The sequence below is a fragment of the Amycolatopsis dongchuanensis genome, from assembly GCF_039542405.1.
In the GTDB taxonomy this organism is placed as follows: Bacteria; Actinomycetota; Actinomycetes; order Mycobacteriales; family Pseudonocardiaceae; genus Amycolatopsis_E; species Amycolatopsis_E sacchari.
Genome location: NZ_BAABIB010000075.1, coordinates 394494 through 452164 on the forward strand (window position 1 = coordinate 394494; position 57671 = coordinate 452164).

The following is a 57671-nucleotide window of genomic DNA, read 5'->3' on the forward strand; positions in this document are numbered from 1 at the left end:
CTCGAACAGCTTGAGGGCCTTCAGGCGCGTTTCGCGCATCCACTCCGGCTCGGACTTCTTCGCGGAGATGTCGGTGACGACGTCTTCGTTGAGCCCTCGCCGGGCGCTCGCGCCCGCGGCGTCGGGGTCCGCCCAGCCGAACGCGTACTTGCCCAGGGAGTCGATGGTCTCTTCCTGGGTCATCGGCGTGGCGGGATTGCGCTGCTCGGCAGCGGCAGTCATGCGCTTCCTCCATCCGGAGTTCGTGCTCGGTGTCCCTGCGGACTGTCCGCCGGGACGTGTGTCGTGCACACGGAGTCACCGCGTGCGATGGTCGCCAGTCGCTGCACGTGGGTACCGAGCAGCCTGGCGAACGCCTCGGTCTCCGCCTCGCACAGCTGCGGGAACTCAGCGGCGACGTGGGCGACCGGGCAGTGGTGCTGGCACAGCTGTTCGCCGCTGCCGACCTGACGGGTCGACGCAGCGTAACCCTCCCTGGTCAGGGCGGCCGCCAGGGCCTCGGCCCGCCGGGCGGGCTCGCCCGGCTCGGTGACCGCGTCCTGGTGGGGCCCGACCAGCGAGGCGACCCGCCGCTCCGCGAAGGCGCGGACCGCCTCCTCGCCCGCGTGCTCGGCGAGGAACCGGATCGCCGACACGGCGAGGTCGTCATAGGCGTGCCCGAACCGCGCCCGTCCCGCCTCGGTGAGCAGGAAGAGCTTCGCGGGACGGCCCCGCCCGCGCGGTCCGCGCCGGGGCGCGTCCCGCGTTTCGGCCTCACCGTCGGCCAGCATGGCGTCGAGGTGACGCCGCACCGCCGTGGGGCTGATGCCCAGCCGGTCCGCGACCACGACCGCGGTCATCGGACCCTCCTCCAGCAGCAGGCGCGCCACGGCGTGCCGCGTCCGCCCCTCTGCCGTGGCCTGGGCGGGCGCGGCAGCACCGGGAGCGCCGGGCACGCCGGCCTCCGAGGGCTTGCCGCTGTTTTTCACAACATAAGTGTGTCGTATTTCGAGCCGGGAGGCAAAGACCGATCACCCGGCAGTGACCGGGGTCACCGGAAGCGCCCTTCACGAGGCCCTCTTCACCACGTCGATACTGCCAGCCACTTCCCCGCCACCGCCCTCAATGGAGCCGCTTCGCGGCGCCGATAGTCTTTGGGAGTGGTAGTTGGCGAGCCGGACACCGAACAGCAGCGGGGCGCTTCGGCGTTCCACCCGCCGCCGCCCGGGCCGCTGGAGGACGGCGAACTGAAGGCGCTGGACGTGATCCGGCGCTTCGGCACCATCGGTGCGCTGTTCCTCGCGCTCGGCTCGCTCGGCGCGGGCGCGGCGCCCGTGCTCAACCCCGTGCAGGACATCCCGGTCCTGCGGCTGTTCTCCCGCATCCCGACGGTTTCCCTCGCCATCGCGTTCACGGGCATGGGGATGCTCGTGCTCGGCTGGCTGATGCTCGGCCGCTTCGCCCGGCCCGGTCGCGCGCGCCTGGTCAGCCGCGCGCAGCTGACGCGGACGCTGGTCATGTGGCTGACGCCGCTGATGTTCATCCCGCCGCTGTTCTCCCGCGACGTCTACAGCTACCTCGCGCAGAGCGAGATCGTGCACCGCGGCATGGACCCGTACTCGCTGGGCCCGGCGCAGGCGCTCGGCGTCGGCGACCCGCTGACCAGCGGCGTGTCGAACATGTGGCGCGAAACGCCCGCCCCCTACGGTCCGCTGTTCCTCAAGCTGGGCAGCTTCATCTCCGGGATCACCGGGGACGACATCGTCGCCGGCGTGCTGCTGCAGCGCGCGATGGCGCTGGTCGGGGTCGTGCTCATCATCTGGGCGCTGCCGCGGCTGGCGCGCCGATTCGGCGTCGAGCCCGCCACCGCGCTGTGGCTGGGCGCCGCCAACCCGCTCGTGTTGTTCCACCTGGTCGCCGGCGCGCACAACGAAGCCCTCGGGATCGGCCTCATGGTCGCCGGGCTGGAGCTGGGCATCCGGCGGCTGCCCGTGCGCGTCGCGGGCGACACCCCGCCGCCGCTCGCGCGGGGTGAGCTGCTGTTCATCGTGCTGGGCGCGGTGGTGATCACGCTCGGCGCGGCGATCAAGATCAACGCGGTGATCGCGCTGGGGTTCTTCGGTGTGATGATCGCGCGGCGGTGGCACGGCAGGCTGCTCGACCTCGTGCGGGCCGCGGCCCTGATGACCGGGGTGTTCGCGGTGGTGATCGTGGCGCTGTGCTTCGGCACCGGCCTGGGCTTCGGCTGGGTCGGCGCGCTCGGCACGCCGGGGCTCGTGCGCAGCTGGATCTCCCCCACCGCCGAGCTGGCCAACGTCGGCGGCGTGCTGGGCATCGCGCTGGGCCTGGGCAACCACACGGACTCGCTCGTGTCGATCGTGCAGACCGCGGGCACCGTGGTGGCCGGCCTGATCACCGTGAAGTTCCTGTGGGACAGCTTCCGCTGGCGGTACCGGCCGATCATCGGGCTCGGGGTTTCGCTGGGCGCGTTCATGATGCTGCACGTGGCGATGCAGCCGTGGTGGCTGCTGTGGGCGGTGATCCCGCTGGCCGCCGCGGCGGGCACGTCGCGCTTCCGCGTGGCGGCGACCGTCGTCAGCGCGGTCGTCGCGTTCCTCGTCGCCCCGCCGGGCAGCAGCTTCGACGGCCGGGCCTTCGTGCCGCTGCAGGCGTACCTCGCGGCGCTCGTCGTGGTGGCGATCGCCCTGCTCGTCGTCCGGCGCTCGGCCCCCATGCTGCTGAAGCGGGACGTGAAGCCGGTCACCGGAGCCTAGGTCGTAGGCTTGACTGCCGTGAGCACCCCTGCCGTCGAGATCAGCGGACTGGTGAAGCGCTACGGCGCGAAGACCGCGGTCGACGGCCTCGACCTGAAGATGGCCCGCGGCCGCCTGCTCGCCCTGCTCGGTCCCAACGGCGCCGGCAAGACGACCACCGTCGAGATCTGCGAAGGCTTCCTGCGTCCCGACTCGGGCACCGTGCGCGTGCTCGGCCTCGACCCCGCCCGCGAGGGCCGCGCGCTGCGGCCGCGCATCGGCGTGATGCCGCAGGGCGGCGGCGCGTACCCCGGCGTACGGGCGGGCGAGATGCTCGGCCTGGTCGCGTCCTGCGCGGCCGATCCGCTCGACCCCGCCTGGCTGCTCGACGTCCTCGGGCTCGCCGGGGTGCGCCGCACCCCGTTCAAACGCCTGTCCGGTGGGCAGCAGCAGCGCCTTTCCCTCGCGTGCGCCCTCGTCGGCCGCCCGGAGCTGGTGTTCCTCGACGAGCCGACCGCGGGCATGGACCCGCAGGCCCGCCGCCTGGTGTGGGACCTGCTCGGCGCCCTCCGCGCGGACGGGGTGAGCGTGCTGCTGACCACGCACCTGATGGAGGAGGCCGAGGCGCTGGCCGACGACGTGGTGATCGTCGACCACGGCAAGGTGATCGCCGAGGGCACCCCGGCCGCGCTCACCGCCGAGGAGGGCGACGCCGCGCAGCTGCGCTTCAAGGCCCGCCCGGGCCTCGACACCGACCTGCTGACCGCCGCCCTGCCCGAGGGCTACCACGTGCACGAGCCGACGCCCGGCAGCTACCACGTGCTGGGCCGCGTCGACCCGCAGGTGGTGTCCACGGTGACGTCCTGGTGCGCGCAGCAGGGGGTGCTCGCGGAGGAGCTGCACGTGGGCAAGCGGGACCTGGAAGAGGTCTTCCTGGAGCTGACCGGACGGGAGCTGCGGTCGTGACCACCTTCGCCCCCGGGACGTTCACCCCGAAGCCCGGCGTGGGCAGCCGCGGCCGGATGCTGCTGACGCACGCGAAGGTCGAGACGAGCCTCACGCTGCGGCACGGCGAGCAGATCCTGCTGACCCTGCTCATCCCGCTGGCGCTGCTGATCGGCCTGACGCTGCTCGACATCCTGCCCACCGGGGACCTCAACGGAGTGTCCAAAGCGGACTGGGTGACGCCGAGGATCTTCGCGCTCGCGGTGATGTCCTCGGCCTTCACCGGACAGGCGATCGCACTGGGCTTCGACCGCCGTTACGGGGTGCTCAAACGGCTTTCCGCCACGGCGCTGCCGCGCTGGCTGCTCGTCGCGGGGCGGATGGTCGCCGCACTCGTCGTCGTGCTGCTGCAGGTCGTCGTGCTCGGGGTGGTCGCCGCGCTGCTCGGCTGGTCACCGTCCGGGCCAGGGCTGGCGGAGGCCGTGCTGCTGCTCGTGGTGGGCACGCTCGGCTTCGGCGCGCTCGGCGTCCTGCTGGGCGGTTCGCTGCGCGCGGAGGCGGTGCTGGCGCTGGCCAACATCGTGTGGTTCGTGCTGCTGCTCGCGGGCGGCATCCTGCTCGCCCCCTCGACCCTGCCGTCGGCCGCCGCGGCGGTCGTCGAGCTGCTGCCTTCCGGGGCGCTGGCCGAGGGCCTGCGGGCCGCGCTGGTGGACGGAACGCTCGACTGGAAACCGGTCGTGGTGCTGCTCGCCTGGGGCGCCGTCGCCGGTGCCGTGGCCACGCGCACGACCCGGTTGACCTGACGGGGCGGTGCGGCCGGGACCAAAGTCCCGGGCCTATCCTCACATCCGTGGCTCTGAACTCCCTCGTCGCCCGGCTGCCCCTCCCCTCGCGCTCGGTCCAGAAAGCCGTCGGCATCGCCGCGGTCGTCGCGCAGGCCGGGATCGGCGTCACCGGGTCGGTCGTGCGGGTCACCGGGTCCGGCCTCGGCTGCCGCACCTGGCCGGAGTGCCAGCCGGGCAGCATGGTGCCGGTCGCCCACGAGGAGCTGCACGCCGTCACCCAGTGGATCGAGTTCGGCAACCGCCTGCTGACCGGGGTGGTCATCCTGGTCGCCGCCATCGCGGTCCTCACGGCGTGGCGCGTGCACCTCGCCACCCCGCGCAAACGGCTCCTCGCGCTGGCCTGGACCATGCCCGGCGGTGTGGTCCTGCAGGCCGTCGTCGGCGGGATGACGGTGCTGGCGAAGCTCGAGTGGTGGACGGTCGCGATCCACTTCCTCGCCTCCACCCCCCTGATCTGGCTCGCGGTGGTGCTGCTGCACGCCTTCACCGAGGGCGACGAGACCCCCCGCTGGCTCGTGCCGCCGATCGCGAAGACTTTCCTCGTCGTCCTCGCCGTCGCGATGTGGGGCATCCTCGTCGCGGGCACCACCGTGACGGGCGCGGGCCCGCACGGCGGGGACCCGGAGACCCACCGCCTCGACGCGCCGATCGAGCTGCTCGCCCGCGTCCACAGCGGGGTGCTCGTGGTGTATCTCCTCGTGCTCGCCGTCCTCGGCCTGACACTGCTGCGCACGGGCGCGCCACGGCCCCTGTGGCGGCGGTACAGCGCCGTCTGGCTGGTCGCGCTGGCGCAGGGCGTCCTCGGGGTCGTGCAGTACGCGCTGGGCGTGCCGGAAGCCCTGGTGTCGCTGCACGTGCTCGGCTCGGCGCTGGTGATCGTCTCGACCGCGGCGCTGTGGTGCGGGGCGCGGGACCGCGGGCTGCCCCCGGCACCGGCGGTCGTGTCCTCTACCACAACCGGACATGCCGCTGTAACGCCGTAGCGATGTGCGCGCCAGCCGCTGCGGCTAGTCTCGGCCACGGCGGGGGCGGAAAGTCCGGATTCCGCCCCGGAACCTGAGTGAGGTACCTGCTCCATGAGTGCCACCGATGTCCGTCCCGGCGCGAAGCCCCTCATCTCCCACCGGCGGTCGGCCGGGCAGATGCTCGTGCTGAAGTCCTTCCTGCTGATCCCGTTCGTCGCACTGGTCGCCGCGCTCCCGCTGGCGTGGGGCTGGGGCCTGAGCTGGCTCGACCTCGCGCTCGCGGCGGTGTTCTACGTCGTCGCGACGCTGGGCGTCACGGTGGGGTACCACCGCTACTTCACGCACGGCGCGTTCAAGGCGAACCGCCCGCTGCGCGTGGCGCTCGCGATCGCGGGCAGCATGGCCGTGCAGGGCTCGGTGATCTTCTGGGTCGCCAGCCACCGGCGGCACCACGCCTTCGCCGACCGCGAGGGCGACCCGCACTCCCCGTGGCTGTTCGGCACGTCGCCGGGGGCGCTGCTGCGCGGGTTCTGGCACGCGCACATGGGGTGGATGTTCCAGCGTGAGGTCACCAACTACGACCGGTTCGCCCCCGATCTGGTGGCCGACCCTGCGCTGCGGGTGGTGAACCGGTACTTCTGGCTGTGGATCACGCTGAGCCTCGCGCTGCCCGCGGCGCTGGGCGGCCTGCTCAGCTGGTCGTGGCAGGGCGCGGTGACGGCGTTCTTCTGGGCCGGCCTCGTGCGGATCGCGTTCCTGCACCACGTGACCTGGTCGGTGAACTCGATCTGCCACATGGTCGGCGACCGCCCGTTCGCCAGCAGGGACAAGGCGGCCAACTTCTGGCCGCTGGCGATCCTGTCGATGGGCGAGTCGTGGCACAACTCGCACCACGCCGACCCGACGTGCGCCCGGCACGGGGTGCTGCGCGGGCAGATCGACGTGTCGGCGCGGGTGATCTGGCTGTTCGAGAAGCTCCGGTGGGCGCGGGACGTGCGCTGGCCGAAGGCGGAACGCCTCGCGGCCAAGCGCATCGGCGCCGCCTGATCAGAAGATCGCGACCGGGTTGACGGGCACGCCCGTCAACCCGTGGACGCGGGGTGGTGCGACGCTGAGCAGGAAGCGGTAGCGGCCCAGTTCGGCGCACACCGCGGCCAGTTCGTCGGCGTCCACGGCGTCGATCAGCGGCAGGCCCATCCTGGGCAGCGCCACGCGGTGCATCGCCGAGGGCAGGTCCGGTTCCAGCGACGGGTGGGAGTCCGCCAGGTCCCCGCCGTACAACGAAACCCCGCGCTCGTGCATCCACCGCGCCGCGGCCACGCTCATGCCGGGCATCGGGTTGCCGCGGTAGCGAGTCTGCACCCAGCCGAACCGCGCGATGAGCGCGTCACCGGACTCGACGAGCACCCCCTGGCGCTTCTCCGCCGCTTCCAGGTCCTCCGGCGTGACCGAGTGATCCGCCGGCACGGGGCCGTCGACGGCGAGGTCGAGCAGCACGCCCCTGGTGACGATCCCTTCGGCGAAGGCGGTCGTGGAGCCGTGCCGGACCCCGGCGGGGGTCACGCTCCGCGCGAGCGGCTCTCCGGGGTACACCTGGTCCCCCTGCACCTGGTGGCTCAACGCGTCCAGGTGCGTCATCTCCGGATGGTGGGTGGTGACCAGCAGCACGTCGGCCGTCGCCGTCGCCGGGCTTCCCGCGTACACCATCAGCTGCTGCACCGGAGACGCGTCGGTGGTGGTGGTCGGCGCGAACGGACCGCTCAGCACCGGTGCGGGCCGGACCGGCACGGCCAGCGACACGGCGCGGCCCGTGCGCACCTCCCTCGCGGCCCGCTCGCGGACCTCGTCAGTGATCAGGTTGAGCGTGCCCCGCTCGTCGTCCTCGCCCCACCGGCCCCAGTTGTCCGGCAGCTCAGCACTGTCATCCATGATCGCGACGGTAGTCCTCGGACCGCCGCCGGGGGGTTCCCGAAAGGGCAGGGTTCGGCGTCAGTACCGGCGGCCGGCGGGCCCCGCCATGCGGTGCCGGTGGCCGGGGCCGATCTTCACGGCACCGACGGTCGCGGCGTCCCATTCGGCCGGTTCCAGGTCCTCGACGGCCTCGACGAGCGCCTCACCCGTCGCGGTCGAGGGCACCACGACGTCGCCGAGCGCGCCGTCGGCGCCCACGAGCACGACCCGCGCCCCGGCACGGCCGATGTTCTCCACCACGCCCTGGCTCGGCTTGCCGTGCTCGGCCACGAACCGGCGGGCGGCGGCCAGCTGCTGGGCGGTCGGCTCCTGGGTCTTCTCGGTCTGTTCAGCCACGTGCAGCATCCTAGACTCGGTACCCGGCGCAGGCAGTCGAAGGAGACGAGGAGAACTTCATGCCCACGGCAGTGCAGATCCACCGGACCGGCGGCCCGGAAGTGCTGGAGGTCGGCGAGGTCGAGGTCGGCGATCCGGGTCCCGGGGAGCTGCTCGTGGACGTGCGCGCGGCCGGCGTCAACTACATCGACACCTACCACCGCAGCGGGATCTACCCGGTGGAGCTGCCCGCCACGCTCGGGATGGAGGGCGCGGGCACGGTCACGGCGGTGGGTCCCGACGTGACCGGGTTCTCGGTCGGTGACCGCGTCGCGTGGCAGGGGCACTTCGGCAGCTACACGAGCCGAATCAGGGTGCCCGCCGCGGTCGCCGTGCGCGTGCCCGAAGGCGTGTCCGACGAGACCGCGGCGGCGCTGATGCTGCAGGGGATCACGGCGCACTACCTCGTCCGCTCCACCTACGAGGTCAAGGAGGGCGACGCGGTCCTGGTGCACGCGGCGGCGGGCGGGGTCGGCCTGCTGCTGACGCAGCTGGCGAAGGCCAGGGGCGCGCGGGTCATCGGCACCGTGTCCACAGAGGAGAAGGAGCGGCTGGCCCGCGAAGCCGGGGCGGACGAGGTGATCCGCTACGACCAGGTCGACTTCGCCGAGCGGACCCGCGAGCTCACCGGCGGCGAGGGCGTGGCCGTGGTGTACGACGGCGTCGGCAAGACCACGTTCGACGGCAGCATCGCGAGCCTGCGCGTGCGCGGCGTGCTGGCGCTCTTCGGCGCGTCGAGCGGCCCGGTCCCGCCGATCGACCCGCAGATCCTCAACCGCGGCGGCTCCCTGTACCTGACGCGCCCGACGAGCGTGCACTACGTCCGCACGCGCGAGGAGCTCGACTGGCGCGCCGAGGAGCTGTTCTCGTCCATTGTGGACGGTTCGCTGACCGTCCGGATCGGACACCGCTACCCGCTGGCCGAGGCGCGCCAGGCACACGAGGACCTCCAGGGTCGCAGGACGACCGGGAAGCTCCTGCTGCTGCCGTAGTTCAGCTGCCGGGCGCTCCGGCCCACCGGCGCAGCGCGGTTTCGAGCCCGTCGGCGCCGGTGGTGTCGGTGGCCCAGGCGATCACGCCGTCCGGGCGCACCAGCACGCCCACCGGTGCCGCGTGGTCGTCGGCCACGGCGGTCACCCGCTTGCCCCAGGGGGCGGCGAGGCGGGTGAAGGCACCGTCCGGCGTGCGGTCGAGCAGCAGGAACCCGCCGCCGTGGGCGTGGTCGGCCAGCCGTGTGCCGTCCGCCAGCGCGAGGTCGGGCAGGAAGCGGCCGACCAGCGGGTGGTCCCCGGGCAGGTCGGTCCGCTGCGTGACCCCGGAGATCATCTTGACGGCGTAGGTCGTGCCGTCGCGGGTGCTGAGCAGGTCGGCGACGACCTGCCGCAGTGCCGCCGATTTGGGGTCCCCGCGCAGCACCCCGATCTGCGCGCGGGTCCAGTCCAGCACCCAGGCGCCGAGGGGCCGGCGCTCGGCGTCGTAGGTGTCGAGCAGATCCTCGGGCGCCCACCCGGCGATCACGGCGCCCAGCTTCCACCCCAGGTTCACCGCGTCACCGACACCGAGGTTGAGCCCCTGGCCGCCGAACGGCGGGTGGACGTGCGCGGCGTCCCCGGCGAGGAACACCCGCCCCGAGCGGTAGGTCACGGCCTGGCGGGTGTTGTCCGTCCAGCGGGTCGGCTCGCCGCGCAGCGCGGTCAGCGTCACGTCGGTGCCCGAAACCCGGCGCAGGCTGGTCTGCACGTCTTCGAGGGTGACCCGTGCCGAGCGGTCGGCGGGGCCGCCGTCGAACTCCACCGTGGCGATCCGCCCCGGCTGGGGTCCGTAGCGGTACGCCCCGCGCTCCGACCAGGTCCACCCGTCGGCGAGCTGCCCGGGGTCGGCGATGTCGGCGATCGCCTGGTAGCCGGTCATTTCCGGGTCGGTACCGGGGAAGTCGATGCCCGCGAGGCGGCGCACGGTGCTGTGCCCGCCGTCGCAGCCGACGAGCCACCCGGTGCGGATGGTGCCCGCGCTCGTGCCGACGAGCACGCCGTCGCCGGTGTCCTCGAGCGAGGTGACCTCCACCCCACGGCGCACCTGGACGCCGAGACGCGCGAGGTGGCCGGTCAGCAGCGACACCAGTTGCGGCTGCGGCACCAGCCTGGCGCGGTCGGCCGAGGCGTAGGCGGCGAGGTCGGGATCGGCCCAGTCCACCTTGCCTGGGTCCAGCACCACGCCCGCGAAGTGCCCGGTGAAGCGGGAAGCGCCGACGACCGAGCCCATTCGCTCGACCACCTCCCGGTGCACCTGCTCGGCGGCGGGCAGCAGGCCACGGCGGTCGAGCACACCGGCTGTCGGCACGTTGATCGACTGCGCCTTCATCGCCTTGTCCGGTTCGTCCCGCCGTTCGAGCACCCGCACGGTGGCCCCGGAAAGCGCCAGCTCCGCGGCGAGCAGGAGGCCCACGGGCCCGGCTCCGACCACGGTCACGTCATTAGTCACGAACACCGTTCTACACACGAACACTGTTCGTGTCAACCCTGGCCCGGACAGCACTTCGGCCCGGAACCCACACGGGTCCCGGGCCGAGACGTGCCGGACCTACGCGCCCACCGCGGCGCGGATGGTCTCCTTGAGGCTGCTGGTGGTGGCGATGACGGCCGTGGGCTCGTAGCCGCAGTGCGCCATGCAGTTGGCGCAGCGCGGGTCCTTGCCGCGGCCGAACTTGTCCCAGTCCGTGTCCTCGATCAGCTCGCGCCAGGTCTTGGCGTAGCCGTCGTCCAGCAGGTAGCACGGGCGCTGCCAGCCCAGCAGCGAGTACGACGGGATGCCCCACGGGGTGCACTCGAAGTCCCGCTTGCCCTCGAGGAAGTCGAGGAACAGCGGCGAGTGGTTCAGGCGCCACTTCTTCCGGCGGCCGTCGCCGAACGCCTTCTTGAACAGCTCCCGCGTCTGCTGCACGCCGAGGAAGTGCTCCTGGTCGGGCGCCTTCTCGTAGGCGTAGCCCGGCGACAGCTGCATGTTGTCGACGCCGACCTCGTCGTTGAGGTAGTCCAGCACGTCGATGACGTCCTGCGGGGTGTCGGTGTTGAAGAACGTCGTGTTCGTCATCACCCGGAAGCCCTTTTCCTTGGCGAGCTTGATCGCGTCGACCGCCGCCTGGAAACCACCCTCCTTGCGCACCGACGCGTCGTGCTTCTCCTCGAGCCCGTCGATGTGCACCATCCACGCGAAGTTGCGGTGCGGCTTGAACTTGTGGATGTGCTTGGGCAGCAGCAGCGCGTTCGTGCACAGGAACACGATCTTGCCGCGCTCCAGCAGGATCCGCGTGATCTCGTCGATCTGCGGGTGCATCAGCGGCTCGCCGCCGGCGATGGACACCATCGGCGCGCCGCTCTCCTCCACCGCGCCGACCGCCTGCTGGACCGGCATCCGCTGCTTGAGCAGGTGCGCCGGCTGCTGGATCTTGCCGCAGCCACCGCACTTGAGGTTGCACGCGAACAACGGCTCCAGCTCGACGAGGACCGCGTACTTCTCCTTGCGCTGAAGCTTCTGCTTGGCCAGGTAAGCACCCAGCCGGATCGATTGCCGCAACGGCATCGCCATGACTACCCCACCTCCCGAGGTAACGTGAATCGAACGTCTTCGTCGGCCACCTGGCTGTCCCGCACCGTGGTCCGGCCGAGCCCCGCCAGGCACTGGGTCAGCTCCTCCACCAGGTGCGGCGGAGCCGAGGCGCCCGCCGTGATCCCCACCCTGCGCGCACCGGCGAGCCAGCGCATGTCCACTTCGGACACGTCGTCGACCAGGTGCGCCCTCGGGCCCTGGCGTCGCGCCACCTCCACCAGCCGCTTCGAGTTCGACGAGTTCGCCGAACCGACCACGAGCACCAGGTCCGCGTGGTCGGCGACGGCCCGCACGGCCCGCTGCCGGTTGGTGGTGGCGTAACAGATGTCGTCGCGCCGGGGCGCCGACATCGTGGGAAACCTTTCGCGCAGCACGGACGCGATCTCCTCGGCCTCGTCGACCGCGAGCGTCGTCTGCATCGCGTACGCGACCTTCTCTGGGTCGCGCACCTGGACGTGCCGGGCGGCGGACGCGTCCTCGACCACGATCACCTGCTCGGGGGCCTCGCCCACGGTGCCCTCGACCTCCTCGTGGTCGGAGTGGCCGATGAGCAGCACCGTGTCGCCCCGCGAGCTGTACCGCCGGACCTCGTTGTGCACCTTGGTCACCAGCGGGCAGGTCGCGTCGATCACCCGCAGGTCCCGCGCGGCGGCGGCGCGACGCACCGACGGCGCGACGCCGTGTGCGGCGAGCACCGTCGTCGCCCCGGGGGGCACCTCGTCGACCTCCTGCACGAACACCGCGCCGAGGCCTTCCAGCCGCCGCACGACGTGGGCGTTGTGGACGATCTGCCGCCGCACGTACACCGGCGCACCGTACCGCTCCAGCGCCCGCTCGACGATCTCGATCGCCCGGTCCACCCCCGCGCAGAACGACCGCGGACTGGCCCGCAGGATCTCCCCGCGCCCCGCCGCCTCGCACCACTCACGCAGGACCGGGGCGGCCGCCCGCAGCGAACGCAACCCGGTGATCCCGCGCCACACGGTGCCAGGCCGCCACAGCGGGTGCCCCGGTGTGTCCACAATGGCCCGGACGACGGCGAGCGGCCCCGGTACCGAGGCGAACTGCGCCGACTCCATGTCCACCGCGAGCGCCCCGCGCCGGGCGTAGACCTCCCGCTCGGCGCCGTCGACGAGGTTCTCCGCCGACGCGACCGGTCCGGTGTGGACGGTCAGCCCGAGCCGCCGCAGCGCGGCGGCCAGCAACGGCGCGGACTTCAGCGGCACGGGCCCGTCCGGGCCGTCGATCTCCGTGGCCACCACGAGGTCGCCGGACTGGACGCGGTCGGTCACCCCGCCCGCGATGCCCGCGAGCAGGACCGGCGTGGCACCGGTGAACCGCTGCGCGGACTCCGCCGCCCGCCGCGGTCCCATGCCCGTGTGCAGCACCCGCACCCCGGGGACCCGCAGCGCCGCGGCCTCCAGGTGCATGGGCGCGCACACGACTCCGCTCATGCCGCCTCCAGGTAACGACCCAGCGCCGACACCGGGAACACGAGCCGGTACAGGTGGTAGTTGATGTAGAAGTCGCCGGGGAAGCCGGTGCCGGTGAACTGCGGCTCGTCCCACGTGCCGTCCGGCCGCTGCGTCTCCGTCAGCCACCGCACGCCACGCTCCACAGTGGACGAGTTCCGCTCCCCCGCCGCGAGCAGCGCCAGCAGCGCCCACGCCGTCTGCGACGCCGTCGAGTCGCCCTTGCCGATCCACGCCGGGTCGCGGTAGGACCGCAGGTCCTCGCCCCAGCCGCCGTCGGGGTTCTGGCAGGACTCCAGCCACTCCACCGCCCGCCGGATCGCCGGATCGGCGGGCGAGACCCCCGCCGCGACGAGCGCGGGCACGACGGCACCCGTGCCGTAGAGGTGGTTGGCACCCCACCGGCCGAACCAGGAACCGTTGTCCTCCTGGGCGTCCAGCAGCCACCGCACGCCGCGGCGGCACTCCTCGGTGCCCGCGAGCCCTTCGGCGACCAGCATCTCCACGACGTGCGCCGTGACGTCCGCCGACGGCGGGTCGATCACCGCGCCGAAGTCGCAGAACGGCAGTTTCGTGGTCAGCTCACGGGTGTTGTCCGCGTCGAACGCGCCCCAGCCCCCGTCACCGGACTGCATGCCCTGCAGCCACACCACGGCGCGGTCGATGGCCTCCTTCACGCGCGGCCGGTCGGGGTGCGCGACGCGCCGCAGCGCGAGCACCACCTCGGCGGTGTCGTCGGTGTCGGGGTAGATGTCGTTGGCGAACTCGAACGCCCAGCCGCCCGGCGGGGTCGTCGGCCGCTTCACCGCCCAGTCGCCGGGCACGCGGACCTCCTCACCCAGCAGCCAGTCCGCGGCCTTGAGCACCGCCGGGTCGTCCGCCGGCACGCCCGCGTCGAGCAGCGCCGTCACCGCCAGTCCCGTGTCCCACACCGGGGACTGGCACGCTTCGAGCCGCCGGACCCAGCCGTCGGGCGTCTCCTCGCGGATGACGAACCCTTCGAGCCCTTCGAACCCGGCCTTCACCGCGGGGTGGTCGAACGAGTAGCCGAGCAGGTGCAACGCCAGCAGCGAGTACACCCACGGCGGCTGGATGCCGCCCCACGACCCGTCCGCCTCCTGGCGGGCCAGGATCCACTCGGCGGCGGTGCGCATCGCCAAGCCCCGCAGGGGTTTCACCGGCAGCTTCGCGTACGTGTGCAGCGCCTTGTCCAGGTACTCGAACGCGCCCGACCACGTCCACGGCTTGAGGTTCTTCCGCTTCCGGACCCCGGTGCGCAGTTCGTCCACACCGAACGGCAGCGGCCGCACCGGGCGCAGCGTCGACACGATCGTCAGCGGCACCACGGTCTGCCGCGCCCAGCACGCCCAGTCGTAGACGTTGAGCGGGAACCACGACGGCAGGAAGATCAGCTCCGGCGGCATGTTCGGCAGGTCGTCCCACGACCACAGGCCGAACAGCGCCAGCCAGATCCGCGTGAACACGCGGGTGGCCTCCAGGCCGCCGTTGGCCTGCACGAAGCTTTCGGCGGCGCGCATGTGCGGCGCCTCAGGCGAGTCGCCGGCCAGCCGCAGCGCGACCCACGCCTCCACCGTGGTGGACAGGTCGCCGGGGCCGCCGTAGAACGTGGCCCAGGTGCCGTCCTCGCGCTGCTGCGACCGGATCCACCGCGCGGCCTCCTCGGTCTCCCGCGCGGTGCGGATGCCGAGGAACTCCCGCAGCAGCAGGTCCTCGGCGTCCATCGTGACGTTGGTCTCCAGCTCGCCCTTCCACCAGCCGCCGTCCTGCTGCAGCCCCTTCAGGTGCGCGACCGCGCGGGCCAGCGTGTCGGCGGTGCTGCGGACGGGGGCCGGGGGTTCGGCGATCTGCGTCATCAGGCCTCCCTCGTGACGATGAACTGCGCGAGTGAGAGCAGCTCCTCCCGCGCGCGGTCCGGAATGCGGGCGTCCTCGAGCTTCTGCCTCCCCGCCGCCATCCGCCGGTAGGCCTCGTCGAGCGCCCACTTGCGCCCGCCCGCCTGCTCGACGAGCCCGGCGGCGTGCCGCACGGACTCCTCCCCCGGCGCCTCGGGCCGCGCGAGCCACTCCGCCAGCTCGCGGCCGAGCGCGCCGCCGTGGGTGATGGCGTAGGTGACCGGCAGGCTCTTCTTGCGGGCCCGCAGGTCGGAGAACACCGGCTTGCCGGTGACCGCGGCCTCGCCCCAGATGCCGAGCACGTCGTCGACGAGCTGGAACGCGAGCCCGAGGTCGGCGCCGAACCCGGCGAGCGCGTCCACGACGGGCTGCGGGGCGCCGGCCAGCACCGCGCCGATCGCGGTGCTCGCCGACAGCAGCGCACCGGTCTTGCCCGCCGCCATGTCGAGGCACTCGTCCAGGCCCACGTCGTTGCGCTGCTCGAAGGCGACGTCGAGCACCTGACCGCGGATGAGCTCGTTCGTGGCGTCGGCGAGCAGCCGCGCCGCGGCCACCGCGCCCGGCCCGTCACCGTCGAGCAGCACCTCCTGGGCCAGCGACAGCATCGCGTCGCCGGTGAGGATCGCGCTCGCGGCGCCCCGCACCGCCCACACCGTCGGCCGGTGGCGGCGTTCGGTGTCGCCGTCCATCAGGTCGTCGTGCAGCAGGGAGAAGTTGTGCACCAGCTCGACGGCGACCGCGCCGGGCAGGCCCACCGAGGGCTCCGCGCCGGCCGCCTCCGCCGACAGCAGCGCGAGCGCGGGCCGCACGGCCTTCCCGCCGCCGTCGGTCGGGTTGCCGTCGAGGTCGGTCCACCCGAGGTGGTAGTAGGCGATCGAGCGGCTGGTGGGGTCCAGCCGTTCCAGCGCCGCCCGCATCGCGGGCATGATCGCCTGGCGGCCCTGGGCGAGAGAGTCGAGTACAGCGGTCATGGGATGTCCTTACCGTGGGGCGAAGTGGGTCGTCCGTCGGAGGCGATGAGGGCTGACGCGGCCGCTTCGCCGCTGCGCACGGCACCTTCCATCGTCGCGGGCCAGCCGGTGGCGGTCCACGCACCGGCGAGGACCACCCCCTCGGCCGCGGTGACGGGCCCGGGGCGCAGCGCCGCGCTGCCCGGTGCCGGCCGGAAGGTGGCGGTGCGTTCGCGCGTGACGAAGAAGTCACGCACCCCGGCGGTCGCGGCCGCCGGCACCACCTGCCTCAGCGCGGGCAGGATCCGCTCGCGGATCTCCCGCACCGGGACGTCGATGAGGTCGTCGGCCGCGGACAGCGAGACGGCCAGGTACTGGCCACCGTCCACACCGGACTGTGAGGTGCGGTCGAACACCCACTGCAGCGGGGAGTCGACCGCGGCGAAGAACGGTTCGTCGAGGACCTCCCGGTCGAACACGACGTGGGCGTTGACGATCGGCGAGCTGCCGAGCCGCTTCGCCCAGCCCTCGGGCAGCGACAGCGCGCCCGGGGGCAGCAGGCGTTCCGCGACCTCGGGCGGCAGGGCGACGACGACGCGGTCGGCGGTGAGTTCCGTCTCGCCCGCGGTGATCCGCCAGCGCCCGTCCTCCCGCGCCAGCCCGGTGACCTTCGTGCCCAGCAGCACCTGGGCGCCGGCCTCGGTGAGCCGGGCCTTGGCCGGTTCGCCGTGCAGCTCCCGCAGCGGCACCTTCGACCAGCCGATGTCGGCCGCCCCCGCCTCGGTGAGCAGGCCGAGCTGGAACACGGTCGCGGCCAGCGCCAGGGAGGCCCCGGTGGCGGGCGCGTTGAGCGTCGCGATGCCCACCAGGTCCCACAGCTTCTCGATGGCCGCGGTGCTCTGGCCGTGCCGGCGCAGCCAGTCCGCGAAGGACTGTCCGTCGGCGGCCGCGGACTCCCGGTGCACGCCACGCAACGCCAGCGCCGCGCCCGCGAACTTCAGCCGGTCCGCGACCGGCAACGGCCGGTACTTCAGCACCGAGTCGGCCAGGTGCAGCGGTGCGGGCAGCGCGTTGCGCCGCAGCCACACCGGCTGCCGCAGCCGCGGTGAACGGACCTGGATGGCCAGCCGGGGCTGCAGGAACACCTTGTCCAGCACGCCGAGCCGCCGCAGTAAGTCCACATAGGACGTACAGCAGCGGAGGAACACGTGCTGCCCGTTGTCGACGTCCAGCTCGCCCCGGCGGAACGAGTGGGTCAGGCCACCGAGGTGGTTCTTGGACTCCAGGAGGGTGACGTCGAGGCCCGCGTCCGCGCAGCGCAACGCGGCGGTGATCCCGGCCAGCCCCCCACCCAGCACCGCCACCCTGGCACTCACGTGAGCCGCCCCGACAGCGCTCGCGCCGCCACTCCCAGCTTTTCCCGGCCGGACAGCGAAAGCCGGCGATCGAACACGAGCGAGGGCTGGTCGTTGATGCGCTCCAGCAGCTGGCGGTAGATCCCGGCCATCGCGAGGCACGACGCCTTGCTGCGCCAGTCGAGCAGCGGCGCCAGGCGCAGGCCGTCGGCGTACCACTCGCGGGCGCGGGCGGCGCTGTGCCGGACCAGCGCGGTCAGCCCGCCGTCGGGGTCCTCGAGCCGGCCCCGCTCGTCCAGCGCCAGCTCGACGCCGAACGCGTCGAGGTCCTGCTTCGGCAGGTACACGCGGCCGTTGACCAGGTCCTCGCGGATGTCTCGGAGGATGTTGGTCTGCTGCAGCGCGATGCCCAGCGCGTCGGCGTAGCGGGAGGCGTCCGGGTGCGGCTTGCTGCCGAACACGCCGAGGCACAGCCGCCCGATCGACCCGGCGACGCACCGGCAGTACTCGGTGAGCTCGTCGAACGTGGCGTACCGGCGGCCCTCGATGTCCATCCACACACCGTCGAGCAGCTCGTCGAAGGCGCCGAGCGGGATCGGGTACCGCTTCGCGGCGTCGGCGACCGCGACCAGCACCGGGTCGCTCGTGGTGTCGAGCTCGGCCAGCGACTTGCGGACCTCCTCCAGCTGGACCGACTTCTCCTCGATGGGCAGGTCGCCGTCCCCGATGTCGTCCACGCGGCGCGCCAGCGCGTACACGGCGCACAGCGCCTTGCGGCGGCCGCTGGTGAGCAGGCGGATGCCGTAGTAGAAGTTGCGCGCCTCCGTCCTGGTGATCCGTTCGCACTCGGCGTACGCGGCATCGATGTCGGTCAACGGCGGCCTCCCCGCAGCAGCAACTTCGACAGGTGGATGAGCACGTCCCGTTTGCGTGGCCTGGGTGTGCCGGCGAGCACGTCCCAATCGGCTCGCCGGAGCGCGTCGACGGTCGCCAGGCCCCCCGCGACGTACCCCGCGATGGCCAGGCGCGCCCAACCTTGCAGCAGCCCGACCAGCGCCGCACCTTCGGTCAACTGATCGAGTGCTTTCCGCACCTGGGCGGCCACCGTCCGCCGCACCGCCTCGTTGGCGTGCGGCGCGTCGAGGTCCGCCTCGGTCGCGCCGTAGGCCGCGAGGTCCTCCTGCGGCAGGTACACCCGGCCGGCCCGCCGGTCCTCGGCGACGTCCTGGCAGTGCTCGATGAGCTGCAGCGCGGTGCACACCCGGTCCGACAGCCGCTCCGCCTCGGCCGAGCGCACCCCGAAGATCCGCAGCACGATCCGCCCGACCGGATCGGCCGACAGCGTGCAGTACCGCGCCAGCTCCGCCTGCGTGGCGTAGCGCTTGACCCGCTGGTCCTGCAGGTTGGCCTGGACGAGCCGGTCGAAGGGCTCCCGGTCCAGGTCACGCTCGCGGATGGTCGGCACGAGGGCCTTCAGCACCGGCTCCCCGGGCTCGCCGTCCCACGCGCGCGCCAGGTCGGCGCGGAAGCGCAGCAGGGCGGCGGTGCGGTCCCCCTCGGCCTCGTCCCCCAGGTCGTCGATCACCCGCGCCACGTCGTACAGCGCGCCGAGGTCGCGGCGGAGCGCACGCGGCAGGACGCGCAGCGCCACCGGGAAGTTCTCCGCACGCTCCTTTTCGCGTAGTGCGGCCACCTGTTCCGGTGGCAACCTGGGCAGCCCGGGGTCGCCGACCGTGTCGGAACCTGTCGGTGCTGGTGTCACCGGCCCATAATCCATCGGGAGGGGACAGCGGTTCTTCGCACAGGAAACAAATTCCGGGAAGCACGGGTTATCACGAGCGCACAGTCTTAACCCGATCGAAGGACGGCTTACGACGTAAGGGTGGAGGTAGCCGGGTGGACACGGGCAACAGAGCGGACTCCGCGGACGCGAAACTCGAAGAACTCGCGGCCGCGACCGCCGAACGGTTGCCCCGCATGCTCGACGACGTCACCCGGCTGCTGAGCCACGACTGGCCCGACTACGCCGACTTCATCGTCACCGAACGGGACGAGGTGCTCGTCTCGGCGAACATGTTCCTGCACCGCCTGATGAAGATGGCGAAATGGGACATAACGGAGCTGCCGGACGTCTCCGACCCCCCGCCCGAGACACTGACCGAGCAGCCCCTGTTCGAGGAGATCGGCCGAGCCCAGTGGCAGCAGGGCCGGGACCTCACGAGCCTGCTGTCGGCCTACCAGATCGGCGCGCGCGTCGCGTGGCACCACGTCGCGGAGGCCGCGCTGGAGATCGGCGTGCCCCCCGACGTCTTCGCCGCGCTCGCCGAGGCGGTGTTCATCTTCGTCGACCAGCTGTCGTCGGCCTCCGCCCGCGGGTACGTCCTCGAACAGTCCGAGGCGGCCGCCGCGCGGGAGCGGCTGCGGGACGAGCTGGGCAACATGCTGTTGTCCGACCGCTCGGACTCCACCGCCGTCCGGGCCGCGGCCTCCCGCGTGGACTGGCCGCTGCCGCGCGAGGCGGCGGTGGTGCTCGTCGAACCGGACAACCCGGTCGGCGGGGCGCTGCTGGCCCGGCTCGACCAGTCGTGCCTGCAGGTGCGCCGCCAGCGGATGGTGTGCGCGATCGTGCCCGACCCCGCGGGCCCGCAGCGGCGGGAGCGGCTCGCGTCGGCGCTGCGGGGCGCGGGCGCGGTCGTCGGGCACACGGTGCCGCTGGAGAACCTGCCGGCGAGCATGCGGGTCGCCGAGGTGGCCGCGCAGCTGCGCCGGACCCACGTCCTCGACGACGACCCGGTGTTCGTCGACGAGCACCTGGACTCGATCATCGTGCACCGCGACCCGCGGCTGCTGGAGGCGTTCCGGGCGCGCTGCCTCGCCCCGCTCGACCAGCTCGGCCCGGTCACCCGGCACCGGCTGTGCGAGACGCTCGCCTCCTGGCTGCGGCACCTCGGCGACCGGCGTGCCGTCGCCGAGGAGCTGCACATCCACCCGCAGACGGTCCGCTACCGGCTCGCGCAGCTGCGGGAGCTGTTCGGCGAGAGCCTGGACGACCCCGACAACCGCCGCCGCCTCACCCTCGCGCTGGCCTGGGGCTTCCCCGCCGAGGGCTGATCAGCGCCGGTACTCGTCCAGCGTCTTGCGGAACTCGCCGAGGAAGGCGTCGGCGTCCGCGACGAACGCCGGGTCGGTGGCCACCGTCATCGAGAACGAGCCGTGCCAGCCCAGCACGCCCACCACGAACGGCGTGCCCGGCGCGACCGGGATGATCGGGAACGCCGTGCGCAGCGGGAAGTCGCCGAACGCCACCACCTGCCACGTGGCACCGGGCATGTTCGACACGGTGCCGTTGAAGAACCGGCCGCCGTACACGGTGCGCGCGAACCACGAGTGGAACCACGGCGGCATCAGGTTCGCGACCGTGTGCTGCACGAACCGCGACGCGATCGCCCGCGTGCCGGTCCGCAGCCGGGCGCTGGCCTTCGCGACCGCCGCCAGCCGCTCGGTCTCCGGCATGTCGCCCAGCGGCACCTCCACCATCACGGCGGCCGTCACGTTGCCCGCCATGCCCGCCCTCGGCTCGGCCGCCATCAGCGGCACCGACGCCAGCAGCTTCGACGGCAGCGGCCCGGTGGCCAGCCGGCGCACCGCGGCCGCGGTGCCGGCGAGCAGCACGTCCGTCACCCGCGCGTCCCGCCGCCGCGCGATCTCCCGCACGTCGTCCAGGTCGAGCTGGAGGCTGCTGAACGCCCGCGACGCGGTGCCCGAGGTGACGAGCTGTCCCTCCGGCCGCGCGTCGGTCGCCAGCTGCGCGATGCCCGCCACCCCGGCGGCCAGCTGCTTGAGCCGTCCCGGCCGCCGCACCTCGCCCAGCGCCGAGGTGAGGTCGGGCGAGTCGAACAGGTCGAGCATCAGGTTGATCGTGCCGATGCCGTCGGCGACCGAGTGGTGCACCAGCGAGACGACCGCGGCCGTGTCCTCCTCGACGCCGGTGACCACGCAGAACCGCCACAGCGGCCGGTCCCGCGGGAGCTGCTGCCCGGCGAGGTCGGCGACCAGCGCGTGCAGCGCGGACATCCCGCCGGGCCTGCCGTCGCGGCTGAGGTCGAACGCCGGGACGTGCCAGTTCCAGTCGAGGTCGGTGTGCTCCACCCAGCGCCACGGCCGCCAGCGCGTCGGCGGCGCGAGCTTCTTGCGGAACTCCGGCCGGCCCGCGAGCTTCGCGGCGATCTTGGCCCTGGCCAGCTCGGCGGTCGGCACGGTGCCGGCCTTCGAGGTGTCCAGCATGATGAGCCCGCCGACGTGCTGCGGTGCCGCGGGGGTCTCGACGTGCAGGAAGAACGCGTCGGACGCGGGGATGCGGTCGCTGTCTCGTCTCGCCACGTCCGCGATCATGACAGCAGCCCACACCACGACGACAGCACCCGCCGCGTCGAGCCAGTAGTGGTTGCCCGTCGCGAGGATCACCGCGAGCGTGACGAGCACGTGCACGGCGCTCACCGCCTGCACCACGCGCCCGCCGGAGATCCGGGCCAGCACCACCGAAACCCACAGCGCCCAGCCCACGTGCAGCGACGGCATCGCCGCGAGCTGGTTGGCGTTCTCCACCATCGGCGAGCCCCACGAACCCCAGGTGTGCCCGAGGCGGACGGTGTCGACGAACCCGGCGCCCGCGAGCATCCGGGGCGGCGCGACGGGGAACAGCCAGAAGCACGCCAGCGCGAGCAGGTTCACCCACGCGAAGGAGTTGCGGACCTGCCGGTAGTGCCCGGGGTGCCGGGCGTACACCCACACCAGCAGGACCAGCGCGCTGGCGATGTAGGTGATCGCGTACTCGTAGTTCGCCGCCGTGCGCAGCCAGCCCTGGCCCGCCAGCCAGGTGTTCATCGGCAGCTCGAAGTCCAGGTGCAGGAACCGCTCGAACGCCAGGATCGCGTCGCCGCCCTCCAGCGCGCGCATCTCCCGCGACGGCAGCGGCTTCGCCTCGATCAGCAGGTAGACGCCGAACAGCGCCAGCCCGCCGAGGAGTTCACCCCACCAGCGGGGCCGGAGGACCGGTCCGTGCCGGTAGGGCACCGTTAACGAGCTGTTGGTTGACGACCCGGCAGTGAGCACACTCCGTGATATAACACGAACGCGCGAGCGGCCGCTTGATCAGGCGGCGGAGGCGGGAGCCGTGTCGTCGGCGCGGTGCCAGCGCATGCGCAGGGTCAGGCCCGGCACCCGGCGCAGCTTGCGCCAGCCGTGCCCGGCGCACACGGCGATGGTCAGCGCGGTGAGCAGGCCGCTGAGGATGCCGCGCGAGAGCAGCCCGGCCTCGACGCCCCAGTGCAGGAAGCCGATGGTCATCCCCGCGTCGATCAGCCGCGAGCCGCCCCACATGAGCGCGACCTGCACGAACACCCGGTTCACCGTGCGGTGCGCGAACAGCTCCGCGGGCAGCCGCACGAAGTCGCGGGCCAGCCGCGCCGTGATCGGGCGCCCGAGCGCCGCGCTCCCCACGAAGATCAGGAACATCAGCACCGAGCCGAGCGCGGGCTGCAGCACGTAGACCACGGCGCTGGAGGTGATCAGCGCGATGCACGCCCTGCTGATCAGCATGCCCGTGCACAGCAGCAGCGTGCCCGGCAGGTCCCGGCGCAGCAGGCGGCGGGCGCCGATCACGAACACCGCCCAGCCGAGCACCGCGCACAGCCCCGGCACCAGGCCGGCGAAGTGCAGCAGCACGGCGAGCAGCACGCTCGGGACCACGACGGTTTCCAAGGCCATGACGAGCGCCCGCGCCAGGGTGCCCTTCAGGTGCGGGATCTCGATCACCAGGTGGCGCTCGGGGTGCGCGTCAGCTTGCTTCACGGGCTCAGATCACTCCTGGGCACAAGTGTCCGGGGGTTGCGCGGGGGCCGCAACTTTACCGGGGACCTTATCCGTGACAGGGTAAACGCCGTGTGTTGCGGTGCGGGTGGTTTCGCGTTGCACCGTCGGTGAATGAGCGAGGCCGAAGACGCCGGCCACGAGCAGCACCGCCGCCCCCGCCGAAGCCGCGAGCGGGCCGGGTTCGGTGGACAGCGTGGCGTGGAACGCGAGCATGCCGAGCACGTAGCTGACGGCGGGGTTGACGATCGACATCACCGCGATGGCCGCCGACAGCGAGCCCGAGCCGTACGCCTGTTGTCCCAGGAGGAGGCCGGTGAGGGTCGACAGGGCCAGCGCGTACCCTGGCCAGTCGATCGCGGTGGCGAGCACGCCGCGGACGAGGAGGTCGTCGGTGGTGAGCTTCATCAGCGCGGCGCTGATCGCGTAGCACATGCCGGCGGCGCTGGCGATGAGCGCGCTGTGCAGCAGCGGGCCCCGGTGCTGGGCCAGCTGGACGAGGACCACGACGACCACGACGGCCACGAGCACCGCGACGACCAATCTCCCCCGGTCGGGGGAGCCGTCCAGCGGCGCGGCCCCCTCGACCGCCAGGAAGCACGCCACCCCGCCGCTGATCGCGAGCGCGGCCAGCCAGTCGCGGGCGGCCGGCCACTGCCGGACGACGGCGGAGGCCATCGGCAGCGCGAACAGCAGCTGCGTCACGAGCAGGGGCTGGACCAGCGCGATGGAGCCGAAGTGCAGCGCGGCGGCCTGGCTGACGAAGCCGAGGAGGTTGGTCGCCCAGCCGGCGAGCCACACCCGCTGCCGGAGCAGCTTGCGGATGAGCCACAGCACGGGCAGGCGGTGCCGGTTGGCCCGGTGCTCGGTGTCGGCGTCGGCCACGACGAGCACCGCGCTCCGCTGCAGCGCGGCGGAGGCGGCGAACAGGAACGCGGCTGCGAAACCGAGGAGAACCGGGATCAACACATCAAGTTGCAGCGCTCCCCAGGCGAGAAAGATTCCGACGGCTCAACCCGAACCACCGAATCGGGTCGCCAACGCACGGTACACCCCGGGAAGGGTGCCGCGCACGAGTACCGGAAGGCGGAGCCACCCCGGAACGTGCTGCTCAGCACGGCCGTCGCGGACCGCCCGAAGCACCGCGCCGGCCACCCGGTCCGCGGGGATCGGCCGCGGTGAGCGCCTTTCATAAGGGCGTCCGCGGCGGGCGAAGAATTCCGTGTCCACGACCCCGGGAACCACGACGCCGATTCTCACGCCCGTACCGGCGAGTTCGAAGCGGAGGCTTTCGGCGAACACGTCCAGCCCGGCCTTGACCGCCGAGTAGACCGACTCCCCCGCCACCGCCGTGCGGCCCGCGATGGACGTGACGAACACGACGCCGGCCTCGGGGCGGCCACGCAGGGCGGGCAGCAGCGCGCGGGTCAGCTCGATGGGCGCGGTGAGGTTCACGTCGACGACGCGCCGGACGTCGGCCGCGGTCATCTCGCCGAAGGGGCCCGCCCAGCCGATCCCGGCGTTGTTGACGAGCACGTCGACCTCGCCGAAGCGGCCGGTGATCTCGTCGGCGAGTGCGGGGATGCCGTCGAGGTCGGCGAGGTCACCCGCGACGACGGCACCACCGGTGCGCTCGGCCAGCGCCGCCAGCCTGCCGGTGTCCCTGCCGTGCAGGACCAGCCGCGCACCGGCCTCGTGCAGCCGGAGCGCGGTGGCGGCCCCGATGCCGGACGAGGCGCCCGTCACCACCGCCACCGCTCCGCGCAACCGCATGGCCGCGGCTCAGCCGGTGACCCGGTCGGCGTCGACCACGAACACCAGCGTCTCGTTCGGCTTGATCGACTGGTTGCCCCGCGCGCCGTAGCCCTTGTCCGGCGGGATGACCAGCAGCCGTCGCCCGCCCTGCTTGATGCCGACGAGGCCCTCCTCCCAGCCCGGGATGACGCTGCCGTCGCCGAGGGTCAGCGGGAACCCGCCGCTGCCGAAGGAGTTCTGCTGGTCCACCTTGTCCGACCACGTGTAGAGGTCGTAGTCGACCTGCAGCTGGCTGCCGGTCTTCGCGGCGGCGCCGGTGCCCGGCACCAGGTCCTTGCTCAGCAGCTTGGTCGGTGCGGCGCAGGTGTCCGGGATGGTCACGGTCGGCTTGCTGCCGAACGCGCCGGCGACCTGGACGTCGTCCACGGTGCACTCGCGCTGCGGCTGCGCCGAAGGCTGCGCGGCGGACGAGGCCGCGGCCGGGTTCGGCGCGGGGTAGGTCGGGCCGCCACCGGGCGGGACGTCCGCGGGCTCCTGGCTGTTGGAGCAGGCGGCGAGGGCGAGCGCGGCGGCCACCCCGATCACGATCTTGCCAGCGTTACGCATGGCGCTCACCTTAATCGGCCGTGACCAGTTCTTATCCGGCACCCACGAGTGGTTCCAGCGCGCGTTCGGTGTAGACGACGCCCAGCCGCCGGGTCGCGCGGGTCAGCGCCACGTAGAGGTCGTTCCAGCCGCGCGGGGAGGCCGCCACGATCTCCTCCGGCGCCACCACGAGCACGCCGTCGAACTCCAGCCCCTTGGCCTCGTCCACCGCGAGCACGGACAAGCGCTCGTCGTCGGGCAGCTCGGCACGCAGAGCCGCGAGTCGCGCCGCGGGGCACAGGACCGCGACGGTGCCACCGTCCGCTGCGCGCAGCTCCTCCTCCGCCAGCGTCCGCAGCGACACCTCCGCCAGCGGGCGCTGCCACGGCTCGATGCCGCTCTCGCGCACCGAAGTGGGTGCCCGCAGCCCGGGGTCGACCTTGGCGAGCACACCGGCGGCGAGCTCCATGATCTCGGCCGGGGTGCGGTAGTTGACGGTCAGCTCACGCAGCCGCCACCGGTCCCCCACGTGCGGAGCGAGCACGTCGTCCCACGACGAGGTCCCTGCCGCGGCCCCGGTCTGCGCCACGTCCCCGACGAGCGTCATCGACCGGCTCGGGCACCGGCGCATCAGCAGCCGCCAGTCCATCGCGGACAGCTCCTGCGCCTCGTCGACGATCACGTGCCCGAACGTCCACTTGCGGTCGCGGGCGGCGCGCTCGGCGGCGGTCAGCTCGCTGCGGGCCTGCTGGCGCTCGGCGAACAGCTCGGCGTCGAGGATGTCGCCGACCCGCAGGATCTCCTCGTCGGCGAGCTCGTCGTCCTGCTCGAGGATGTGCAGCACGCCCTCGGCGTACGCCCGCTCTTCCCGCTCACGGCGCTCGCGTTCGGCGCGTTCCTCGGTGTCGTCCTCACCGAGGAGTTCGGCCAGCTCGTCGAGCAGCGGCACGTCGGCGGGCGTCCAGCGGGACTTCGGGGGCCGCACGAGCGCGGTCCGCTCGGCTTCGGTCAGGCGGTCCCCCGCCGCCGACGCCAGCCGCTCGGGTGAGGCCAGCAGGTCACGCAGCAGCCGCTGCGGGGTCAGCTTCGGCCACAGTTCGTCGAGCGCGGCCAGCACCTTGGGCGAGCTCGCCAGCTCGGCACGGATGTCGGCCCGGTCGCCCGCGTCGAGCACCGGGGCGTCGGCGGTCTCCCCCTCGTCGAGCGGGATCTCCGGGACCCCTTCGAACAGGTCCACTTCGAGCCGCCCGGCGGCACGCTCGGCGAGCGCGTCGAGCAGCTGGTCGACGAAGACCCGGCGGGCGAGGTTGTGCGGGCGGCGGGTGGCGCGGGCCTTGGCCCTGGCGCGCTCGCACGTCTCCCGGTCGACTTCGAGCACGTCGTCCTCGAACTCCACGCGCAGGACCTCGTCGGGCACCCGCTGCCGGTCGGCGACGGCGTCGGTGAGCACGTCCACCATCACCGCGCGGCCCTTGACCTCCGCCGCTTCGCGGGTGTCCTCGCCGGTGGCGCGGACCCCGGGGAACAGCTGACCGACGGTCGACAGCAGCACGCCGGTCTCGCCCAGGGACGGCAGCACCTGGCCGATGTAGCGGAGGAACGTGCTGTTGGGCCCCACCACGAGCACGCCGCGCGTCGCGAGCTGCTGGCGGTAGGTGTAGAGCAGGTACGCGGCGCGGTGCAGCGCCACGGCGGTCTTGCCGGTGCCGGGCCCGCCCTGCACGACGAGCACGCCACCGAGCTCGTCGCGGATGATGCGGTCCTGCTCGGCCTGGATCGTGGCGACGATGTCGCCCATCTCGCCGGTGCGGCGGCGCTCCAGCGCGGCCAGCAGTGCGGCCTCGCCCGCCAGGCCGAGGTCGTGCCCCTGGTCGGCGGCACGCAGGTCGAGGACCTCGTCGTCGAGGGCGACGACCTTGCGGCTCAGCGTCCGGATGTGCCGTCGCCGCCGGACGCCCTCGGGCGAGGCGGCCGTGGCGAGGTAGAACGGCCGGGCCGCCGGGGCACGCCAGTCCAGCAGGAGGGGCTCGTAGTCGCCCTCCTCGTCGAACAGGCCGAGGCGCCCGACGTAGAGGGTCTCGCCCTCGTGGAAGTCGAGCCTGCCGAAGCACAGGCCCTGCTCGACCGAGCTCAGCTGGGCGAGCCGGTCTGAGTAGGTGGTGGTGGCGACGTCCCGCTCGGTGCGGGCCTGCGGCGTGCTCCCCACTTGTTCCAGTGCCGAGTTCAGCCGCCGCTGGGCGGCCTCCCGCTCGGCGTCCAGCTTGCGGTAGAGCAACGACACGTAGTCCTGCTCCGCCGCGAGGTCTCGTGCGCTGTCGGGTTCCCGTTGCGGGGACACGGACAAGGACAACCCGCCTTCACTTTTCAGGGGTGGATGGTCAGCGTGCGAACCAACGACCCTGCCCCCCGGGGAATTCCCGGTGCGGCGGTTTTTTCGCGGGCTAGAACGGCAGGCCGAGGGTGGGCAGGCCGATGGCGGAGTCGACGGCCAGCGCGCAGAACACGACCATCAGGTAGGTGTTCGAGCGGTGGAACAACGCCATGGGCTTGGTCTCGACGCCGCGCCGGACCTGCCGCTGCAGCGAGTGCGCGTAGAAGAGGAACCAGCCGCCCGCCAGCACGGCGAACGTGGCGTACAGCCAGCTCGTCACGGGCAGCAGGAGCAGCGTCCAGCCGACCATCACCCACGAGTAGATGACGATCTGCCGCGCCACGTGCTGCGGCGTCGCGACGACGGGCAGCATCGGCACGCCGGCGCGCTCGTAGTCCTCGCGGTACTTCATGCCCAGCGCCCACGTGTGCGGCGGCGTCCAGAAGAAGATGACGCCGAACATCACGAAGGCCGGCCACTGCACCGTGCCGGTCACCGCCGCCCAGCCGATCACGACCGGCATGCAGCCGGCGGCCCCGCCCCACACCACGTTCTGCGCGGTGCGGCGCTTGAGCCCCAGCGTGTAGACGAAGATGTAGAACAGGATCGTCGCGATCGCGAGCACGGCGGACAGCAGGTTGACCGTGAAGTACAGCATCACGAACGACGCGGCGCCGAGCACGAGGCCGAACACCAGGGCGTTGCGCCGCGGCACCGAGTCACGCACGAGCGGGCGCCGCTTGGTGCGGTTCATCACCTTGTCGATGTCGGCGTCGATCACGCAGTTCAGCGTGTTGGCGCTGCCGGCCGCCATCGCCCCGCCGACGAGCGTGGCCAGTATCAGCCACGGCGACGGGATGGTGCGGGCCGCGAGGAACATCGCGGGGATGGTCGTGACCAGCAGCAGCTCGATGACCTGCGGCTTGGTCAGCGCGAGGTACGCGGCCGCGCGGCCCGTCAGCCGTCGCAGGCCACCGGTGGGCGGTTCGCCTCCGGGGTGGTCGGCGCTGGTGCGGTCACTGCGGCCGTGCGCAGCGTTCACCAACGACAATTTCGCTCCCAGGGTCGGTTCGGGGTGGTGCCCGCGCGGTACGCGTGACACCGCCACTGATCGTAGTCACGGGGTTCGCCCTGACGCCTGCCGGGGGTTCGCCCGTCCGGCGGCCGCCCCGGTGTGTCGCACTTCAGCGCCACGGGTACCCGACCTACTAGGCTGCCCCCGAAAGGCTTCGGCGCCCGCGCGCGCATGGCCGCCAACCAGGAATATTGTCCCTTCGGGATCGATTGAGATAAGTGGCACCGGCGCGCGCGAACACGCCGGGTGACGTAACCGACCAACAACGAGTACCGGGAGTTCGAGTTCAGTGTCCGAAACCGCCTCTATCAGCGAGAACAATCCTCTGCTCCGGCGGAACGTGCCCGCCGACTGGACCGACCTCGACACCCGCGCCGTGGACACCATCCGCGTGCTGGCCGCGGACGCCGTGGAGAACTGTGGCAGCGGCCACCCGGGCACGGCCATGAGCCTGGCCCCGCTGGCCTACACGCTGTTCCAGCGCGAGATGCGGCACGACCCGTCCGACCCGGAGTGGCCCGCGCGCGACCGTTTCGTCCTCTCGGCCGGGCACTCCAGCCTGACGCTGTACATCCAGCTGTTCCTCGCCGGCTACGGCCTGGAGATGGAGGACCTCAAGCAGCTGCGCAAGTGGGGCTCGAAGACCCCCGGCCACCCCGAGTACCAGCACACCAAGGGCGTCGAGGTCACCACGGGCCCGCTGGGCCAGGGCCTGGCCAACGCCGTGGGCATGGCGATGGCCGCCCGGCGCGAGCGCGGTCTGCTGGACCCGGACGCCGCGCCCGGCGAGAGCCTGTTCGACCACTGGATCTACGTGATCGCCTCCGACGGTGACATCGAGGAGGGCGTGACCTCCGAAGCCTCGTCGATCGCGGGCCGCCAGGAACTGGGCAACCTGATCGTCTTCTACGACGACAACAAGATCTCCATCGAGGACGACACGAACATCGCCCTGTCGGAGGACACCGCGAAGCGGTACGAGGCCTACGGCTGGCACGTCCAGGTCGTCGAGGGCGGCGAGGACGTCGTGGCGATCCAGGAGGCGATCAAGGCCGCGAAGGCGGACCCGCGCCCCTCGTTCATCCTGCTGCGCACGATCATCGGCTACCCGGCCCCCAAGAAGATGGGCACCGGCAAGGCCCACGGCGCCGCGCTGGGCGCCGAGGAGGTCGCCGCGGTCAAGGAGATCCTCGGCTTCGACCCGGAGCGCAGCTTCGTGATCGAGGACGAGGTGCTCGCCAACACCCGCAAGGCGCTCGACCGCGGCAAGCAGTGGCGCGCCGAGTGGCAGGAGCGCTACGACGCGTGGGCCGCGGCCAACCCGGAGCGCAAGGCGCTGGCCGACCGCCTGTCCACCCGCACGCTGCCCGAGGGCTGGGCCGACAAGCTGCCGACGTGGGAGCCCGACGCCAAGGGCATCGCCACCCGCAAGGCCTCCGGTGAGGTGCTGAACGCGCTCGCCGACGTGCTGCCGGAGCTGTGGGGCGGCTCGGCCGACCTGGCCGAGAGCAACAACACCACGATGAAGGGCGCCGACTCGTTCGGCCCGGAGAAGGCCTCCACGGACATGTGGAACGCCAACCCCTACGGCCGCACGCTGCACTTCGGCGTCCGCGAGCACGCCATGGGCTCGATCCTCAACGGCATCGCGCTGCACGGCGGCACGCGCCCCTACGGCGCCACCTTCTTCACCTTCAGCGACTACATGCGCCCGCCGGTGCGCCTGGCCGCGCTGATGCACGTGCCGGTGATCTACGTCTGGACGCACGACTCGATCGGCCTCGGCGAGGACGGCCCGACGCACCAGCCGATCGAGCACCTGGCCGCGAACCGCGCCATCCCGGGCCTCAACGTCGTCCGCCCGGCGGACGCGAACGAGACCGCCGGTGCCTGGAAGGCCGCGCTGGACGACAAGCACCACCCGTCCGGTCTGGTGCTGACGCGCCAGAACGTGCCGGTGCTGGAGGGCACGACGATCGACGGGGTCGCCAAGGGCGGCTACGTCATCGCCGACGCGACCGGCGGTGAGCCGGACGTCGTCCTGATCGGCACCGGTTCCGAGGTCCAGCTGGCCGTCGAGGCCCGCAGGATCCTCGAAGCCGACGGCGTTCGAACCCGCGTGGTCTCCATGCCGTGTGTGGAGTGGTTCGAGGCGCAGGACGAGGCGTACCGGGAGTCCGTGCTCCCGTCCGGGGTGAAGGCGCGGGTGGCGGTCGAGGCCGGCATCGCCCAGCCCTGGTACCGCTGGGTCGGCGACGCCGGCGAGATCGTGTCGATCGAGCACTACGGTGCCTCGGCCGACTACCAGACCCTGTTCCGCGAGTTCGGGTTCACCGCCGACGCCGTGGTCGACGCCGCGCGCAGCTCGCTCGCCAAGACCAAGAACTCCTGAACCCAGAAGGGGATGACTCCTCATGAGCGACCGACTTGCTCAGCTGTCCGACGCCGGTGTTTCGATCTGGCTCGACGACCTGTCGCGTGAGCGGCTCGACTCCGGCAACCTCGCCGCGCTGATCCGCGACAAGCACGTCGTCGGGGTCACCACGAACCCGACCATCTTCGCGAACGCGCTGTCGCACGGCGACGCCTACGACGAGCAGGTCCGCGAGCTGGCCGCCCGCGGCGCCGACCTGCACGCGACCGTCCGCGAGCTGACCACCACCGACGTGCGCAACGCCGCGGACCTGTTCCGCGACATCTACACCGCCACGAACGGCACCGACGGCCGCGTGTCGATCGAGGTCGACCCGCGGCTGGCCAAGGACGCGGAGAAGACCGCGCTCGAGGCGCAGGACCTGTGGAAGACCGTGGACCGGCCGAACATCTTCATCAAGATCCCGGCCACCGAGGAGGGCCTGCCCGCGATCACGCGCACGCTGGCCGAGGGCATCAGCGTCAACGTCACGCTGATCTTCTCCGTGGAGCGCTACCGCAAGGTGATCGAGGCGTTCTTCGCCGGGCTGGAGCAGGCCAAGGCCAACGGCCACGACCTGCGCACGATCGAGTCCGTGGCGTCGTTCTTCGTGTCCCGTGTGGACACCGAGGTCGACAAGCGCCTCGACGGGATCGGCACCGACGAGGCCAAGGCCCTGCGCGGCGAGGCCGCCATCGCCAACGCCCGCCTGGCCTACGCCGCCTACGAGGAGCTGTTCGCGAGCGAGCGGTGGGCCGCGCTGAAGGCCGAGGGCGCCAACCCGCAGCGGCCGCTGTGGGCCTCCACCGGCGTGAAGGACCCGCAGTACTCCCCCACCCGCTACGTGGACCAGCTGGTGGTGCCGAACACGGTGAACACCATGCCGGAGAAGACGCTGGACGCGGTGGCCGAGCACGCCACCATCGACGGTGACAAGGTCACCGGCACCGCGGGCCAGGCGCAGGAGGTCTTCGACAAGCTGGCCGCCGTCGGCATCGACATCTCCGACGTGTTCCGCACGCTGGAGGACGAGGGCGTGGAGAAGTTCGAGAAGTCCTGGCAGGAGCTGCTCGACACCGTCGAGGGCCAGCTCGGGAAGGCGAAGAACTGACCATGGCCCCCGACGGAACCACAGTCACGATCGTCGACGACGGTCTGGCGGCCAAGGCCGCGCCGCTGGTCGACAAGCTGGTGGCCGACCAGGTCGCCTCGAAGCTCGCCGCGCAGGACCCCACGCTGTGGGGTCCCGACGCGGAGTCCGAGGCGTCGATCCGGCTGTCGTGGACCACGCTGCACAAGAGCTCGCGGCCGTTGATCGGCGAGATCGAGGCGCTGCGCGAGGAGCTGCGCGGCGAGGGCATCGACCGCGTCGTGCTCGCCGGCATGGGCGGCTCCTCGCTCGCGCCCGAGGTGATCACGAGCACCGAGGGCACGCCGCTGACGGTGCTCGACACGACCGACCCCGGCCAGGTGGCCGACGCGCTCGCGGGTGACCTGCAGCGCACGGTCATCGTGGTGTCGTCGAAGTCCGGCGGCACCGTCGAGACCGACAGCCACCGCCGCATCTTCGGCAAGGCGTTCACCGAGGCGGGCATCGACGCGGCGAGCCGCATCGTCGTCGTCACCGACCCGGGCTCCCCGCTGGCCGACCTCGCGGAGAACGAGGGCTACCGCAAGGTGTTCCTCGCCGACCCGCACGTCGGCGGCCGCTACTCGGCGCTGACCGCGTTCGGGCTGGTGCCCGCCGGGCTCGCCGGTGCCGACGTCGCGCGCCTGCTCGACCAGGCCGCCGCGGCGGCCCAGGTGCTCGGCGAGGACAGCGCGGACAACCCGGCGCTGCGCCTGGGCGCGGCCTGGGCCGCGGCACACGCCGACGGCGCCGAGAAGGTCGTGCTCGCCGACACCGGCTCGGGCATCACCGGCTTCCCCGACTGGGCGGAGCAGCTGATCGCCGAGTCCACCGGCAAGCAGGGCACGGGCCTGCTGCCCGTCGCGGTCGAGGGGCCGACGGCCCCCGGCTTCGCCGACGCCGGCGCCGACGCGACCCCGGTCGCGGTGGGCCCGCAGGTGGGTGCCGCGAAGATCACCACGGAAGGCCCGCTGGGCGCGCAGTTCCTGCTGTGGGAGTTCGCGACCGCGATCGCCGGGCGGCTGCTGGAGATCAACCCGTTCGACCAGCCCGACGTCGAGGCCGCGAAGGCCGCGGCGCGGTCGCTGCTGGACAACCCGGCGGCGCTGGAGGGCGGCGAGCAGCCGTCCACTGTGGACGACACGGTGGAGGTGTTCGCGCCCGAAGGGATGAGCACCGACGGCGAACTCGCCGACGTGCTCCGGTCGTTCTTCGCGACCGCCCCCGAGGGCGGCTACCTCGCGGTGCAGGCCTACCTCGACCGGCTCGACGACGCCTCGGCGTCGATCCTCCGCGCGGAACTGGCCAAGCGCACCGGGCTGCAGACCACCTTCGGGTGGGGCCCGCGCTTCCTGCACTCGACCGGCCAGTACCACAAGGGCGGCCACCAGAACGGCATCTTCCTGCAGGTCACCGGTGCCGTCGAGCAGGACCTCGACGTGCCGGACCGCCCGTACACGCTGGGCAAGCTGCAGCACGCCCAGGCGCTCGGCGACGGCCAGGTGCTCCGCGAGCACGGCCGCCCGGTCCTGCGCCTGCACCTGACCGACCGGGCCGCCGGCCTGGCACAACTCGTCCGCGCTGTACAGGAGGTCAGCGAACGGTGAGTGAGCAGTGGAGCAACCCGCTGCGGGACCCTCGCGACAAACGCCTGCCCCGGATCGCGGGGCCGTCGAGCATGGTCATCTTCGGTGTCACCGGTGACCTGTCGCGCAAGAAGCTGATGCCCGCGATCTACGACCTGGCCAACCGCGGGCTGCTGCCCGCCGGCTTCTCGCTGGTGGGCTTCGCCCGGCGCGACTGGGAGAACGAGGACTTCGGCCAGCTGGTGCACGACGCGGTGGCCGAGCACGCCCGCACGCCCTTCCGCGAGTCGGTCTGGCACCGGCTCGCCGAGGGCATCCGGTTCGTGCAGGGCACCTTCGACGACGACGACGCGTTCGACCGGCTCGCGCAGACGGTGCGCGACCTGGACACCGAGCGCGGCACGGGCGGGAACACGGCGTTCTACCTGTCGATCCCGCCGGGCGCCTTCCCCGTCGTGACCAAGCAGCTGGCCCGCTCCGGGCTGGCGCAGTCCGACGACCGGTCGTGGCGCCGCGTGGTGATCGAGAAGCCGTTCGGGCACGACCTGTCCAGCGCCAGGGAGCTCAACGGCATCGTCAACGACGTCTTCCCCGAGGAGTCGGTGTTCCGCATCGACCACTACCTCGGCAAGGAGACGGTGCAGAACATCCTGGCGCTGCGCTTCGCCAACCAGCTGTTCGAGCCGATCTGGAACGCCAACTACGTCGACCACGTGCAGATCACCATGGCCGAGGACATCGGCCTCGGTGGCCGCGCTGGCTACTACGACGGCATCGGCGCGGCCCGCGACGTGATCCAGAACCACCTGCTGCAGCTGCTGGCCTTCACCGCGATGGAGGAGCCGCTGTCGTTCGAGCCGCGGGCGCTGCGGGCGGAGAAGATCAAGGTCCTGCGGGCCACGAAGCCGCTGCAGCCCTTCGACGAGACCACCGCGCGCGGGCAGTACGCCGGTGGCTGGCAGGGCGGCAAGAAGGTGCCGGGCCTGCTGCAGGAGGCCGGGTTCGCGAAGGACTCGACCACCGAGACCTACGCCGCCGTGACGCTGGAGGTGCAGAACCGCCGCTGGGCGGGTGTGCCGTTCTACCTGCGCACGGGCAAGCGGCTGGGCCGCCGCGTCACCGAGATCGCGGTGATGTTCAAGCGCGCCCCGCACCTGCCGTTCGACTACACCTCGACCGAGGAGCTGGGGCAGAACGCGCTGGTCATCCGCGTCCAGCCGGACGAGGGCGTGACCATGCGGTTCGGCTCGAAGGTGCCGGGCACGACCATGGAGGTCCGCGACGTCACGATGGACTTCGGGTACGGGCACGCGTTCACCGAGTCCTCCCCCGAGGCCTACGAGCGGCTCATCCTGGACGTGCTGCTCGGCGAGCCGTCGCTGTTCCCGGTGAACGAAGAGGTCGAGCTGTCCTGGGAGATCCTCGACCCGATCCTGGAGCACTGGGCCAAGCAGGGCGCGCCCGAGCCGTACGCGCCGGGCAGCTGGGGTCCCGCTTCGGCCGACGAGGTGCTCGCCCGCTCGGGCCGGAACTGGAGGCGTCCGTGATCATCGACCTGCCCTCGACCACCACCTCGCAGGTCAACCGCAAGCTCGTCGAGCTGCGTGAGCAGGGCGGCGCCGTCGCGCTGGGCCGCGTGCTCACGCTGGTGATCGTCGACGACGACGGCGAGCACCTCGAGGAGCACATCGACGCGGCGAACGAGGCCAGCCGGGAGCACCCGTGCCGGGTCATCGTGATCGCCCGCGGCTCCCGCACCGCCGCCGCGCGCATCGACGGCCAGATCCGCATCGGCGGTGACGCCGGGGCGAGCGAGGTCGTGGTGCTGCGGCTGTACGGCCCGCTCGCGGCGCAGGGCCAGAGCGCGGTCGTGCCGCTGCTGCTGCCCGACGCCCCGATCGTGACGTGGTGGCCCTCCGCGGGCCCGAAGTCGCCCGCGGAGGACCCGATCGGCCAGCTCGCGCAGCGCCGCATCACCGACTCCGCGGCCGAGAAGAACCCGATCCGCGCGCTCGCCACGCGGCGGAAGTCCTACACCCCGGGCGACACCGACCTGGCGTGGACGCGGCTGACCAACTGGCGTGCCCAGCTGGTCGCGGCGCTGGACCTGCCGCCGTACGAGGCGGTCACCGGCGCCACCGTGACCGGCGAGGCGGACTCGCCGTCGACGGAGCTGCTCGCGGGCTGGCTCGCGGAGTACCTGAAGATCCCGGTGAAGCGGGTGAAGACGGCTTCCGCCCAGGGCATCGTGTCGGTGTCGCTGGAGCGGCGTTCCGGCGTCATCGAGCTGCACCGCCCCGACGGCAAGGTCGGCACGCTGACCCAGCCGGGCCAGCCGACCCGCCGCATCGCCCTGCACCGGCGCAACACCAAGGACTGCCTGATCGAGGAGCTGCGCCGGCTCGACCCGGACGAGGTGTACGAGGCCGCGCTGCACGGTCTGGACAAGCTCTCCGCCGGGACCGGGAAGCCCGCCGCCGCCAAGGTCGGCGGCAAGGCGAAGAACGGCAAGAAGACCGCGAAGGCGGCGTCGTGAGCGGCAAGACCGAGGTCGTGGTCTACGCCAATCCGGAGCTGCTGGCGGCGGCCGTCGCCGCGCGGCTGGTGACCCGGCTGGTGGACCTGCAGGCCGCCAAGGGCTCGGCTTCGCTGGTGCTCACCGGTGGCAGTACCGGCATCGCCGTGCTCGACCAGCTCCGCCGCTCCCCCGCGCGGGATGCGGTGGACTGGTTGCGGCTGGACCTGTACTGGGGCGATGAGCGGTTCGTGCCCGCCGACGACGACGAGCGCAACGAGAAGCAGGCCCGCGAGGCGCTGCTGGACCACGTGCCCGTCGATCCGAAGCGGGTGCACGCGATGGCGCCCTCGGACGGCGAGTTCGGCGACGACGTGGACGCCGCAGCGGCGGCGTACGCCCGCGTGCTGGCGGACAACGCCCGGCCGGAGGACCACGGTGACGTGCCGGGCTTCGACATCATGCTGCTCGGTCTGGGCGGCGAGGGGCACACCGCTTCGGTGTTCCCGGAGTCGCCCGCGGTCTACGAGACCGAGCGCTCGGTGGTGGCGGTCCGCAACTGCCCCAAGCCGCCGCCGACGCGGATTTCGCTGACGCTGCCTGCCATCCGCCGCGCGCACGACGTGTGGCTGCTGACCACCGGCGAGGCGAAGGCGGACGCCGTCGCGCTCGCGCTGTCCGGTGCCGGCGAGGTGCAGCTGCCCGTCGCGGGTGCGCGGGGGCAGCGGCGCACGCTGTGGCTCGTCGACCGGGCCGCCGCGGGCAAGCTGTCGAACGTCTACCTGCCACCCACGGCCTGACGCCGCCGGAGGGGCCTCTGGTGCGATTGGTCTGCACCAGAGGCCCCTCCGGACCGCGTCACCGGGCCGGATTTCCGTGACGCTGGGTGAAATTTCCCCGCAGTGCGGCGTTTCCCGTTAGCATCCGCACATTAATTCACTTGCGTGCGTCCCGGACGGCATGTTCGGCCATCTCACCGTCAAGTCCACGAGACGAGTGAGGGCCGATTCCATGAGCACTGAGGGACTCTCCATCGGCATTGCGGTCGGTGGAGCCAAGACCGCCGAGCGGACCTCCGGCCGCCACGGCGCGCGCTGGGAAGTGCTGACGAGACGGGCGACCTGGGCGCCGCTCGCACTCGACGCCGCTGCCATCCTGCTGGCGGCGCTCGACGTGTGGCTCGTCATCCCCGAGAAGGCCGAGCCGTACTCCATCTACCTCTCGGCGTTCGCCTGCCTGGCGCTCGCCGCCCGGCGGTGGCTGCCGTTCGCCGTCGTCCTCGGCACCGTGCCCGGGTTCCTGACCGGCTGGTCCCAGCTCGCGGCGATGATCGCGCTGGGCATGCTCGCCACCCGCAGGCAGACGCACTGGCAGGTGTGGGTCGGGGCGGCACTGGTGTGGGCCTGCCGCTTCATCCAGTGGCCGCTGTCCGACTTCGCGCAGCTGAGCTGGCGCGAACACGTCCTCGACGCCATCTACGGCGTCCTCGTCGCCGGCATGCCGATCGCGATCGGGCTGCTCATCGGCGCGCGGGCCCAGCTCGCGCAGAAGCTCGTCGAGCTGGCCGCCAGCCGCGACCGCGAGCAGCAGCTGCGGGACGACGCGGTGCGGGCCGAGGAACGCGCCCGGCTCGCCCGGGAGATGCACGACGTCGTCTCCCACGACATCACGCTCATCGCGATGCAGGCCGGGGTGCTCGCCGCCGCGGGCGACCCGGCCAACGCCCAGCAGACCGCGCAGGTCATCCGGCAGCTGTCCACCCGCACCCTCGAAGAGCTGCGCTCACTGGTCGGGGTGCTGCGCTCCGGTGCCCCCGACGACGGCCCCCACCCCGGCATCGGCGAGCTCGACCAGCTCGTCCGCGGCTGCGAGGTGCCCGTCCAGCTCACCGTCGACAGCGTGCCGGACCAGCTGCCCGCGAAGGTGTCCGCCGCGGCCTACCGGACCGTGCAGGAGTGCCTGACGAACGTCCGCAAGCACGCGCCGGGTGCCCGGGCGAAGATCGTCATCCTCGGGGACGGCGACCGCCTGAACATCGAGGTGAGCAACGACGGCCCCAGCCGCCCGGCGACCCCGCTGCCCTCGGGCGGGCACGGGCTGACGGGCCTCGCCGAGCGGGCGCGGCTGCTCGGCGGCAGCTTCGAAACGGCCCCCACGTCGGACGGCGGGTTCCGGGTCCGGGCCACCTATCCCGTGAAGTCGTGAGAAGGCCGATGGGGCCGGTTCTCCAGGGGAGGACCGGCCCCATCGCAAGGGACCCTGCGGCAGCTCAGATCTGCCGGCGCTGCCGCAACCGCTCGAGCGCCTCGGCGAGGATGGCCTCGCCGTCGGCGTCACTGCGCCGCTCCTTCACGTACGCCAGGTGAGTCTTGTAGGGCTCGGTCCTGGGCGCGGCCGGCGGGTTCTCGGAGTCACGGCCGCCGGGCAGCCCGCACCGCGGGCAATCCCACTCCTCCGGGACCTCCGCGTCCATCGCGAACGACGGACGTGACTCGTGGCCGTTGGCACACCAGTAGGAGACCCGGCGCCGCGGCGCGGATTCGCCGCGCTCGGACTCGCCGGAAGGACCGGCACCGACCCTGGTGCCTCGAATCGCGTTACCGCCAACCATGAATCCTCACAGTTCATTCGGCGGCGCGCCCCCCATAGGCACGCCCGTGCACTCAGACCTTCAGCAACAGGCCGAGGCCCACGATGCTGATCAACCAGACGGCACCGAGCAGGAGGGTGATGCGGTCGAGGTTCTTCTCGGCCACGCTCGACCCCGCGAGACTGGACTGCATCCCACCGCCGAACAGCGAGGACAACCCGCCGCCGCGCCCGCGGTGCAGCAGTACCGCGATCACCAGCAGCACGCTGGACGCGATCAACAGGATTTGCAGGAACAGCTTCATCTCATCCTCTGTGGTCCTCGGGGTGCCGGACGACCCGGCGGGCGGGTGGCCCCGATCGTACGGCACCGCAAAGGGTGTTCCCTGATGGTGTGACGGTCTGAGGTTGCCAGACTACTCGCCGACCGCAAGGGTCACGGCAGCGGTCCCCCGGCGGCGAGCGCGCACAGCTTGGTGAACTCGTCGGCCTGCAGGCTCGCCCCGCCGACCAGCGCACCGTCGATGTTGTCGCACGCGACCAGCTCGGCGATGTTGCCCGACTTCACGGAGCCGCCGTAGAGGATGCGCACCTTGTCGGCGACCTCGGCGCCGTACTTCTCCGCGAGCGTGGCCCGCAGCGCCTTGCACACCTCCTCGGCGTCGGCCTGCGTCGCGACCCGCCCGGTGCCAATCGCCCAGATCGGCTCGTACGCGACGACCACGTGCTCGGCGACCTGCTCGGCCTTCAGGCCCTTCAGCCCGGCGAGCAGCTGCGCGCACCCGTGGTCGACGTGCTCGCCCGCTTCGCGCACGTTCAGCGGCTCCCCCACGCAGAGGATGGGGCTGATGCCGTGCTTGATCGCGGCCCGCACCTTCTTGTTGACCAGCTCGTCGTCCTCGTGGTGGTACTCGCGGCGCTCGGAGTGCCCCACGGTGACGTACTTGCAGCCCAGTTTCGCCAGCATCGGGCCCGAGACGTCACCGGTGTAGGCGCCCGAGTCGTGCGGGGACAGGTCCTGCGCCCCGTAGGTGAGCAGGAGCTTGTCCCCGTCGACGAGGGTCTGGATGCTGCGGATGTCCGTGAAGGGCGGCAGCACCGCCACGTCCACCTTGGCGTAGTACTTCTCCGGCAGCGAGAAGGCGATCTTCTGCACCAGCGCGATGGCCTCGAGGTGGTTGAGGTTCATCTTCCAGTTGCCGGCGACGAACGTCTTGCGCGCCATCAGCCTTCCTCTCCCAGCACCGCCACGCCCGGCAGCTCCTTGCCCTCCAGGTACTCCAGCGACGCACCGCCACCGGTGGAGATGTGCGAGAAGCCGTCCTCGGGCAGCCCGAGCTGGCGCACCGCGGCAGCCGAGTCGCCACCGCCGACGACGCTGAACGCCGCCGAGTCCGCGATCGCCTGCGCGACCCCGCGGGTACCGGCCGCGAACGGCGCCATCTCGAACACGCCTGCCGGGCCGTTCCAAAACACCGTCTTCGCCCCGGCGACCGCGGCCGCGAAGGACTCGACCGTGCGCGGGCCGATGTCCAGCCCCATCCAGCCCTCGGGGATCGCGTCGGCGGCGACCGTGTCGGTGGCGGCGTCGGCGGCGAAGCGGTCCGCCACGACGACGTCCACCGGAACGACGATCTTGTCGCCCTCGGTCTCCAGCAGCTTGCGCGCGGTCTCGACGAAGTCCTGCTCCAGCAGCGAGGAGCCCACGGAGTGGCCCTGCGCGGCGAGGAACGTGAACGCCATGCCGCCGCCGATGAGCAGCTTGTCCACCTTCGGCAGCAGCGCCTCGATCACCGCGAGCTTGTCGGAGACCTTCGAACCGCCGAGCACGACCACATACGGCCGCTCCGGGTTGCCGGTGAGCCTGCCGAGCACGTCCAGCTCCGCCAGCACGAGGCCGCCCGCGTAGGCGGGCAGCACGCGCGCCACGTCGTAGACCGACGCCTGCTTGCGGTGCACGACACCGAACCCGTCGGAGACGAACGCGCCGTCCTCACCGACGAGCGCGGCGAACGCGTGGGCCAGCTCGTCCCGCTCCCCTGCGTCCTTGCTGGTCTCGCGCGGGTCGAACCGCACGTTCTCCAGCAGCGCGACCTGGCCGTCGGCCAGCGAGGAGACGACGGCCTTCGCGCCTTCGCCCACCACGTCCGAGGCCAGCCGCACATCGGCGCCGAGCAGCTCACCGAGCCGCGCGGCGACCGGCCGCAGCGAGTACTTCTCCTCCGGCGCACCCTTGGGGCGGCCGAGGTGCGCGGCGACGACCACCTTCGCGCCGGCCTCGGCCAGGCGCCGGATGGTGGGCAGCGCCGCGCGCACGCGGCCGTCGTCGGTGATGCGGGCACCGTCGAGCGGCACGTTCAGGTCCGAGCGGACCAGGACGTGCCGCCCCGCGACGCCTTCGGCCAGCAGGTCTTCGAGCGTCTTGACGGCCATGGCCTCAGGACAGCTTCGAGCCGACGAGGTTCACCAGGTCCGCCAGGCGGTTGGAGTAACCCCACTCGTTGTCGTACCAGCCGAACACCTTGACCTGGTTGTCGATGACCTTGGTCAGCGGCGCGTCGAAGATGCACGAGGCCGGGTCGTTGACGATGTCCGAGGAGACGATCGGGTCCTCGCTGTAGCGCAGGATGCCCTTGAGCGGGCCCTCGGCGGCGGCCTTGTACGCGGCGTTGATCTCCTCGATCGTCGCCTTCTTCTGCAGGTCGACGGTCAGGTCGGTGATCGAGCCGGTGGGCACGGGCACGCGCAGCGAGTAGCCGTCCAGCTTGCCGTTGAGCTCCGGCAGCACCAGGCCGATGGCCTTCGCGGCACCGGTGGAGGTCGGCACCACGTTCAGCGCGGCGGCGCGGGCGCGGCGCGGGTCCTTGTGGGGGCCGTCCTGCAGGTTCTGGTCCTGCGTGTAGGCGTGGATCGTGGTCATCAGGCCCTTCTCGATGCCGAAGGCCTCGTGGAGGACCTTGGCGAGCGGGCCGAGGCAGTTCGTGGTGCAGGACGCGTTCGAGATGATCGTCTGCGAGCCGTCGTAGAGGTTGTCGTTGACACCCAGCACGACGGTCAGGTCCTCGCCCTTGGCGGGCGCGGAGATGATGACCTTCTTGGCGCCACCGGCGATGTGGGCCTTCGCCGCGTCGGCGTTGGTGAAGAAGCCGGTGGACTCGACGACGACGTCGACACCGAGGTCGCCCCACGGCAGGTTCGCCGGGTCGCGCTCGGCGAGCGCCTTGACGGTCTTGCCGCCGACGACGATGCCCTCGTCGCTGACGGAGATCTCCTCGGGGTAGCGGCCCAGCACGCTGTCGTACTTGAGCAGCTGCGCCATGGTCTTGACGTCACCGAGGTCGTTGAAGGCCACCACCTCGATGTCGTGGCCCGTGGCCTGCACCGCGCGGAAGAAGTTGCGGCCGATCCGGCCGAAGCCGTTCACACCTACGCGAACCGTCACTGCTCGTCTCTCCTCGGGTCCGTACCCGGCTTGCGAAAACCGGGCTACACGTCTTCGGGCTCGAGCCTCACCCTAGCGTGCTGGCCTGCACGGACTGACATGGACCGACGAGAGATCCGCCACCCAGGGGAATCGATCAAGAGACCAGCGTTTTCTCGAGCGGCGTGCGGAATTTCGGGGTCACCCTGACGTCGCCGAGCCACTCGCGCAACTGGTCCGCCTTCGCCTCGATCGCGGCCTCCGCGTCGGCGCCCACGTCCTCCAGCAGCCGCCAGGTGACCTCGCCATCCGCGCGCTGCGCCCAGCCGCCCACGACCCGGCCCTCCCACCACACCGTGGGGCCGACGTTGCCCGTGCGGTCGAACAGCTGGTCCCGGTGCTCGCCGAGGTACCAGTCACGCCGGACCCAGCCCATCGGCGTGGGGTCGAGCGCGGGCAGGAGCGCGGCGACCGGTTCCGGTGCCGGCACCGGTTCGAGGTCTTCGGCCAGCGCGATGCCGGGCTCGCCGTCGAGGTCGACCTCGGCGGGCGCCACCTGGGCGAGGGCCTTCTTCACCTGGCCCGCGGTCCAGCCCGTCCACCACTTCAGGTCCTCGGCCGTCGCCGGGCCGAACGCACGCAGCCACCGCCGCGCCAGCTCGGCCCTGGCCTCCTCCGGCGGCAGGACGGGAATCCCGTCCGGCAGCCAGGATTCGGCGGTCGCCCACGAGTACTGCGTGGACAGCCACGACCCGCGCGGCCGGCCGCGCACGATCCGGCCCTCGGCGGCGAGCAGGAACAACACGCGGTTCGTGATGTACCCGCGTGCTTCGTACGGTTTCCCTTGCGCCACCACGATTTCCGTGCGCAGCCGGGGTTCGGCGTCGGCGATCTGCTGGGCGTGGGCCGCGCCCAGTCCCCGCAGCGCGGCGTACGCGCCCTCCTCGACCTCTGCGAGCCACGCGTCGAGGTCGGTGCCCAGCTCCGCGGTCTCCAGGTGCTGCAGCAGCAGTTTCCGCTGTTTGCGCGCGATGTCGTCGGCGCACGCCGCCTGCACGACGGGTGCGAGCGCGGCCGGGACCACGAACATCGTGCGCCGCATGCCGAGCATGCGCAGCAGTGACCGCTCCTCGTACAGCGCGTGCTCCGCGGTGCCGGGCTCGCGGAGCCGCACGGCGGCCGACAGGTGGACCGTCGCGGGGTCGGTGGCGTGCAGCGCGACCAGGCTTTCGGCCACCTCGGTCACGTGGTCCGCGGGGGCGGCGAGGTGGTGCCGGGCCACGAGGCGTGCGCGGCGCTGGGCCGTTCCGATGCTGTGCACGTGCTCTTCGTACCAGCAGCCACCGACGGTTCCGGCGAAAAATCCCTCGGCGGGCCCCGGCGGCGTGGCTAGGGTCGGCGCATGGTGTCCCCTGGTTCCTTCGCGGCGTTCGCCGCGCTGGTGTTCCTGATGGTGGTCGTGCCGGGTCCGAGCGTGCTGTTCACCGTCAGCCGCGCGCTGACCGTGGGGCGGCGCGACGCGCTGCTCACGGTGGTGGGCAACGCCGTCGGCGTGTACGCGCAGGTGGTGGCGGTCGCGTTCGGGCTCGGGGTGCTCGTGCAGGCCTCGGCCACGGTGTTCACCGTGATCAAGCTGGCCGGCGCCGCGTACCTGGTCTACCTGGGTGTGCAGGCGTTCCGGCACCGGCGGCGGCTGAGCGACGCGCTGGCCGGGGCGGTGCGCACCACGCCGGGCCGGACGCTGCGCGTCCTGCGGGACGGGTTCGTGGTCGGCTTCGCCAACCCGAAGTCCATCGTGTTCCTGGCCGCGGTGCTGCCGCAGTTCGTCGTCACCGGGGCCGGGCACGTGCCGCTGCAGATGCTCGTGCTGGGCGTGTGCCTGCCGGTGATCGCGGTGCTGTCGGACAGCGCGTGGGCACTGGCCGCGGGCGCGGCGCGCACGTGGTTCGCGCGCTCGCCCCGGCGGCTCGAACTGATCGGCGGCACGGGCGGGCTCGTGATGATCGGCCTCGGCGTCGGCGTCGCGGTGACGGGCCGCAAGGACTGAGTTCGCGTTTCCTGAGCGGTGGAGCCACCGCGTTCACCAGACCAGGCTGCCGCCCGGAACGCGCCCGCTGAGGGTGGCGGCGGGCGAGGGGTGGGCCGCCAGCCCCACCGCGAGGCATCCGGCCGCAAGGACTAGAACCGGAACAGGCCCTTGGGGCTGCCGAGGCCGGTCGGCCCGTCCCAGCCCGGTGCGGCGCCGCACAGGCGGCCGTCGAACGTCGCGCCGCCGCCGCTGCCCGGGGCGAGGCAGCGGCCGTTGCTGATGCCGCCGTTCGTGCCCGAGATGATGTCGTTGAACGCCGGCGGCCCGGCCTGGTACAGCAGGTTCGGCCCGTCCACGGCGCCGAGGTTGCCGCTCGCCGCGTAAACGCCCGCGATGAACGGCGCCGACGCGCTCGTGCCGGCGACCACGGTCCAGCCGAGCGGGTGGTTGCTGGCCGGGCTGTACGTCGTGTAGATCGCGAGGTTGTCCGCCACCGCCGACACGTCCACTGCCGTCCGCGCGCCGTTGCACGAGGCGGTGACCTCCCCCGGCTGCCCCGGTGGCGGGGTGGCGCCGGGCACGCAGCTGGACCCGGCCCCGCTCCACGCGCCCTCGCTGTAGGTGGTGCCCTGCTTCACCAGCTCGGTCCCGCCGACGGCGGTCACCGTCGGCAGCGCCTGCGGCCACAGGAACCGGGTCGCCTGGAAACCGCTGTCCCCGCTGGACGCCACGATCGCGACGCCGCGGTGGGCGAACTGCTGGGCCACCGGCCCCCGGATCATGCCGTCGTTGCCCGGCAGCCCGTAGCTGATGCTGATCGCGGTGGCCCCGTTGGCGATCGAGGTCTGCACCGCCGTGCCGAACGCCGCCGCGTACCGGTCGTAGTTGACGTTGCCCGAGTCGTCCGTCGTCGGCACCTCCGACAGCGGGATCTGCACCTCCAGGATCTTGCAGTTCGGGCAGGCGGCCGAGGCCATGTCGACGTCGAGCGAGGTTTCGACGGCGATCTGCTCGTCGACGGTCGCCCCGTCGGCACCGGGGCTCGGCGGCAGCGGCGGGCCGCCGCGGAAGTCCATCTGCCGGAAGCAGCCGGTGGCGCTCGCACACGGCGGCAGGCCATACTGCTGCCGGTAGGTGGCCAGGTCGCTTTCCAGGTTCGGGTAGGCCCCGACGTCGATGATCGCGACCGTGCCCGAGCCCGGCGAGTTCGCCGGGATGCCGTGGGAGACCTGGAGATCGGTCGCGCCCCAGCCCATCGGCGCCTGGTACGAGCTGCCGACGAGCTTCTGGACCTGGCAGGCCAGTCGCGCGTATTTCCCCCCGCACACCGGTTCGAATCTCGAGGCGCGGGCCTCGTCCGCCGCCGAGGGCGCCACCGCGAGCGCCAGGGTGAGGACGATTCCGGTGAACACCGCGAGACCGGACCGGAACATCGTGCTCCTTCTCAGTTCGATTTCGGACGGGAAAAGAAGCCCGGTCGCAGGCCCGTGCCGGCACGGGCCTGCGACCGGGGTGGGGGCGGTCAGCCCAGCAGGCCGGCCAGCAGCGCGGACAGGCTCAGCAGCACCCGCTGCAGGAGCGCGTCGAGCAGCGTCGCCACGGACGGCACGTCCTGGCGGGCCGCCTGGTCCGCCGGCAGCTGCGCGATCTTGTTCGCGGCGTCGACCGCCTCGTCGTGCGCCGTCGCGGCGGTCTGCCGCGTGTCGGCCTGGATGGAGTAGCGGTCGCTGGTGGCCAGGTCCGACAGGAGCGGCTCGAGCTGGGTCAGCTCGGACCGCGCGGCCGGGGCGTTGCCCGCCTTCGCGTCCTGGACGAGGTTGTCGTGCGCGGTCTGGACCTGTGCCGCGGCGCTCTCGGTGCTCGACGTGCCGCTGCCGGCGGGGGCCGACGTCGACGCCACCGCCATGCCGGCGCCGGTCAGGCTCAGCACGGTGCCGGCGACGAGGACCGAGATGAGTCGCGCGAATCGGTTCTTCATTGTGGGCTCCTCGAAAGAGTGGGCTGTCTGCCTGCAACTCCTTACCCAATAGAGCAGAAATTCACGCAGCCTCCATCCGGTCGGGTTAACGCGAAATACCCGAGGCGCATTCACGAATCGCACACACCCCCTTTCCGGCTGAATCCCCTTCGAGTGGATCTCCTCCGGAGCCGGCGGCGGCCGTGACGCGGGGCTCCGGGTCGCGAACCCGTACGGGCGACGGCGGTAACCCACTTCAGTGGGTATAGCGGATGTCGTATCCGTTACGGGGGTAGTCACTCCATAGAGGTGACACCAGGTCGAGCCCACCGCGGCGCGCCTCCGCCCCCACGGCGCCCGCCGGTGCTATTCGGCCGCGCCCTCACGAGCCGCGGCGGCCTCCTGGAACTCCACGATCTCGCCACCGTGCTTCCGCGCCCAGTCGGTCAGGGCCTCGATGGGCTCGACCAGGGTCCGGCCGAGGTCGGTGAGGTCGTACTCGACCCGCCGCGACGTCTCGGCACGGCGGTCGACCAGCCCGTACTGCTGGAGCCGCCGCAGCGTCTGGGTGAGGACCTTGCGGGAGACGCCGCCGATGAGGTCGACGAGCTCGCCGTGGCGGCGGGGCCCGCGGCTGAGCCCGAAGAGCACGAGCACCGCCCACTTGTCCGAGATGATCTCGACCGTGAGCCGGGTCGGGCAGTCGGCGAGGAAGACCGGATCGGCCGCGTTCCGCATGAAAACCAAAGGTACCAGCAGGTAACCCATCGCCCCGTAACGTCCGGGATGAGGAACGAAACCACCGGATGCGGAGGAGTCACCATGTCGAGAGCCGTCGTGTTCGACGAGTTCGGCGGACCGGAAGTGCTGCACGTCGTCGAGGAACCCGTCGTCGAACCCGGGCCGGGCGAGGTGCGGGTCAGGATCGAGGCGTTCGCCGTCAACCCGCTCGACCTGATGATGCGCTCGGGCACGTCACCGGCGCCCGTCCCCCTGCCGCACGCGCGCCTTGGCATCGAGGGGACCGGGGTCGTCGAGGCGCTGGGCGAGGGGACCACCGGGCTGGAGACCGGGGATCCGGTCATCATCGCGGCCATCCCCGACGCGAACGCCAGGGGCAGCTACGCCGAGCACACGACGCTCCCCGCGAGCCAGCTCATCCCCCGGCCTGCCGGGCTCACGGTCCCGGAGGCCGCGGCCATCTGGGTCAGCTTCTCCACCGCCTACGGCGCGCTCGTCGAGAAGGCCGGGATGCGGCCCGGCGACCACGTCCTGATCACGGCCGCGTCCTCCGGCGTCGGCCGCGCGGCGATCCAGGTCGCGCGCCACCTCGGGGCCGTCCCGCTCACGGTGACGCGGACCAGCGCGCGGACGGACGAGCTGCTCGCCGCCGGCGCCGAAGCGGTCGTCGCCACCGACCGGGAGGACGTCGCCGAAGCCGTCCGCGCCCACACCGGCGGGACCGGTGCCGACCTCGTCCTCGACCTCGTGCGGGGCCCCGGCCAGCAGGACCTCCTGCGAGCGACGCGGCCCGGCGGGACGCTCCTCGCGGCGGGCTTCCTGGACCCCCGGCCCACGCCCTCGCCGGAAGGGACCGACGTCGCGGTCGTCGGCTACCGCGGCTTCGAGCACACGCTCGACCCCGTGGTGGTCGGGCGCATGGCGGCTTTCCTGGACGCCGGGGTGCGCCTCGGCACGCTGCGCCCGGCCCTGGACGAGGTGTTCTCGTTCGACCACGTCGCCGAGGCGCACCGCCGTGTCGAAAAGGGCCTCCACGGCGGCAAGAAGGTCGTGGTGACCGTCTAGCCCCCCGGCTCGTCGGCGGCCCGGCTGAACAGGCGGGTCGCCGACAGGTGGGAGGTGCCGTCCGGCTCCGGCAGGTCGTCCAGGTGGTTGCGGATGGTCGCGTCCACCGACAGGTACTTCCGCCCCGCCCGCAGGTCCGCGTCGTTGCGGAGCCGGATGATCAGCGGGAACTCCGACAGCGCACCGGCGTCGAACAGGCCCGTGGTGTAGATCAGCTGCACGCCCAGCGCCTCGGCGACGACCCGCTGCAGCTCCAGCAGGTACCCCGCCGACGCGCGGCCGATCGGGTTGTCCAGGAACAGCACGCCCGAATGCCGGTTCCGCAGCTTGCCGCGGTTGTTGGCCCGCAGCGCGGCGAGCGTGCAGTACAGGATGATCGCCGCGGTGAGCTGCTGGCCGCCGGAGAACACGTCCCGGATCTCCGACACCCGCTGCCGCTCGGTGCGCAGGACCGAGTCCGGTTTGAGCATGTCCACCCGGAACCCCTTGGGCACCGCCGCCCGGACGCCGCGCAGCACGAGCGTCATACCGTCCCGTTTGACGTCACGGCCGTCGCTCGTCTTGCCCGCCGCCGCTTCGTCGACGACCTGCCCGAGCGCCTCGACCAGTTCGGGCTCCTCGGGGTCGGCGAAGCGGATGCGCAGGAACTCCTGCCCCGACCAGTCGCCGAGGCCCTCCGGCAGCCGCGAAAGCCGTTGTGCGGAACGGAGCATCCGCAGCGCACCCTCGACCATGCCCTGCAGCCGCGCGACGATGCCCGAGCGGTGCCGGTCGATCTGCGCGAGGTCGTCGGTGAGCGTCCGCAGCCGCGGCCGCAGCGCCTTGGCCCACTCGGCCGCGCTCGCGGGCAGGCTGTCCCGCCGGACCGAGATGATCTGCTGCCGCACCGGGCTCGACAGGCTCTCGAACCGCTGGTCCGTGGCGTACTGGGCGAGCGCGTCGGCGGCGGCCCGCACCCGCTTCTCGGCCTGGTCCACCGCGGTTTCGGCGTCGGTGAGCGCGGCCGTCAGCTTGCGGTGGCGGGCCTGCGCCGCCTCGACGTCACCGTCGAACACGGACTCCGGCTCACCCTCGGGAGCCAGGTGCGCGAGGGACTCGGCGAGCAGCCGGAAGCCCGCGGCGGAGGCGTTCGCCGTTTCGGCGGCGTGCTCGGCCTCGGCACGCCGCGCCTGCGCCTCCTCCCACGCGCGGGCGGCGGCACTGGCCTCCTCGGCGGCCTCGTCGATCAGCTCACGGCCGTGCTCGACGTCGCGCGGCCGGGTCTCCAGCGTGACGTTCTGGCGGGGCAGCTGGTCCAGCTCGGCCTTGCACGTCGCGACCGCGCCGATCGCCTCGCTGTGCTCGGCCTCCAGCGCCGCCACCGCACGCCCGGCCCTGGCCAGCGCCGCCGCCCGCGTCGCGGCGTCGGCGCCGTCCGCGGTCTCCAGCAGGCGGGCCGCCTGCTCGCGCACCGCCGGGTCGAGCGCCTCCAGCGCCGCGCGGGCGGCGGATTCGGCCGACTCGGCCTGGTCCAGTTCCGCGCGCAGGTCGCTGCCCACCTCCACCTTGGCGTAGGCGTCGCTCGCGGCCGCGAACGCGCGCCGCAAGGCATCGACCGGTTCCTTCGGGGCAGGGTCCTCTTCGGACACCGAGCCGCCACCGGGCACCTCGGCGAGTTCGGCGCGCGCGCTGCTGACGGTCCGGCGGTGACCGTCGGCCGTGCGTTGTTCCTCGGCCGCTTCCTCGCGCGCACGGGTGGCCCGCGCGGTCGCCTGCTCCGCTTCGGCCTCGGCCCGCGTCACGATCTCGCGGGCACGCTCCACTTCGTCCGTCCACTGTGGAATCCGTGCGACGCGCTCGGCCAGTTCGCCGAGACGGCGGGCCCGCTCCTCGCCCGAGCGCGCTTCGGCGCGCAACGCCGGCACGGCTTCCCGCAGGCGGGCCCGGCGCGCGGCCAGCTCCGCCAGCTCGCGTTCGGCCACCGCCACGGTTTCCTGGCACCCGGCGAACTCGCTCGCCGCGGCCTCCGCCTCCTCGGCGAGGGTGGCCAGCGCGCCGGGCGGGTAGTCCTCACGCCACGTCGTGAGCTTCCATTCGAGCGCGGCGTCGTCGCCGATGGCGGTGGCCAGCGCCTCCAGCTGCTTCTGCCGCCGCGAATGCCGGGCGAGGATCGCCTGGCGCTCGGTGTCGGCGGCCTCCTCGTCGTACATCGCGGGGTTGGGCGGCACCAGGAACTCCACGCCGGGTGTGCCGCCTTCGCGGCGGACCGCCTCGGTCGTCCCGACCGGCAGCACCGCATTGGGCAGCAGCTTGGCCTCCGCCAGCGCCGTGCGGGCCCTCGGCAGCTGGGCGGCGTCGTTGACCAGGATGCCACCGACGAGGTGCGGCAGCTCCGCCAGCACCCGCTCGCGCTCCTTGGCGTCCATTGTGGACAGGTAACGCCAGCCCGACCGCGCGGGCACCCCGGCGGACTCCAGCACCTCCAGCGCCGCCTGCACCTCGGGCGGCTCGGGCAGGAGGCCGCCGTCGCCGAGCGCCGCCAGCGCCCGCTCGTCGACCGACTCCTCCATGCGCAACGCGGTCTGCTCGCGTTCCGCGCTCGCGCGGGCCTCCCGCAGGCGCTTGAGCAGCGCGGGCGTGTCGGTCTCCAGCTGGACGTTGTCGCCGCCGAGCAGCTCCAGCAGACGCGGGTGCGCGGCGAGGCTGTCGGTGCGGCGGTTGGCCTTCGCCAGCTCGGAGGCCGCCCGGTCGGCACGGGTCTGCGCCGCGGCGGCACGCTGCTGGGCGGCGTGCAGGGCCTGCTGCGCGTCCGCGTGTTCCTCGGCCACGCGCTCCAGCTCGGCTTCACGGGACGCCAGCTCGTTCGCCGCGTTCTCACCGCGGGCACGGGCTTCCTGCGCCGCGCTCGCGACCTGCGTGCCGTCGGTGAGCAGCCCGTCCCGCACGGCCTGCTGCACCTGGGCGCGGACCTCCTCGATCCGCGCGCTCAGCTGGGCTTCCTCGGCGCGGTGCTGGGCCGCCCGGCCGGTCGCCTCGTCCCGCTCCCGCTGCGCCGCGGCGGCGGCGTCCCGGGCAGCGGCGGCGCGTTCCTCGGCCGCCTGCGCCTGCTCCCCCGCCTCGCGAGCGAGCGCGAGCAGGCCGCGGGCGAGCGCGTTCGCGGCGGCGTTTTTGGCTTCCAGCGCGGGTTTCGCGGTCTGCTCGCGCTCCCCCACCAGCTGCCGGATGCCGTCGGCCTTGCGCACGGCGTTCACGTGGGCGAGCACGGTTCCCGTCTCTCGCCAGGCTTCGGCCGCGCGGCGCGCCTCGGCCAGTTCGCTGTCGAGGCGCTGCTTGTCCTCGGTGGCGCGGGCGAGCCGCAACTCGGCGACGACGCGGCGCAGTTCCGTTACGACGGCCGACAACCGGCGGTGGTCACCTTCGGCGAGCTTCTCCGCGTCCCGCGTTTCGTCCACGTACGCGGCCAGCCCGGCGAGGCGGTCCGACTCCAGCTTGTGCCGCGCCAGCACCGATCCGGCGAACGCCTGGGCGTCGGAACGGGCGGCCACGGCGAGCTTGCGGGACGCGGCCGCGAGCGACTCCTCGTCGACCAGCGGCGTGAGCAGGTCGAGCGCACCGGCGACGAAGTCCCGTTCCGCGATGAGCTCGCCGCGCTGCCCCAGGTTGTGCGCGTAGGTCTGGACCACGTCGGCGAGGTCGCGCGGGTCGTCCTCGGGGATCACGGCCTTGAGCAGGAACTCGACGAACGCCTCGTCGGAGGTGAAGGCGAACGCGTCGGCCGCCTCGCCCTCCCCCGCGTTCATCGCCCGCTGGTAGCGGAACAGCTCGGTGTCCAGGCCCAGCGCGTCGAGGCGCTCGGTCCACTCGTGGTGGCGGCGGGTCCACGACAGCTCCAGCTCGGGTTCGGCGCGGTGCGCCTCGTCGAGCCGCTCCTGGAAGGCCGACATCGTCAACAGGCGCCCGTCGGCGGTGAACGGCAGCGTGTCCAGGCCCGTGGTCGCGCTGGGCCGGAAGCAGAACCAGGCGTCGACGAGGTTCGCCGGGTCGTTGGACACGACGTGCCCGCGCCACTCCGACACCTTCCCGGTGATGACGCGCTGCCCGGTCTCGGTGTGCTGCCACTCCAGCACGACGTGCGAAACGTCCTTGGCGGAGACGAACTTCTCCAGCACGCGGGTGTTCGTGGTGCCGACGACCTGGCGGCGGCCGGGCAGCATGACGGAGAAGATCAGCTTGATCAGCACCGACTTGCCGCCGCCGTTCTCCAGGAACAGCACGCTCGCCGGGGAGGGGCGCCGGGGCAGTCCCTGCTCGGCGGAGTGGATCCCCGCGGTGAACAACGCGTCCTGCGCCGGCGCCTTGACCAGCGGCCCGACGCCGCTGAAGTCGAGCAGCACGTCCTGGTACCGCGCGCCCGCCGGACCCACCGAGTGCAGCCGCACCCGCGAAAGCTCGTACATGCTCCCCCTACAGAGTGTCCGAAATGGACGGACGGAGGGTGCCTGCGGAATCCCCCACCGCGACGACACCCAGTTCCAGCAACTCCTCGAAAGCGCTGTCCGCCGCGAGTTCCCTGACCTGCACCTGGTAACGCGGCGTCGTGCGGTAGGTGCCGCCCTGCTCGCCGCTCACCTGCACCAGGAACCCTTGGTCGGCGAGGAACCGCAGCGCCCGCGACACCATGCCGCGCGTCGTGTCCGACGCCAGGCGCCCGTCCTTCGTCGCCGCGGCCGCGGGGCGGCGGGCGTACGCGCGCCACGCCTGCTCCAGCTCCGGCGCGTCCGACAGCGGGTCGTTGTTGCGTTCCGCCTTCGCCGCGCGCTCGTCGAGGATCCGGCACGCCTCGCGGACCACGCTGTCCACCTGCTCGACGCTCACCCGGCCGATGTAGGTGTCGTTGGCCAGGTCGTCCGGCCGCGGGTAGCCCAGCGCGGCGGTCGCCAGGTGCACCAGCCCGTGCAGCACCTTCTCGGTGTCCCGGCGCTCGCGGATCTTGCTCTGCCGCGCGTAGGAGTCCATCTTGATCTCGAACACCGACTCGTCGGTGGCCGCGAGCACCGCACCGGCCTGCGTGCTGACGTCCAGCACCAGCAGCCCGAGCCCCGCCGCGACCGAGTTCGCCAGCTGCTTGAAAGCGCTGTCCTCCCGGTACCGGCGGACGAGGTCGGCGTACACCACGTCGCGGCCGGGCAGCTGCTTCGGCCGCATGCCGTACGACACCAGCCGCGCCGCGGCCTCCACGTCAGCCGTGTTCACGTTCTTCGTCCCCTCGCTCGATGCGCGCCGTCGCGAGCAGCAGGTCCGCGCCCCCGAACTCCTCGTCGTCGAGCGGCGTGCCGTCGTCGACCGCCAGCAGCGCGCGGTCGTCCCCCTGCCGGATCGCCGCGCCGACCTCCGGACTGTACGAGTGCAGCGCCCGCAGCGCGACCAGACGGGCCAGCCGCGGATCGAGCTCACGGGCCTCCGCCAGCAGCCCGGACAACCGCCGGGGCACCTCCGGCAGGTCGAGCAGCTCGTCGGCGCGCCGCCACTGCTCGTCACTGTAGTAGTCGGCCGCCTCGGCGGGGACCAGCTCCGGTTCCGGCACCTCGCCCACCAGCTCTTCGCGTTCGGGTGCGGGCCGCAGCAGCAGCGACACCAGCGACGGGAGCGACGGCACGGTCGGCACGTCGAACCCGGCCGCGGCGGAGAAGAACCGCTCGACCGGGGCCACGGCGTCCGCGATCGGCAGCTCCAGCGTCGGCACCAGCAGCTGCCCGAACAGGTCGATCGTCGCGCGCTGCGGCGGCCCGGAGAACTGCTGGCGGTCCTGCTCGGCGCGGAAGATCGCGCCCGCGGCCTGCAGCCGCGCCTGGAGCTGGGTGTGCCTGCTGATGCAGTCGCTGACGATGTCGACCAGCTCGGCGGCCCGGCGCTTGTGGTCGGGATCCTCCGCCTCGTCACGCGCACGGGTGATGTTGCGGAGGATGGCGTTCTCGGCGCGGAAGCGGGCCTCGATGTGGGACAGCGCGGAGTCCAGCAGCTCCGGCATCTCCTCCGCCCAGTCGACCGCCCGCACGTCACGCCGGGTCGCGTCGAGCTTCGCGCGCAGCGTCTCGCCGTACTGGACCGTGCGGTAGCGGGCCTGCTCGGCGGCCAGCTTCGCGTCCGCCAGGCGGCCGCGGCTGATCAGGTTCTCCAGCTTCACCTCGGCCGCGATCTGGGCGGACTCGACGTCGGTGTCCAGCGCCCCGACGAGCACGTTGATCGCCTCGTCGCTGGCGCGCAGGTACACCTCGCCGTCGGGCGCGGCCAGCTCGACCAGCAGCTTGAAGTCGAACGCCCGGCGCCGGTACACGCCGTGCTCGTCGACGCTGCCGTACACCCGGCGGAACCCGCGGTCGGCGGTGCCGACGTTGATCAGGTTGTCCAGCACCCAGCGCGCCACCCGCAGGTGCTCCTCGGCGCCGCGGCCGGGCGCCTGCGCGGCGATGAACGGCTGCAGGCGGCGCACGATGTCCTCGTGGTCGGCGCCGGTGTCGAAGTCCATCGCGATCGTGACCTGGTCGATCGTGTGCAGCGCGATCTCGGCCATCTGGTAGACCGTCGCGTCGGCCCAGTCCAGCTTCGCCTTGCGCGCGTCCAGGTCGTGCAGGGGCGCGGTGCACGCGAGCGCCTTGAGCCGGCGGGCCAGGCCCTCGTCCACCAGCCCACCGCTGATCAGCTCGCCTTGTTGCACGAGGAGTCAGTGTAGGTTCGGTAGCCATGTACGAGATGAGCAGGGACCAGTGGTGGAAGTTCGCGAGCGAGGGCACGCGCACGGGCAAGGCGGCGGTCGTCCGCGCCGACGGCTCCCCGCACGTCACGCCCATCTGGTTCGTCCTCAACGAGACCGGGGACGGCGACGAGCTGATCTTCAACACCGGCGCCGAGTCCGTGAAGGGCCGCGCACTGCGCCGGGAACCGCGCCTGTCGGTGACGGTGGACGACCAGGAGCCGCCCTACTCGTACGTGCAGTTCACGGCGGTCGCGACGCTGAGCGAGGACCTCGACGAGATGCTGCCGTGGTCGATCGCGATCGGCGCCCGCTACATGGGCCAGGACCGCGGGGAGGAGTTCGGCAGGCGCAACGCCGTGCCGGGGGAGCTGCTCGTGCGCGCGAAGATCACCAAGGTCATCGCGCACGCCGATCTGGCCGGCTGATTTCCGCCAGCGCACCCCGCCCCGGGGTGCGCACACTGGCGGTCGTGAAGCCCGACGAACTGGACTGGGCCGCGCTCGCGGCCGAACTCGACGAATACGGGTGCGCGCTGACGCCGCGCCTGCTCACCCCTGACCAATGCCGCGAGCTGGCCGCGCTGTACGACGAACCGCGGCACTTCCGCGCCACGATCGACATGGCGCGGTACCGGTTCGGGGCGGGGCAGTACCGGTACTTCCGCTACCCCCTGCCGGAACCGGTCGCCGCGCTGCGGGCGGCGTTCTACCCGCACCTGCTGCCGATCGCCCGCGACTGGGCGGCCCGGCTGGGTCACCCGGCGCCCTGGCCGGACGACCTGGAGGAGTGGCTCGCCCGCTGCCACGACGCCGGGCAGACCCGGCCCACGCCGATCCTGCTCCGCTACGGCCCCGGCGACTGGAACGCGTTGCACCGGGACCTCTACGGGGACTTGGTGTTCCCGTTGCAGGTCGTGTTCGGGTTGGACACCGACTACACCGGCGGCGAGTTCCTGCTCGTCGAGCAGCGGCCACGCGCGCAGTCCCGCGGCACGGTGACGGCGCTGAAGCAGGGGCACGCGCTGATCTTCACGACGCGGGACCGGCCGGTGCGTTCAAGCCGCGGATGGTCGGCGGCCCCGGTCCGGCACGGCGTGAGCACCGTCCGGACCGGCCGTCGCCACACCCTCGGCCTCGTCTTCCACGACGCGGCTTAGGCGATCTCGCGCACCTCGGCGAGCAGCTCGGCCAGCGGCGGGCGCTGCCGGCACGACACGTCCGTGAGCACCATTTCGCGCTCCACGCCGTGCCCCGACTCGCCCCGGCGGAACTGCGCGAGCAGCGTCGCCGGGGGCTGGGCCGACACCAGGCGGCCGTAGCGTGCCAGCCGGTCGAACATCGTCTGCATGATCTGCCCCGACATCCGGCCCAGCGCCTGCGTGGACTGGTGGCGGTGGGTGCGCTTGCCGAGGTCCACCTGGGCCAGCGCGTCCAGCCCGTGCGTCTCCAGGATGTCGATCAGGTGCCCGACCTCGACGCCGTAGTTCACGACGAACGGGATGCGCTCCAGCACCTCGCGGCGCCCGGCGTACTCCCCCGCCAGCGGCTGCACGAACCCCGCCAGCTCCGGCCAGTACATGTTCAGCAGCGGCCGCGCCACCAGCTCCGTCACCCGGCCGCCGCCGTCAGCGTCCGTGCCGCCCGCGCCGACGAGCGGCCGGTGGTAGAAGCCCTTGACGTAGGCCACCGACTCGTCGGTCAGCAGCGGGCCGAGGAGCCCCGTCACGTAGTCACTGGTGAAGTCGTACAGGTCGCCGTCCACGAAGACGACCAGGTCGCCCTTCGTCGCGGCCAGACCCTTCCACAGCGCCTCGCCCTTGCCGGCCATGCCGGGCAGCATCGGCAGCACCGAGTCCTGCGCCACGACCGTCGCGCCGGCCTCCGCCGCGACCCTGGCGGTGTCGTCCTGCGAGCGCGAGTCGACCACCAGCACCTCGTCCACCAGCGGGATCGCCTCGACCAGGTCCCGGCGGATGGTGCGCACGATGTCCCCGACGGTCTCCTCCTCGTCCCGCGCGGGGATGACGACGCTCACCGTCGTCGCCCCCTTGGCGGCCAGGAGGTCCTCGCGCCGCCAGTCGGCGGCGTGGCTGCTGCGCCGGGGGAGCCAGCTGCCCACGTCGGCGGAGACCTTCAGCTCCGCCTTCTCGTTCGCCCTCTCGGAACGCACGACCATCCCCTTCCCCGAACCGGACATAGCAAGATCCGCGAGTTCAGAGTCCGTGCCGCGGGTTTCGCCCATCATGCACTGGCGCTACCGGCACGTTACGGCTCCCCGGCGCGGCCGTGCCGCCGGTAACACCAGGGGTACAAACGCCGGTCAGGCCTGTTCCTCCAGCATCTCGGCGGTCACGGCGGACTCGGTGTCGGGGATGTCCAGCTCCTTCGCCCGCTTGTCCGCCATCGCGAGCAGCCTGCGGATGCGGCCGGCCACGGCGTCCTTCGTCATCGGCGGGTCCGACAGCTGGCCCAGCTCCTCCAGCGACGCCTGCCGGTTGGACAGCCGGAGCCTGCCCGCGGCGAGCAGGTGGTCCGGCGCCGTGTCACCGAGGATCTCCAGCGCGCGCTCGACCCGCGCGGCCGCCGCCACCGCCGCCCGGGCGGAGCGGCGCAGGTTCGCGTCGTCGAAGTTGGCCAGCCGGTTCGCCGTCGCACGCACCTCGCGGCGCATGCGCCGCTCCTCCCACTGCAGCACGCTCGCGTGCGCGCCC

Annotated in this window: 51 protein-coding genes (2 of these 51 cut by a window edge); 18 read left to right on the forward strand and 33 right to left on the reverse strand. The window is 72.5% G+C overall.

Annotation, left to right across the window (positions count from 1 at the left end; translation table 11 throughout):
• On the reverse strand, positions 1-222 hold the beginning of the coding sequence (gene sufB, locus ABFX51_RS19455; protein WP_091507430.1) for a Fe-S cluster assembly protein SufB. The gene continues 1224 nt to the left of window position 1, outside the view; only the first 222 of its 1446 coding nucleotides appear in the window; it begins with the start codon at positions 220-222; the stop codon falls past the left edge of the window.
• Positions 219-968 carry a helix-turn-helix transcriptional regulator gene (locus tag ABFX51_RS19460; protein ID WP_346054464.1) on the reverse strand — a complete coding sequence of 250 codons (750 nt, stop codon included), beginning with the start codon at positions 966-968 and terminating at the stop codon, positions 219-221. The genes sufB and ABFX51_RS19460 overlap by 4 nt, the downstream gene beginning before the upstream one ends.
• Before the next feature lie 171 nt (positions 969-1139).
• On the opposite strand from ABFX51_RS19460, the gene mptB reads away from it, so the two are divergent.
• The 5 genes from mptB (at position 1140) to ABFX51_RS19485 (ending at position 6534) form a co-directional block, all read left to right on the forward strand.
• Positions 1140-2753: a polyprenol phosphomannose-dependent alpha 1,6 mannosyltransferase MptB gene (gene mptB / locus ABFX51_RS19465; RefSeq protein WP_428832481.1), complete on the forward strand. Its 1614-nt coding sequence runs from the start codon at positions 1140-1142 to the stop codon at positions 2751-2753.
• An 18-nt stretch (positions 2754-2771) separates the two neighbouring features.
• A complete protein-coding gene (locus ABFX51_RS19470; RefSeq protein ID WP_091507434.1) occupies positions 2772-3698 on the forward strand; it encodes an ABC transporter ATP-binding protein in 927 nt (308 codons plus the stop codon).
• Between the two features lie 56 nt (positions 3699-3754).
• Positions 3755-4480 carry an ABC transporter permease gene (locus tag ABFX51_RS19475; RefSeq protein WP_177228710.1) on the forward strand — a complete coding sequence of 242 codons (726 nt, stop codon included), beginning with the start codon at positions 3755-3757 and terminating at the stop codon, positions 4478-4480.
• 47 nt (positions 4481-4527) lie between these two features.
• The gene (locus ABFX51_RS19480) at positions 4528-5505 is read left to right on the forward strand and encodes a COX15/CtaA family protein (protein WP_346054465.1); all 978 of its coding nucleotides are present in this window, start codon (positions 4528-4530) and stop codon (positions 5503-5505) included.
• Positions 5506-5598: 93 nt separating this feature from the next.
• The gene (locus ABFX51_RS19485) at positions 5599-6534 is read left to right on the forward strand and encodes an acyl-CoA desaturase (protein WP_091507441.1); all 936 of its coding nucleotides are present in this window, start codon (positions 5599-5601) and stop codon (positions 6532-6534) included.
• Here the strand turns inward: ABFX51_RS19485 and ABFX51_RS19490 are convergent, their stop codons facing one another.
• Positions 6535-7416, reverse strand: coding sequence for a cyclase family protein (locus ABFX51_RS19490; RefSeq protein WP_091507444.1), 882 nt, complete (start codon positions 7414-7416; stop codon positions 6535-6537).
• 60 nt (positions 7417-7476) lie between these two features.
• Positions 7477-7794 carry a hypothetical protein gene (locus ABFX51_RS19495; RefSeq protein WP_346054466.1) on the reverse strand — a complete coding sequence of 106 codons (318 nt, stop codon included), beginning with the start codon at positions 7792-7794 and terminating at the stop codon, positions 7477-7479.
• 59 nt (positions 7795-7853) lie between these two features.
• On the opposite strand from ABFX51_RS19495, the gene ABFX51_RS19500 reads away from it, so the two are divergent.
• Complete coding sequence (locus tag ABFX51_RS19500; protein WP_346054467.1) at positions 7854-8825, forward strand: quinone oxidoreductase family protein; 972 nt, start codon at positions 7854-7856, stop codon at positions 8823-8825.
• 1 nt (position 8826) lies between these two features.
• Here ABFX51_RS19500 and ABFX51_RS19505 read toward each other — a convergent pair whose 3' ends face one another.
• From ABFX51_RS19505 to hpnC, 8 genes are all read right to left on the reverse strand, one after another.
• Positions 8827-10314: an FAD-dependent monooxygenase gene (locus ABFX51_RS19505; RefSeq protein WP_346054468.1), complete on the reverse strand. Its 1488-nt coding sequence runs from the start codon at positions 10312-10314 to the stop codon at positions 8827-8829.
• A gap of 99 nt (positions 10315-10413) precedes the next feature.
• Positions 10414-11418: an adenosyl-hopene transferase HpnH gene (hpnH, locus tag ABFX51_RS19510; RefSeq protein WP_091507450.1), complete on the reverse strand. Its 1005-nt coding sequence runs from the start codon at positions 11416-11418 to the stop codon at positions 10414-10416.
• A gap of 2 nt (positions 11419-11420) precedes the next feature.
• Positions 11421-12893, reverse strand: coding sequence for a 4-hydroxy-3-methylbut-2-enyl diphosphate reductase (ispH, locus tag ABFX51_RS19515; protein WP_346054469.1), 1473 nt, complete (start codon positions 12891-12893; stop codon positions 11421-11423).
• Entirely contained in the window at positions 12890-14785 is a 1896-nt protein-coding gene (shc, locus tag ABFX51_RS19520; RefSeq protein ID WP_346054470.1) for a squalene--hopene cyclase, read from the reverse strand. Before shc ends, ispH begins: the two co-directional genes overlap by 4 nt.
• Positions 14785-15795, reverse strand: a complete 1011-nt coding sequence (locus tag ABFX51_RS19525; protein WP_091507458.1) for a polyprenyl synthetase family protein — start codon at positions 15793-15795, stop codon at positions 14785-14787. The genes shc and ABFX51_RS19525 overlap by 1 nt, the downstream gene beginning before the upstream one ends.
• Positions 15792-17150, reverse strand: coding sequence for a hydroxysqualene dehydroxylase HpnE (gene hpnE / locus ABFX51_RS19530; protein WP_346054471.1), 1359 nt, complete (start codon positions 17148-17150; stop codon positions 15792-15794). The genes ABFX51_RS19525 and hpnE overlap by 4 nt, the downstream gene beginning before the upstream one ends.
• Positions 17147-18004 (reverse strand): presqualene diphosphate synthase HpnD, encoded by an 858-nt coding sequence (gene hpnD / locus ABFX51_RS19535; protein ID WP_091507463.1) that lies wholly within the window; start codon positions 18002-18004, stop codon positions 17147-17149. Before hpnD ends, hpnE begins: the two co-directional genes overlap by 4 nt.
• On the reverse strand, positions 18001-18891 hold the full coding sequence (hpnC, locus tag ABFX51_RS19540) for a squalene synthase HpnC (RefSeq protein ID WP_346054472.1): 891 nt from the start codon (positions 18889-18891) through the stop codon (positions 18001-18003). The genes hpnD and hpnC overlap by 4 nt, the downstream gene beginning before the upstream one ends.
• 134 nt (positions 18892-19025) lie before the next feature.
• Between hpnC and ABFX51_RS19545 the strand changes: the two genes are divergently transcribed.
• Positions 19026-20240 (forward strand): PucR family transcriptional regulator, encoded by a 1215-nt coding sequence (locus tag ABFX51_RS19545; protein WP_091507468.1) that lies wholly within the window; start codon positions 19026-19028, stop codon positions 20238-20240.
• On the opposite strand, the gene ABFX51_RS19550 is transcribed toward ABFX51_RS19545, so the two are convergent.
• The 7 genes from ABFX51_RS19550 to ABFX51_RS19580 all read right to left on the reverse strand — a co-directional run bounded on the left by ABFX51_RS19550 (position 20241) and on the right by ABFX51_RS19580 (position 28759).
• Positions 20241-22202 carry a bifunctional phosphatase PAP2/O-acyltransferase family protein gene (locus ABFX51_RS19550; protein ID WP_346054473.1) on the reverse strand — a complete coding sequence of 654 codons (1962 nt, stop codon included), beginning with the start codon at positions 22200-22202 and terminating at the stop codon, positions 20241-20243.
• Positions 22203-22280: 78 nt separating this feature from the next.
• Positions 22281-22895 carry a DUF3159 domain-containing protein gene (locus ABFX51_RS19555; protein ID WP_425425811.1) on the reverse strand — a complete coding sequence of 205 codons (615 nt, stop codon included), beginning with the start codon at positions 22893-22895 and terminating at the stop codon, positions 22281-22283.
• Between the two features lie 93 nt (positions 22896-22988).
• The gene (locus ABFX51_RS19560) at positions 22989-23966 is read right to left on the reverse strand and encodes a DMT family transporter (RefSeq protein WP_091507474.1); all 978 of its coding nucleotides are present in this window, start codon (positions 23964-23966) and stop codon (positions 22989-22991) included.
• A 42-nt stretch (positions 23967-24008) separates the two neighbouring features.
• Complete coding sequence (locus tag ABFX51_RS19565; RefSeq protein ID WP_346054474.1) at positions 24009-24770, reverse strand: SDR family NAD(P)-dependent oxidoreductase; 762 nt, start codon at positions 24768-24770, stop codon at positions 24009-24011.
• Between the two features lie 9 nt (positions 24771-24779).
• Positions 24780-25358 carry an FKBP-type peptidyl-prolyl cis-trans isomerase gene (locus ABFX51_RS19570; RefSeq protein ID WP_091507478.1) on the reverse strand — a complete coding sequence of 193 codons (579 nt, stop codon included), beginning with the start codon at positions 25356-25358 and terminating at the stop codon, positions 24780-24782.
• A gap of 31 nt (positions 25359-25389) precedes the next feature.
• Positions 25390-27681: an ATP-binding domain-containing protein gene (locus ABFX51_RS19575; protein ID WP_346054550.1), complete on the reverse strand. Its 2292-nt coding sequence runs from the start codon at positions 27679-27681 to the stop codon at positions 25390-25392.
• A 97-nt stretch (positions 27682-27778) separates the two neighbouring features.
• Entirely contained in the window at positions 27779-28759 is a 981-nt protein-coding gene (locus tag ABFX51_RS19580; protein WP_091507481.1) for a heme o synthase, read from the reverse strand.
• A gap of 313 nt (positions 28760-29072) precedes the next feature.
• Between ABFX51_RS19580 and tkt the strand changes: the two genes are divergently transcribed.
• The 7 genes from tkt to ABFX51_RS19615 all read left to right on the forward strand — a co-directional run bounded on the left by tkt (position 29073) and on the right by ABFX51_RS19615 (position 38631).
• Positions 29073-31175 (forward strand): transketolase, encoded by a 2103-nt coding sequence (tkt, locus tag ABFX51_RS19585; protein ID WP_346054475.1) that lies wholly within the window; start codon positions 29073-29075, stop codon positions 31173-31175.
• Between the two features lie 22 nt (positions 31176-31197).
• A complete protein-coding gene (tal, locus tag ABFX51_RS19590) occupies positions 31198-32307 on the forward strand; it encodes a transaldolase (protein ID WP_346054476.1) in 1110 nt (369 codons plus the stop codon).
• A gap of 2 nt (positions 32308-32309) precedes the next feature.
• Positions 32310-33932 (forward strand): glucose-6-phosphate isomerase, encoded by a 1623-nt coding sequence (locus tag ABFX51_RS19595; protein WP_346054477.1) that lies wholly within the window; start codon positions 32310-32312, stop codon positions 33930-33932.
• A complete protein-coding gene (gene zwf / locus ABFX51_RS19600) occupies positions 33929-35458 on the forward strand; it encodes a glucose-6-phosphate dehydrogenase (protein WP_091507490.1) in 1530 nt (509 codons plus the stop codon). Before ABFX51_RS19595 ends, zwf begins: the two co-directional genes overlap by 4 nt.
• The gene (opcA, locus tag ABFX51_RS19605) at positions 35455-36447 is read left to right on the forward strand and encodes a glucose-6-phosphate dehydrogenase assembly protein OpcA (RefSeq protein ID WP_346054478.1); all 993 of its coding nucleotides are present in this window, start codon (positions 35455-35457) and stop codon (positions 36445-36447) included. The genes zwf and opcA overlap by 4 nt, the downstream gene beginning before the upstream one ends.
• Positions 36444-37226: a 6-phosphogluconolactonase gene (gene pgl, locus ABFX51_RS19610; protein WP_346054479.1), complete on the forward strand. Its 783-nt coding sequence runs from the start codon at positions 36444-36446 to the stop codon at positions 37224-37226. Before opcA ends, pgl begins: the two co-directional genes overlap by 4 nt.
• A 211-nt stretch (positions 37227-37437) precedes the next feature.
• Positions 37438-38631 (forward strand): sensor histidine kinase, encoded by a 1194-nt coding sequence (locus tag ABFX51_RS19615; protein ID WP_091507498.1) that lies wholly within the window; start codon positions 37438-37440, stop codon positions 38629-38631.
• 64 nt (positions 38632-38695) lie between these two features.
• Here the strand turns inward: ABFX51_RS19615 and ABFX51_RS19620 are convergent, their stop codons facing one another.
• The 6 genes from ABFX51_RS19620 to ABFX51_RS19645 form a co-directional block, all read right to left on the reverse strand.
• The gene (locus ABFX51_RS19620) at positions 38696-39037 is read right to left on the reverse strand and encodes an RNA polymerase-binding protein RbpA (protein ID WP_091507501.1); all 342 of its coding nucleotides are present in this window, start codon (positions 39035-39037) and stop codon (positions 38696-38698) included.
• A 52-nt stretch (positions 39038-39089) separates the two neighbouring features.
• A complete protein-coding gene (gene secG / locus ABFX51_RS19625; protein WP_091507503.1) occupies positions 39090-39320 on the reverse strand; it encodes a preprotein translocase subunit SecG in 231 nt (76 codons plus the stop codon).
• Positions 39321-39451: 131 nt separating this feature from the next.
• Positions 39452-40240 carry a triose-phosphate isomerase gene (gene tpiA, locus ABFX51_RS19630; protein WP_091507505.1) on the reverse strand — a complete coding sequence of 263 codons (789 nt, stop codon included), beginning with the start codon at positions 40238-40240 and terminating at the stop codon, positions 39452-39454.
• Positions 40240-41448: a phosphoglycerate kinase gene (locus tag ABFX51_RS19635; protein WP_091507508.1), complete on the reverse strand. Its 1209-nt coding sequence runs from the start codon at positions 41446-41448 to the stop codon at positions 40240-40242. The genes tpiA and ABFX51_RS19635 overlap by 1 nt, the downstream gene beginning before the upstream one ends.
• 4 nt (positions 41449-41452) lie before the next feature.
• On the reverse strand, positions 41453-42457 hold the full coding sequence (gene gap, locus ABFX51_RS19640) for a type I glyceraldehyde-3-phosphate dehydrogenase (protein ID WP_091507511.1): 1005 nt from the start codon (positions 42455-42457) through the stop codon (positions 41453-41455).
• A 136-nt stretch (positions 42458-42593) separates the two neighbouring features.
• A complete protein-coding gene (locus ABFX51_RS19645) occupies positions 42594-43757 on the reverse strand; it encodes a winged helix DNA-binding domain-containing protein (RefSeq protein ID WP_346054480.1) in 1164 nt (387 codons plus the stop codon).
• An 81-nt stretch (positions 43758-43838) separates the two neighbouring features.
• Between ABFX51_RS19645 and ABFX51_RS19650 the strand changes: the two genes are divergently transcribed.
• On the forward strand, positions 43839-44483 hold the full coding sequence (locus tag ABFX51_RS19650; RefSeq protein ID WP_091507517.1) for a LysE family translocator: 645 nt from the start codon (positions 43839-43841) through the stop codon (positions 44481-44483).
• Between the two features lie 131 nt (positions 44484-44614).
• Here the strand turns inward: ABFX51_RS19650 and ABFX51_RS19655 are convergent, their stop codons facing one another.
• The 3 genes from ABFX51_RS19655 to ABFX51_RS19665 all read right to left on the reverse strand — a co-directional run bounded on the left by ABFX51_RS19655 (position 44615) and on the right by ABFX51_RS19665 (position 47160).
• Positions 44615-45898, reverse strand: coding sequence for a S8 family serine peptidase (locus ABFX51_RS19655; RefSeq protein WP_346054481.1), 1284 nt, complete (start codon positions 45896-45898; stop codon positions 44615-44617).
• Between the two features lie 89 nt (positions 45899-45987).
• Entirely contained in the window at positions 45988-46443 is a 456-nt protein-coding gene (locus tag ABFX51_RS19660; RefSeq protein WP_091507521.1) for a hypothetical protein, read from the reverse strand.
• A 345-nt stretch (positions 46444-46788) separates the two neighbouring features.
• Positions 46789-47160, reverse strand: coding sequence for a winged helix-turn-helix transcriptional regulator (locus ABFX51_RS19665; RefSeq protein ID WP_346054482.1), 372 nt, complete (start codon positions 47158-47160; stop codon positions 46789-46791).
• 84 nt (positions 47161-47244) lie between these two features.
• Here ABFX51_RS19665 and ABFX51_RS19670 point away from each other — a divergent pair, with 84 nt between their 5' ends.
• Entirely contained in the window at positions 47245-48228 is a 984-nt protein-coding gene (locus ABFX51_RS19670; protein WP_346054483.1) for a zinc-dependent alcohol dehydrogenase family protein, read from the forward strand.
• On the opposite strand, the gene ABFX51_RS19675 is transcribed toward ABFX51_RS19670, so the two are convergent.
• Genes ABFX51_RS19675 through ABFX51_RS19685 form a run of 3 tightly spaced genes read right to left on the reverse strand, consistent with a single transcriptional unit; the run spans position 48225 to position 54922 of the window.
• Positions 48225-52664 (reverse strand): hypothetical protein, encoded by a 4440-nt coding sequence (locus ABFX51_RS19675; RefSeq protein ID WP_346054484.1) that lies wholly within the window; start codon positions 52662-52664, stop codon positions 48225-48227. The genes ABFX51_RS19670 and ABFX51_RS19675 overlap by 4 nt on opposite strands.
• Before the next feature lie 7 nt (positions 52665-52671).
• The gene (locus ABFX51_RS19680; RefSeq protein WP_091507808.1) at positions 52672-53412 is read right to left on the reverse strand and encodes a hypothetical protein; all 741 of its coding nucleotides are present in this window, start codon (positions 53410-53412) and stop codon (positions 52672-52674) included.
• A gap of 34 nt (positions 53413-53446) precedes the next feature.
• Positions 53447-54922: a hypothetical protein gene (locus ABFX51_RS19685; RefSeq protein ID WP_091507530.1), complete on the reverse strand. Its 1476-nt coding sequence runs from the start codon at positions 54920-54922 to the stop codon at positions 53447-53449.
• A gap of 26 nt (positions 54923-54948) precedes the next feature.
• Between ABFX51_RS19685 and ABFX51_RS19690 the strand changes: the two genes are divergently transcribed.
• Positions 54949-55386, forward strand: coding sequence for a PPOX class F420-dependent oxidoreductase (locus ABFX51_RS19690; RefSeq protein WP_091507533.1), 438 nt, complete (start codon positions 54949-54951; stop codon positions 55384-55386).
• A gap of 44 nt (positions 55387-55430) precedes the next feature.
• Entirely contained in the window at positions 55431-56117 is a 687-nt protein-coding gene (locus ABFX51_RS19695) for a 2OG-Fe(II) oxygenase (protein ID WP_346054486.1), read from the forward strand.
• Here the strand turns inward: ABFX51_RS19695 and ABFX51_RS19700 are convergent.
• Positions 56114-57136, reverse strand: coding sequence for a glucosyl-3-phosphoglycerate synthase (locus tag ABFX51_RS19700; protein WP_428832485.1), 1023 nt, complete (start codon positions 57134-57136; stop codon positions 56114-56116). The two genes, ABFX51_RS19695 and ABFX51_RS19700, sit on opposite strands and share 4 nt — an antisense overlap.
• 144 nt (positions 57137-57280) lie before the next feature.
• Positions 57281-57671 carry the final stretch of a DNA-binding protein WhiA gene (gene whiA / locus ABFX51_RS19705; RefSeq protein WP_091507537.1) on the reverse strand. Its footprint extends 596 nt past the window's final position, so 391 of the gene's 987 nt are visible here — the last part of the coding sequence; its start codon lies off the right edge, out of view; its stop codon occupies positions 57281-57283.

What these genes read in the sequence shown, in the direction of transcription:
- ABFX51_RS19475 (WP_177228710.1), top strand. Translation starts at nt 3,755, where the DNA reads ATGCTGCTGACGCACGCGAAGGTCGAGACGAGCCTCACGCTGCGGCAC.
- ABFX51_RS19485 (WP_091507441.1), top strand. Translation starts at nt 5,599, where the DNA reads ATGAGTGCCACCGATGTCCGTCCCGGCGCGAAGCCCCTCATCTCCCAC.
- ABFX51_RS19490 (WP_091507444.1), bottom strand. Translation starts at nt 7,416, where the DNA reads ATGGATGACAGTGCTGAGCTGCCGGACAACTGGGGCCGGTGGGGCGAG.
- ABFX51_RS19500 (WP_346054467.1), top strand. Translation starts at nt 7,854, where the DNA reads ATGCCCACGGCAGTGCAGATCCACCGGACCGGCGGCCCGGAAGTGCTG.
- hpnH (WP_091507450.1), bottom strand. Translation starts at nt 11,418, where the DNA reads ATGGCGATGCCGTTGCGGCAATCGATCCGGCTGGGTGCTTACCTGGCC.
- ispH (WP_346054469.1), bottom strand. Translation starts at nt 12,893, where the DNA reads ATGAGCGGAGTCGTGTGCGCGCCCATGCACCTGGAGGCCGCGGCGCTG.
- shc (WP_346054470.1), bottom strand. Translation starts at nt 14,785, where the DNA reads ATGACGCAGATCGCCGAACCCCCGGCCCCCGTCCGCAGCACCGCCGAC.
- ABFX51_RS19525 (WP_091507458.1), bottom strand. Translation starts at nt 15,795, where the DNA reads ATGACCGCTGTACTCGACTCTCTCGCCCAGGGCCGCCAGGCGATCATG.
- ABFX51_RS19555 (WP_425425811.1), bottom strand. Translation starts at nt 22,895, where the DNA reads ATGGCCTTGGAAACCGTCGTGGTCCCGAGCGTGCTGCTCGCCGTGCTG.
- ABFX51_RS19565 (WP_346054474.1), bottom strand. Translation starts at nt 24,770, where the DNA reads ATGCGGTTGCGCGGAGCGGTGGCGGTGGTGACGGGCGCCTCGTCCGGC.
- ABFX51_RS19570 (WP_091507478.1), bottom strand. Translation starts at nt 25,358, where the DNA reads ATGCGTAACGCTGGCAAGATCGTGATCGGGGTGGCCGCCGCGCTCGCC.
- tal (WP_346054476.1), top strand. Translation starts at nt 31,198, where the DNA reads ATGAGCGACCGACTTGCTCAGCTGTCCGACGCCGGTGTTTCGATCTGG.
- ABFX51_RS19595 (WP_346054477.1), top strand. Translation starts at nt 32,310, where the DNA reads ATGGCCCCCGACGGAACCACAGTCACGATCGTCGACGACGGTCTGGCG.
- ABFX51_RS19615 (WP_091507498.1), top strand. Translation starts at nt 37,438, where the DNA reads ATGAGCACTGAGGGACTCTCCATCGGCATTGCGGTCGGTGGAGCCAAG.
- ABFX51_RS19620 (WP_091507501.1), bottom strand. Translation starts at nt 39,037, where the DNA reads ATGGTTGGCGGTAACGCGATTCGAGGCACCAGGGTCGGTGCCGGTCCT.
- secG (WP_091507503.1), bottom strand. Translation starts at nt 39,320, where the DNA reads ATGAAGCTGTTCCTGCAAATCCTGTTGATCGCGTCCAGCGTGCTGCTG.
- tpiA (WP_091507505.1), bottom strand. Translation starts at nt 40,240, where the DNA reads ATGGCGCGCAAGACGTTCGTCGCCGGCAACTGGAAGATGAACCTCAAC.
- ABFX51_RS19635 (WP_091507508.1), bottom strand. Translation starts at nt 41,448, where the DNA reads ATGGCCGTCAAGACGCTCGAAGACCTGCTGGCCGAAGGCGTCGCGGGG.
- ABFX51_RS19650 (WP_091507517.1), top strand. Translation starts at nt 43,839, where the DNA reads ATGGTGTCCCCTGGTTCCTTCGCGGCGTTCGCCGCGCTGGTGTTCCTG.
- ABFX51_RS19655 (WP_346054481.1), bottom strand. Translation starts at nt 45,898, where the DNA reads ATGTTCCGGTCCGGTCTCGCGGTGTTCACCGGAATCGTCCTCACCCTG.
- ABFX51_RS19660 (WP_091507521.1), bottom strand. Translation starts at nt 46,443, where the DNA reads ATGAAGAACCGATTCGCGCGACTCATCTCGGTCCTCGTCGCCGGCACC.
- ABFX51_RS19665 (WP_346054482.1), bottom strand. Translation starts at nt 47,160, where the DNA reads ATGCGGAACGCGGCCGATCCGGTCTTCCTCGCCGACTGCCCGACCCGG.
- ABFX51_RS19670 (WP_346054483.1), top strand. Translation starts at nt 47,245, where the DNA reads ATGTCGAGAGCCGTCGTGTTCGACGAGTTCGGCGGACCGGAAGTGCTG.
- ABFX51_RS19675 (WP_346054484.1), bottom strand. Translation starts at nt 52,664, where the DNA reads ATGTACGAGCTTTCGCGGGTGCGGCTGCACTCGGTGGGTCCGGCGGGC.
- ABFX51_RS19680 (WP_091507808.1), bottom strand. Translation starts at nt 53,412, where the DNA reads ATGCGGCCGAAGCAGCTGCCCGGCCGCGACGTGGTGTACGCCGACCTC.
- ABFX51_RS19690 (WP_091507533.1), top strand. Translation starts at nt 54,949, where the DNA reads ATGTACGAGATGAGCAGGGACCAGTGGTGGAAGTTCGCGAGCGAGGGC.
- ABFX51_RS19700 (WP_428832485.1), bottom strand. Translation starts at nt 57,136, where the DNA reads ATGGTCGTGCGTTCCGAGAGGGCGAACGAGAAGGCGGAGCTGAAGGTC.